Raw genomic sequence first — 55,512 nt, 5'->3', positions numbered from 1 at the left:
AGAGCATTTCCCAGTTGACAAAACTATAGGAACACCCCCCAGCCCGTATTGAACTGGCACCCATAGTTGATAAAGACGTTCTTTCCGATTTCGATATGAGGCAAGTTGAGCTCGACTCCCGATCGAATGACCGTCCCCTCTCCAATCGATATGCCCAATTTGCGCATAAGAAATCTCCTGAGCCTGTTGCTTTCAGTTCTCCTTATGATGCGATGCGAAATTGGCCTCACGTCATCTCCCCTTTAATATCGAACGGCGCCTTAGCGAGCATCAGGGCCGAGGAGCTGCCAACGGTCCATTAGCCCTTCCTCGCAATCAACGGCAGCTCTTTATCCCATGAAGTATCTTTCACTGCAAGGCCGGTATCGGATGCACGACGCGCCGTCCTCACAATCAAGCTCGAGTAACTTGTAGATGAACAGCAGGTCGAGCGAAGCCAAACCATAGTTATAAACGAGAATCCGTTCATCATCGCTTTCCCTGCCCGGCGCGTTCCCCATCAGGACGTCATCCGTATTTGCGACGCTCTTAAACTCGTTAAAGAACTTGAATCCTCGAATCTGCTCCACCTCGTCGGTAAACACTTTGTCGAAACGCGTATCACAGCCCTGGAAACCCAGCGTCATGATGGGGATGATGGTGCACCCTCTCTTGTAAAAGCTTGGGTCACAGAAGTCCCCCTCTGCCCTCGTAACCGCCGAGACGATTAAGTCGGTGCCGTCCGCGACCTCCTCGTACGAATCGCAGAACTCAAATCTGAGGTTGTCGAACCCGGCAAATCTCTCGACGAAGCGGCATTCCTGCCCGTTATGGCGGTACAGCTTTACCGTAAGGTGCCTCCCGGCAACCGCCGTGGCAAGGACGTCCATAAAAGAGGTCATGATGTTTCCCAGACCGATAAGGCCGACGGTCTCGAAGCCCCGAACCGCGTACAGCAGCGCGGAGTGCGCGGCGCAGGCGCCCGTGCGGACCGTCGTAACGTACTCTCCGTCAACTAGGGCCCGTAGCTTTCCCGACGAGGCGTGATAGCACAACACGTCACTCGTCATAGGGGGCAGCCCCTCGCTGCGGTTCGCCTCGACGTGGCGACCGACCATCTTCGCGATGGCGAAATCGAGCCCCTCGTGCATGCAAGGCATGCACGCATAGTAGTCGCCACGGGGTTGCGACAGGCGGATTTTCGCAGGCATTTGGAAATCGCGCTTGTGCTCAAAGCACCACTCGACCCACGCGAGCATATCCAAGGGGCTCAAGGACCCCAAAATCTCCCTGACGTCCTCGAAATCAATCACGTTAATCATCGCAACTCCCCATGGCCTCCCGATCAGCCTCAAAACACTTCGCCGCCATGACGCTGTACCACTCATCCTCCGGCATTGTGCAGCGTCCCCCCACGGGCAGCGCACGAATCCCCCTCACGAACTCCAAGAGCTCGTACCGAAGCCCGTCGCCCTCATACCCCCAGTAAAACTTGCGCGTCCCCCTCAGGTCCTCATTACGGATCTCAAAGTAATCCGTAAGCCACCAAGGCGCCGGGACGTATACGTAGCCCTTAGTTCCCGTGATCACCATGTCGCCCTCAGTCTTGATTCCTCGGCCCATGGTCACCTGGACCGAGGCTCCCGGATACTCCAAAGCACATCGGGTGTAGTAGGCGATTCCGCTCGGCTCGTAAAACGACCTGAAGGATACCCTGGACGCGTCGCACCCCATTAACTCGACAACAGGCAGCAGCGCGAGCCCTCCCCATTGCTCCATTGCACTGCAGCCGCCCGTCGGGCTGTCCGGACGATCACCCTCGGGGACCTGGCTGCACGAAAGGTCGATCGCCCGGACATCGCCGACCGCCCCACCCTCGATCATGAGGACAAGGTGGCGGAAAGCCGGAAGGTACTTGGTCTTCACCCCGTTGAAAAGCAGCACGCCGCGATCGCGGGCGAGCGCCTCCATCTCCCTGAACTCCCCCGCACTCGAGAATGCGGGCGGAACGTACAAGACGTGCTTTCCCTTGGAAAGGCACTCCGAGATACAGCCGGCCCGATCCGCGAAAGGGGGAGCGACGACCAGCGCATCGCTCGCATCAACGACCTCCGCCATACTTTCCGCGGATATGCCCCCGCAGCCCATGTACTCCAAGCTACCCACTGACTGGATTTCAGAGACGAAGCGTCCGCGAAGCTCCTCGCCGGCGACGATGCCAATCTTCACTCGAGGAGCGGAGCCGTCGCGCAGCTGCGAGCTGCTCACCCCCCGAGTCCTCTCCAGGTACACCACCTCGCAGTACTTGGACAAGTAGTCGAAATGCCCCCGCCAATCGGAGCCGACGGTGAACACGTCGGCGCCGTAGCGCTTGATGTCGTCGATCTTCTGTCCCTCATACTCTTCTATTATCACAAGGTCAGCTAACCCCGTGGCGCGCACGGCGTCGACGCGCTCGATGGTTGACTGGTTGACGTTGATCTTTCCCCGGCTCCGATCGTACTGGTCGGATGTCACACCCACGATCAGGTAATCGCCCAGGGCGCGCGCACGCTCGAGCAGGGCAATGTGGCCCTTGTGCAGAAGGTCGAACGTGCCATATGTAATAACTTTTCGCATGTCGGCCTCCGGAGCTACGGGCGCATGATTCCACGGCGCTGCGCATCGAGCAGCGCGGCGACCAACAGGGCGTTATCACTCAACGGGTGCTCGCCTATATGCCCGACCCGGAAGGAAGTCTCAGCCCCTTCGCCCCCATTGGGACACAGCCATATGCCGTATGTCTCCTTCATGTCGTCCACGAGGCGCCGCGCGGAGAACCCTATCGTCTTCAGGAAGGTCACGGCATTCGACGGGGAGGTCAGGCGCATCTCGAGCGGAAGGCCAGATTCGGAAACGCGCCGCCTAAAGTCCTCGGCAACGGAGGCCCGCAGTGCCACTTCCGCGGCTGCACCACCCGCCTCCTGCAACTGCCGAAGCCGCTCGTGGATCTGCAGGATAATCCCCACCGCAGGCGTGAACGGAGTCTGACCCCTCAGCTGGTTCTCCAACATGAGCCCCAAATTGAAATATGAGCACGGCTGCACGACCCTCCGGACACGCTCCAGGGCCCTCGGCGACAGCACGATAGGTGCCACCCCGGGAGGGCACGCCAGGGCCTTCTGCGCATCGGTGATAAGCACGTCGGCGCCCATCTCCCCCATATCGAACGGGTCCGCCAAGAACGAGCTGATGCCGTCAACGACGAGAAAGAGGTCCTCGCGCTTGCAAAAATCGGCAATAAGGTTCGCGTCGTACAGGACGCCCTGAGACGTTTCGCCCAGGTTCACCAAGAATGCAGTATGATCGCCGCCGCTGTACGCGTCCAGGTCCTCGACGCGAAGTGGCGCTCCGTGCTCAAGCTCAATCGCATCGTGCGGAATGCCGTGAAGGGCAAGGAGCTCCCGAAAGCGGCGTCCGAATGATCCGCCGTCAACGACGAGCGCCTTGTCCCGCCGCGGATCAAGCGTTCCCATGACCACGGCCTCCATAGCCCCCGTTCCCGAAGAGGTGCTAAAAATAGCCCGAGAATCTTTGGGTGCAAAAGCCAATTCAAGAATCAATCGTTCGCTCTCGAGCATAATGCGAGAAAACTCTGGAGTTCGAAAATATGGAACGTCACGTCCGCCAATTGCCGATACGTTATTGTTTTGTGGAACTGGTCCTACTGCAAAGTTCAACATCTTTACCACCCGCAAAAGCGTTGTCAAGCAACTATTGATTTTTCATTCCTCAGAAGCCCATACTTTAAAACCATGACGGACCTGCTTTTCAGCAGGAGGCAACGCCATGTAGTTCCCGTAAAGACCCGTTAAGTAGCGGTCCCAATGCGGAATAGCCTTAAATAATCTTCCCTCAAACTCCACTTCAACGAGATTATCGAAGTCCTCAGCCGGAAACCATCGGTCTTTGACCGCTATTGGCCACGTTATGTTCGAAACATTCTCCGTACTGCCATAAGAAATTCTCTGCGCATTGGCGGCAATGGTTTTCAGCGTCTTTTTGGGCGGATAAGCCATCCTATAATATGGCCTGAGCAGAGTTCTTCCCAGCTTTCTTAACCTATTATTCCCGGCAGCGCTTGGACGCATGAGGGACCTACCGTATGCCCTAACAAGCTTCGCCTGCCTTGCGCAAATTCGCTCCGCATCTTCACTATCATCCGGAACCGCATCTGCGGGAAATAAATCAATCCAGAGATGTCCCTCAGCAATTCCCTCATACCCTATCTCCTGAGTGCGCCATTTCTTGTTTATAAATTTTGCAAATGGATGCAGGGACCCTTCTCCACCAGGGACGATTACTCCATATGGCTCCACAAGCCACTCCGGATGTCTGATAAGTAAATCATAGTCGGGCCGTGGAACAATGAGATCAATATCATCGTCCCACGGAATAAATCCCTTATGTCTAATCGCACCAAGCAGTGTTCCGCTATCAAGCGAATAGCGAATACCGTTTGCCTGACAAATTGAATCGAATTCAGACAGCATGCTCAATAGCGCATTTTTAATATCATGCTCATTCAGGTATCGTTTTTCGCGCTCCATGTATTTTGCCCTACCTTTCTAATCTGCTTTGAACCTCTAAAAACGCCTCATTGTTTGTTGCCTCTTATGAGAATCTCCGTGGTGCACGTTGAACAAGATGAGCCGCTTGCCATGAAGGCTGATCTAGTAGGCAACATTCACGCCCCTCATCCACGCGAGCGGCACTTTGCCAACGCCAAAGCCCTGCTCGCAAGCAAAACGCCTTCGGCGACGCAGCGAACCACACATATTGATAAAAGTGACGCTTGTCCAAGCATGCTTATTCCGAACAACAACGCTGCATTGACAAGACCGGAAACTAAGGTCGAAGCCGTAAGCTCTTTAACTCTTCCCATGGCCCCAAGAACAGGCCATCCGATTAGAATAGAATAAAACGAAAGGGGCAAAACTGCCGCAAGTGCAACCATGACCCAAGATCCTTTTACATACTCCTCGCCACCCAACAAAAGAAATATCTGCGGCGAAAGTAAGCAATAAGCGATTGTGCCGATTATAAGTGCGGGAGCGGCCAACAATCCGAGTTTTTTTGCAAGCCCTAAATCTTGATGAGACATCACATAAGGATAAAGACTGTTCGATATCGGAGTATAGAGCGCTTGCACAGCACTAACAGTCGTAAGTGCTAACGACCAATAAGCCACATCTGTTGGATTTGTGAGCACAACGCCCACAACAAACGTTGTAAATCCAGACACGAGAGTGGTTCCAATATTTGAAATGCAGTAAACGGCCGAACTCTTCAGCTCTGATAAAACTTCGCCGATCCCAGTTCGGGCGATTTGAACACCATAGCGATTTCGCGCAGTTGCAAAACTCCACACAAGCGCCACTAACCCGCCCATGAAATCGGCAAGAGCGACGAGGACTAGGTCTTGAGGCGCGCGGACCAGAATCAAGGTAAGCCCGACACTTACGATTTTTGACACAAAGAATCGCGTAGTAAGTGGCCCCATATCCTCGAATCCCTGAAAAATGAAATCCGGCAGCAGGGCTCGTGTCACTGTTGCAAGAAAAGCAACAAGTACGTAGAACATGTTATTCCTCATAAGCGGAATAAACTGAGAAGCGCAAAACACCCCTACGCACAAAATAAGAGCAAGAGCTATCCTTGCCATGGTTATTGACCCTAAAAGCCTGCACAGCTCCTTTTTTTCGTCTCGAAGATCGATAACCCTCTTTGTTCCTGAGAGCATAAATCCAAAATCCGCGAAAGTCTGAACGATGCCCATAAAAGACAACACGTAGGCGTAAACAGCGTAGCCTCCCGTTCCAAGTACGCGTGTAAGATAAGGCACGAGAATAAAGGGGAAGACATACTTCAGAACTTGTAGTCCATACTGCCAAAAAACATTTTTTGCTAAATTAACCTTACTATTCAAGATGCCCCATGTTTCTAATCGAAATCCAATTGATTTTTCCAAGCTAAATTGAGCGTGAAGCAGCACGCCACAATTCAAAATCTCCGCATCTTAAAGAGGAATCAAGGTCAAGCCACTTTTCTGCACAATGACTCGTGCTAGCGACGTCTTCCCCCGCAGAAGTCAATAGAGCTTGAGCACAAACAAAACAGCAGGCCAGCTCCTCCTCGTCCAGTGCAATCGTTCTGCTAATCAACAAGGGGCCAAGTTGATACAACGTCTGATCATATGTCGCTTGATCAAAAGCAAGCCCAAACGCGTTGCGCCACGACAGCATCGCTTCGGTAACGAAATATGTATCAACCGACCGTTTACTATTCCGGCTTGTCGCCGTAATTGAGCCAGACTGCTTGCGATAGTAATAGACGGCCCGATCCACTACGGCTTCAGAAAAGCACGGACGGACCATGTAGGCATGCACGGTGTCCTCAAACCACACGTTCTCAGGAAATTCCAATCGACGCCAAACCTCTCGATTGTAAATTCGTCCCCAAGGAACACCCGCAGGCCGGCGAGCTGCCAGCGGTAACCTGTATCCGCGTTCATCAATATATGTATATCGTCCGGTGACATAATCAGCACCAGAAGACTTTAACTTGTCGTACAGAGCTTGCAACGCCCCGGGGGCAAGAGCATCATCGGAATCCAAGAATACGATCGAAGACCCTTGGATTCTTGATATACCGACATTTCGTGCTCCACTGAACCCCTTATTGTCCTGATGCACAACAGAAACTCTTTCATCACCCTCCGCCATCGAATCAAGTATGAAAGGAGTTCCATCGGTTGACCCGTCGTCTATGGCTATCACCTCAAAAGATGCAGCGCATTTTTGGCAAAGCACTGAATGTATTGACTGCTCAACAAAAGGTGCAGCGTTATAGCAGGGAACTATGACAGAGGTATCGTATTTCGGCACCTCGGGCCACAGAGAATGTGCTTTAGGCGGCGTTATATCCAGCGGTGGCCTAAGCCCAAGCAAACGGGCACGAGCCTCTTCATAGCTGGGGAGATTCAAGTGACCCCGTTTTCTTGCCAGCCGCATTTTCTCAAACCGGTACACAGGATTACTCGATAGCATCGCATGCTTGGCTGCACGCATTATCTTGTCTAGGACAACACTCATATGCACATTTCCCAACTACTACTGCCAGAAAAAGGAGAACGGTACGACACCGTGCCACTCTGGTCGATAAATCATGATTACGAAGAAAAAGGCTGTGGTAACGCCAAAGATGAAGTACATAACCAAGAATTTGAGCTTTGTGTCAACTCTTAAAAATCTCTGTGCCGTATAAAGAACTAAAAAAATAGAAGTATACGTCGTCAATCTTTGAAAAATGTTAACGAAGCAAGCGAGAAACTGAAACGAAATTTGGAGCATAGTTCCATGGAAGAGGACACGTTCCTCTTCCTCAGCACCTTCTGGACAACCTCCGAACACATGAGCGATTGCCAGCAGTAAGATATCCATAATTGTCATGAGTGGAGCGGCGAGCGTATTGCCGCCAGACCACGCAGATGCGCTATACGTCGAGTATTTATCGAAGTTGCCTTCGATGAAACTCCAGATAAAATCAGGGGAAATAGCTAAAGCAATCGCTCCGGCTCCATATCCTAACACTATCCTCCTGGACGGCTTGATTAGTGCAAGCGGAACAAGAGCCAGCATAACAATCGCCGTGGAGTGAAATAGGGAACTTATTAGTACCGCGAAAACGAAGCGCAAACGTTTACCCGATGCAAGCCAGGGCAAAGCAGCAACGAGGATTGCAGCAGCAAGCCCCTGACGCATTAGATTCATAAATGTAGCGTATGTAAGAAGCGTAATATAAAGAAAAAAAGCGATGATGGGATTGCAGTTAAACCGGCAGATCGCATAGCCAACGCAACCTGTCATTACCGCGCTGGTAAAAAACAAAAGCAGCTGCGGATTTTCACTCATCGAATTCAGAGCCCGCAACAGCCAAAGGAAACCACTCTCATACCAAGAATGATCCGCCCAGGCCGTAAGGTATGCATTCCAATACTGAAGGGTATCCACCCCAACTGTGTAGCTGCGCAAACCCGATACCAATGTCAACATAATGCATACTGCCACGACATAGCGTTTTCGAGCGTCTTTCGTTTTTCCGACGCCTATAATCGCGGCAAGAACGCCAATCAGAATCATTTCTAGCGTGTAGATCATCATTCGCAAGCGACCACCTTGCAGTAATCGTTGTGAATCGAGGTCGCTATAGCCTGCCAGGAAAACCTTTCCGCAACATGCCGTGCGGCAGCCGACCTGAAACTATAATCATCAGCTGAAGCCACGGCGCGCTCGATAGCATCAGCAATCGAGAGCGCCGCCACGGGGCAAACCCAACCAGCGCCCTCATCCTGGATAACGTCGCCCATATTCGTTCCAGTCGTAACAATACTTGGCAGTCCATATGCGCACGCCTCAAGCAGGCCCATAGGCATTCCCTCATATCGCGATGTGAGTAAGAACAAATCTGCAGAGCGTAGAACCGCGTCTTTCCTTTCATCGAAGACGGGTTCGCAAATCGAAACCATTTTCGCTAAGCCTTCAAGCTCAATCCGTTTCTTTAGTTTTTCGGCGGACCCATCAACCGAATTGCCGTAAATCGACAAATGAAACCTTAAAGCCCCCGATCGACTTTTAATTAATTCCAATGCGTCAAATAGAATATCGAGACCTTTCTGATAAGGCTCAATTCTGCCTACAAATACAATTTCAGGTGTGTCTCCATGCCAGGTTTCCCGGTTCGGAATCTCATCTGGCACCGCGATTCCGTTAGGCTCTATAAAGAAGCTTGAATTCCACCGTTGACCGGACTCATCTCGCTCCTTTTTAGTAAGATAGTGAATCGCTGCTGCGCCACGCGCGAAGTGTGTATAAAAAAGCGCGTTGCAAACCCGCTTCTTTAAGGCTTTCTTCCCTTGATCGCCTGTAGTAAGGGCGCAGTGAGGTTCAATTACATACGGTATCCCCGAAGAAAGCACATGAAGCAGAGTCGCATTCGGGTGAAAAGCGTAAAACCCCTCGAAAACAATAAGGTCAGGACGCCAGTAATTTCTGCAAAACGTTTTAATTCCAAATGCAAAATCGCTAGGATCCCTATAGAACGGCAGCGTCCTCCACTCTTCACGCGTAACATTTTGAAAGTTATACCAAATCACATTATCTATTTTGGACACCGCGGAGATTAATGCAGGGACGCAATAGGTGGGGCCTGCGAAGCCTTCGTACTCCAAATTTGATAGAAATAGTATTTTCATGCTAAGGAAATCCTATATTCTTTTCAATACAGCATGAGTCAGCTGCCAAAATAGACAATACGTCGCATAAAATGGATTGATTCTTTCAATCTTTCTATATGCGTTCCACGTTCGCGCCACAGCGTGAAGCTTATTTGAAGAACGAGAGCCTCTGTGCTTCCTGTTCTTTGCAAGCACCTCATCCAAGCCGCCAGCGGCAATGCCGTTTTTCAGCACTTGAAGCCAAACAACCATATCTTCTGGAAAATCAAAATCGTTCCCATAGTCAGGGCAGACAAGCATTTTAATTGAAACCATCGAAAGGTCGAATGCAATGGTATGGCTGCACGTGATAGTATTCTTGAGAAATCCGTCGTAAGTAATGCTCTTCGGAACGTGAACATAATTCCTATGTGAACCGTCGGATTCAATCGTCTCGTATGACGTAAAGCACATACCAAGACCGAAGCTCTTCATATAGGCCAGCTGATGCTCAAGCTTCTCGGGCACCCATACGTCATCGGCATCCATAAACGCCAGATAATCACCTTTAACACATTTTAAACCCGCGTTGCGTGACTTGGCGGCCCCCATATTGTGCGCATTCGAATAAACCCTGATCCGCGAGTCGCGTTTTGCATGCCTGCGCGCGGTCGTAAGGGACGAATCAGTTGAACAGTCATCCACAATAATGAGTTCCCAGTTTTTATAAGTCTGTGCAATTATCGAATTGATCGTTTCGGCAAGAAATGGCTCGGCATTGTAAAGAGGCATCACAATCGATACTAGCGACTTTTCGATGTCCACCGTCACTTCCCCGTCCTCTCCACGAACATGGCCTTGAACGTTCGGACGAAGATCCTGAGGTCGAGCGCCAGGCTCGCGTGTCGCACGTAGAAGAGCTCGAGCAGCTGGCGCTCGCCGTTCTCCCACGTGGCGGCGTTGCGCTCGGTCACCTGCCACCATCCGGTGATGCCGGGCTTGCATGAGAGGAACTCGTCGCGCGCGTCCCCGAACTCGTAGGTCTCCTCGAGGGTCACAGGCCTGGGGCCGATCACGGACAGGTCGCCCGTGAGCACGTTGATGAACTGCGGCAGCTCGTCCAGGCTCGTCCGGCGCAGGAGGCGCCCCACGCGCGTGACGCGCGGGTCGTCGTCGAGCTTCTGCTCGCGCCTCCAGGTCTCGAGCTGCTCGGGCGTCATGTAGCGCCCGGGGTTGGAGTGCGCGTCGGGGACCATGCTGCGCAGCTTCCAGATGTAGATTCTCCTGCCGCCGAGGCCCACGCGCTCCTGGCGGAAGAAGGGCGCGCCGGGGCTGTCGAGGACGATCGCCAGGCACAGGAGCGCCACGGGCACCGCGAGGACCGCGATGACGACCAAGCTGAACGCGAGGTCGAAGGCCCGCTTGACCGCGCGGTAGCCCGCGCCGCCGGGCCTGGGGGCCGGGACCGAGTCGTCCCTGGGCGGCGCGACGAACTCGCCCCGGGACAGCCTGCGCACCGAGCGCTCCCCGTCCTCGGGAACCGCGCCAGTGCCCGAGGCACCGCTCTGCATCTCGTCCATGTACTCGCTACTCATGGCTCACCACTTCGCGCCCGCGCAGATCCGCTCCGCAGCACAAAAGAGCGAACAGGCACGGCCCGTCCGCCCAACTCGCACGCGCAACCTCGTTGCAGGTCGCGCCTGTGCCGATTTTTTCTAGCAAGGAGCTAGCCCCCCCCCTTGATTCACGCAACACCCCTTTCAGGTGCGGTTTCGTGCTCGATGCGAAGGTCACGCATCAGCCACTTCTCCTTGGAAAGAACGCCCAGGCCAACGCGTGTGGTCACCACGCGGCCACACATGTTGACCTCGAGAATCGCAATGCTCTTACGACGCCAGATCTCCTTGACCATGGCTTCGTGGCCCACCAGCGGACCGCCCGTCACCACCACGCGGTCGCCGTCTTTCACGCCAATGCTCATGGGCACCACGCGATTCCCGGGCTTGGTGAAGCCACCAATAATCTCGACCTCGTCGGGCGCCAGCGGCACAAACTCATTGCCTTGGGCCAGCAGCCTCGCGAATTCGTCCATGTCGAGCAGCATGGCCTCAACCGCTTTGGGGTCATCGCACACCGCGATGAGGTACCCCGGTAGCAAGGGCTTTTGCACGGGAACCCACCGGCCGCGAACCTTGATCTCGGTCTCGTATTTAGGTGAAAACACTTCTTGCAACAGGCGCTTGGGTACAACGCGGCCAATCAGCGAGGCCATAGCGTCTTCGCGCCCTTTCATCACCTGGATCACATACCACTGCACGTACATCACCGCCTTAAGAACATTCCTATCGAGGGCGGGAAATGCTCAGACGGACGCATGCTAAGGCGAGCCCTATGGCTACGCCCACCCGGTGCATGACCGGCAAAACGTCCGCTATACATTCCCCAACCCACCGAGGTCTGCTCTTGGCACCACGTCGACAAGAGGGTATGGACACGCCGCCTATTGGCAACGGCAGTTACCGATACCCCTCCCCCTAAAATATGCGGGCGGTGGATATCAGCTTATCGCTTGGTCAAGTTTACTATTAATAAACCCTTTAGGCGATTCTCTCCATAATATTTATTATTAACGAACTAATTACAGAAAACCCAGCAGTGTGTTTCCTATCGCTAAAACTGGAGGCACCAAATGGGTAAGCAAGACAAAACTGAGCGGGGCAAGACGCAACTTGCCCGACTGCGCAAAGCGCGTGGCCTTACGCAGACGGAAATCGCCTACGACCTTGGTGTAAGCAAAGCGACGTACAGCTCTTGGGAAAGCGGGCGCATTGAATTGGGGGCAGGGCGTATCACCGCCCTGGCCGAACGCCTTTGCTGCACGCCCAACGACATCCTCGGGTTTGCCTCCACCCCCGAGCATGACGAGCCCGCCCGCTACGAACCACTCACCGAGGAGGAGCTTCACGCCATCAAACTGTTCCGTTCCTGCCCGCCCAATATCCGCCACAGCATCCTCGACATCATGCAAACCACCGTGAAAGGCTGGCGGATTGGATAAATCTTGCAATCCTGCGTTGCAAGATCACGTGCCAGCATGGCAGGTGCTCGAGCTTTTACCTGCGGTTTCGCTACTTCTCGATGGTATAACCGACGCCCCAGATGTTCTTGATGAAACGCGGGTTCTGGGCGTCGTCGCCCAGTTTCTCACGCAGGTGCCGGATGTGCACCATGACGGTGTTGTTGGACCCTGCCATGAACTCCTCGTCCCACACGGCACGGAAGAGCTCCTCAACCGGCACCACGCTCCCGCGATGCTCGGCGAGATACAGCAAAATCGAGTACTCGAGGGGCGTGCAACGCACGGGCTTTTCGTCCACCGTCACCGTGCGAGCATCCTTGTTGATGGAGAGCCCGTTGAACGAGATGATGGGCCCCGCCTCCTCGGCAGCAACAGCCTGCTCGCGACTGCCGTAACTCGTGTACCTGCGAAGTTGCGCCTTGCAGCGCGCCACCAACTCAAGAGGGCGAAACGGCTTGACCATGTAATCGTCCGCGCCGAGTGTCAGACCCTCTATCTTGTCGGACTGGCTATCGCGCGCGGTGAGCATGATCACGGGGTAGGTGCGCTCAGAGCGAATGGTGCGCAGCAGCTCAAAACCGTCGACGTCGGGGAGCATGATGTCCAGCACAGCAAGGTCGAACTCTTGCTCCAAGATCAGCCGCGCCGCATCGGCGCCCGTATACGCCAGCGTGACGTCATAGCCCTCGTTACGCAGATAGATACCCACCAAATCCGTGATGGTCTTCTCGTCATCCACGACCAGAATGCGCGGCGTCTCCATAGCATGCTCCTTTCACCCACGCCCATTATGGCGAAGACTCCATTTCCGCGCACCCCTTTACAGATGCATTAAGCAAATGCTAAGCGAAATGCCAAGTAGCCGTTTTATACGTGGGACATCATTTGCGGTAATCTTGAGGCATCGCGCTGAGCGCACTCCCCTGGCTTCCGAATCCCCAAAGAGGTTCTTATGAGAAAACCCCGCGCAGCCACAATCGCCACAGCCCTCACCACAGCCCTCGCCCTTTTCGCCGGCTTCCCCATACCGGCCCATGCTGAAATTCGCACAAGTGACGTCATCCTGGGGACCACGGCGGCGGACCGCGGCATCGAACAGGGCGAATTGCCCGACATCACCGCGCCACATGCCATGGTGCTGGGCCAAGACGGTCTGGCCTACTATGAGCGCAATGCGGACGAGCCCATCAAGATCGCCTCGGTCACCAAGGTCATGACCGCCCTCGTGGCGCTTGAGCACTGCGAGCTCACCGATATCGTCACGGTCGACTACGCCGCGGCGACGGTGGGCGAATCGAGCCTGGGCCTTTTGGAGGGAGACGTCCTCACCATGGAGGACGCACTCACGGGCCTCATGGTCATGAGCGGCAACGATGCGGCAACGGCGATCGCCATCGCCGCCGGAGCCAAGATCGACCCTGCGACCACCGACCCCTATTCCACGTTCATTGAGGCCATGAACCAAAAGGCGAAGGAGCTGGGCTGCACGGATACGGTTTTTGAGAACCCGCACGGCCTCGATTTCGACAGTTGGGCGGGCAATCTGCATTCGACTACGCGCGACGTAACCGCGGTGTTCGCAGCCGCCATGAAAAACGAGAGCTTCCGCGCGATTGACAACAGCGACCGCACATCGATTTCCGTAACCTCCGCCGATGGCAGCCAGCGCACGCTCACGCTGACCGTTCGTAACCAGATTCACGGACAGGAGGGCAACATCGGCGGCAAGACCGGCACCACGATGGAGGCGGGTAACTGCTTTGTGGGCGCGTTCTCGCGCGAGGACGGCGGCGAGGTCTACGTGGCCATCTTCGGCGCCGCAGACAACGACACGCGCTTTGCCGACACGCTCGCCTTGGCGAACTGGTACTACGACCACATCGCCACGGTGCCCTACATCAACACCCCCGTCACACGCAACGGCGTTCCACTGGTGGGCGAGGCGACGTGTAGCGCATGGTGCGACCGAACTGCCGCGGTCACCCTCGAGGACCCCAACGCGACGTTCAGTGTATTTAGTCTGGGCGATGAGCTCGTGCAGGACGTGGAGTATGACGAACTGGACGGAGCCGTCGAGCAGGGCGCAACCGTGGGCACCATGTCCCTGCGGCAAGGGGATGTAACCGTGGGAAGCGCTAACCTCGTCTCCGCGGAATCCGTGCCGGAGCCCAACCCGTTCGAGTGGCTCATGATTAAATTCGACCGGCTGATCCGCTTGTTCGAGGGCAGGCCGAGTACGGCCAAGTCGGTCGTCGTGAACGAGGTCGCCAATCCACTGGGCTATGACAGCTGGGGCGCGGCATAAGTAGCTGCTTTGAGCCCACTGCGTTGAGCTTGTGCCCGCTGGCCGCAAGCGGAAGCTTAGCGCCCGTCGCGCTCCTGTGTGAGCTTTTTCGCCTGATGGCGCGAGATGAACCATGTCACGAACGTGGTGATGAACAGCAGGGTCGTGGCTATGCTGGCAACCGATTCCAGATCGTGGTTGCCCAGGTAAACGCCAAGACGCGACACCATGAATGCGAACACGGTGACAGCGAGCAATCCGTACGCCACGCGCGCGAGGGGCAGTTCGCGGTGCAGTTCGTTGTCGATGGGCGCGGGACCCTGCGCCGCTTCACGACGGGCGCGGAGCTCACGCGCGGTCTCCATGGCGCGGACATCCTCCGCCTTGCGGCGTCCGTCATCCTGCGACGCACGAGTGCCGTGAGTCTTCTTCTTGCTGCTCAATAGTATCGATCTCCTTGGCTCACGCAACGCGCGGGTTCATGTCGCGCCCTGTATGACCTTCTACCCAAACAAGCCGACCGCGTTATCCCACGCCGCCTGAGCGACCGTCTTCGGTAGCTCGCCAGTGCGATCCACACGGTCGAATACCAGCACATCGGCGGTCTGGGCGATCATGGCCGGCTCGCACTCCAGTCCGCGGATGGGCTCGGGCGCCATGTACGGGCAGTCAGTCTCGAGCAGCAAGCGGTCGAGCGGACAAGCGGCAAATGCCTCGCGGACCGCATCGTTGCGCTTAAAGGTTGCAGCACCGCCAAATGCAATGTGGCACCCAAGGGCAAGGAAGCGCTCCATGGTGGTGCGATCCTCACCAAAGCAGTGGAGCACGCAACCCGAAGCGGGAACACCCACCTGTTCGAGCACGCGCGCTGCATCGGCATGGGCCTCGCGGGATTCATCCCCGTAGTCATTGCGAAGATGAAGCTCAACCGGAACATTGCGAGCAACGGCAAGCTCGACCTGCCGCGCCATGACGTCCATCTGCAGATCGTGCGGAGCCGCCTCGATGTCATCGTCCGCATCGAAATGGTAATCCAAGCCAACCTCGCCCACGCCCACGCAGAGCGGATCTTCCAACGCGGACTCGACCTGCGCATGCAGCGCATCGGTGTACTCGGGGGCACCATATGGATGCACGCCCACGAGGTACCTCACGGCAAGCGGCGAACCGTTCTCCGCCGCGCAATTGACCGCCGCCTTAAGCCACGCGGAAAACGCGCGGGCGTCCGGAGTCTCTTCACTGCGATCGGCTACGGGATCGTACAGGGTAACCAGCGAGCGAACGCCAGCCTCGTATGCGCGGGCGAAAACGTCCGCCATGCCTTTGTCCTTCCCCCAAAACGACCGCAGATGGGCATGCGTGTCGTAAAGCGGTGCCTGAGGCGCAGGAAGCGTGAACGTCTTGTTCTTTTTGGTGTAGACAATCGGCATGTGCGAAAGGTCCTAGTCGAACGATTCCGAAAGAACGGCTGCGAGCTTGATGAACTCATCCGTGGTGAGCGCCTCGGCGCGCGCGGTGGGCGCAATGCCACATGCCTCGAACGCCACGTCGAGTGCCGCCTTGTCAAAACCGTTTGAGCTCATGGAGTTGCGGATGGTCTTCCGACGCTGGGCGAATGCGGCGTCGACCACGCACGACACGCACGCAGCATCGATCGGGGCATAATCCGATTCGAGGCACGCCAGCCCGGCGCACGCGAGGGCGTCGACGCGGTCGATGCGCACGACGGCGGAGTCCACGTGCGGGGCGGGCATGAAGCAGCGTGGCGGCACCTCAAAACGCCCCGTCACCTCGCCATACAGGGAAAGCTTTACCGTGTAGGCGCCATACGCTTTGGTGCCCGCCACGGCGGCGATGCGATCGGCCACCTCTTTTTGCACCATGACGACCGCACGCTCGAGGCTCGGCATGGTCTGGAAGAACTGCAAGATGATGGTGGCGGCAACGTTATAGGGCAGGTTCGCCACGAGCATGGTGGGCTCGCCGCCGCTCGCCTCGGCGATGGCCGTCGGCGGGACAGCGAGTGCGTCGCCCATGATGAAGCTGAAGTTGTCATGGTCCATGGCATGCGCAGCCAACACCTGCTCAAGCTCGGAATCCATCTCGATGGACGTCACGTGCGCGGCCTCCTGAAGGAGCGCAAGTGTGAGCGTGCCGATGCCGGGACCCACCTCGAGCACGCGCTCGGAGCCGGAGAGGTCGGCGAGCGCCATGATGCGCTCGATCACATGGTTGTCGACGAGGAAGTTCTGGCCCAGGCGATGCTTGGTCGCCAATCCAAAGGCCTCGAGCATCTCGCGTGTCGCGGTGGGATTTGCCAGCGGGGAAGTCGTCATCGTTAGCCCAGACGCGGGAACAGGGCGTCGCCCTTCTCGACCGGCAGCCCCGCAGTGAGCTGGCCCCACGCGCAGGCGGCGGCCATGTCATCGGTCGCGGCCTCGCCCTCGCAGCCGATGCGGCGCAGGGCCTCGGCGCTCGTGCTCGGCATGAGCGGCATGAGCAGGTGCGCGGAGATGCGGATGGCCTCGAGCAGGTTCCAGATCACGTTGGCGAGCTCGCCCACCTTCGCGGGATCCTTGGCGAGCGTCCAGGGCTCAGAGTCCTCGATGTAGTGGTTGGCGGCGTGGATGAGGTCCATGACCTCCTTGGCGGCATCGCCGTAGGCGAAGGCCTCCATCTTGGCGGCATAGCGCTCGAAGATGCCCTCGGCGGTCGCGGCCAGCGGATTCTCGGCGTATCCGGCGGCCGTGGCGTCGCGCTCGGGCGTGACGCCGTCGAAGTACTTGATGCACATGTTGGTGGAGCGCGAGATTAGGTTGCCCCAGCTGTTGGCGAGGTCAGCGTTGTAGACCTGCTCCATGCGCCCAAAGCTGATGGCGCCGTCGGTGCCCGGGGTGACGTCGGTCATGAAGTAGTAGCGGTAGCCCTCCACGCCGAGCTTCTCAATGACCTCGCGCGGGGCGATGGCGTTGCCGCGGGACTTGGACATCTTCTCGGCCTTGCCGGTCTCCTCGTTCTTGACGGTAAGGAAGCCGTGCGCGAAGACGTGCTCGGGCAGGGCCTCGCCCAGCGCCATGAGCATCGCGGGCCAGATCACGCAGTGGAAGCGGATGATGTCCTTGCCGACGATATGGGTCTGCGCAGGCCAGCGGTAGGCGAAGTCGGCCGCCGCCTCGTCGCCCGCGGCGCCATAGCCCACGGCGGTCATGTAGTTGGTCAGGGCGTCGAACCACACGTAGGTGACGTGGTCGGCGTCGAAGGGCACTTCGATGCCCCAGTCGAAGGAAGTGCGGGAGACGGAAAGATCATTCAGGCCGCCCTCCACGAAGGAACGGACTTCGTTCATGCGGAAGTCGGGCTGGACAAAATCCGGGTGCTCGTCATACAGGGCGAGCAGCTTGTCCTGGAACGCGGAGAGCTTGAAGAACCAGCTCTCCTCCTTAACGCGCTCGAGCGGGCGGTCGCAGTCGGGGCAGAGGTGCTGTCCTTCCGTGCCGCGGGCCTCGTCGGCCTTCTCGACCTGGGTCTCGGTGAAGAAGGTCTCGTCCGGCACGCAGTACCAACCGTCGTAGCTGCCCTTGTAAATGTAGCCAGCCTCCTGCATGCGCTCCCACAGATACTGGACGGCGCGCTTTTGGCGCGGCTCGGTGGTGCGGATGAAGTCGTCGTTGGAGATCTCCAGCTCACGCCACAGATCGTGGAAATGCGGTGCCTGGGAGTCGCACCACTCCTGCGGGGTCATGCCGTGCTTCTCGGCGGCTTCTGCCACCTTCTGGCCGTGCTCGTCCATACCGGTCAGGAACTTGACGCTGTAGCCGGCGGCACGGCGATAGCGCGCCTGGACGTCGGCGATGATGGTCGAGTACGCGGTTCCCAGATGCGGGTCGGCGTTCACGTAATAGATGGGCGTGGTGATGTAGTAGGACGGCTTCGTGCTCATGATGCGCGGCTTCCTTCTCGCTGGTTGTTCATGCAATTCTTCATTCTAGCAGGAATGCCCGGTGTGCCATTGGGGGACGGACCCCTTTGGCACAAGGGGGCGCTGGGGTTGGACGTGCCATCGGCACACCGGACGCACGTCACTGCTGCTGCAGCTCGAGCACCTTGGCGTAGACGTCGCGCTTCTTGCGCGAATACTTTTGGGCCAGGCGCTTGGCTAGGGCGTTGGCGGGCTCCCCGGCAGCCAGGGCCTCGGCGATGTCGGAACGCAGCAGCTCGTCGGGATCGGCAGCCGCGTTCACCTGAGATCCCGCGGCGAGTGCGGCCTCATGGCGCTCAAGCTCCTCTTGGGTGGGAGGCGCCACCACGATCACCATCTCGCCCTTGAGCTCGCCACGCGCCACAACCTGCTCATGCAGCTCTGGGGCAGGAGCGCGCAAGACCTCCTCGTGCAGCTTGGTGAGCTCGCGGCAGAGCGCGACCATACGCTGCGGGAACACCTCGGCGATCGCCTTGAGCGATGCCTCCGCACGATACGGGGACTCGTAGAAGATGAGCGCGCCCGGAATGGACGCGAGGCGCTGAAGTCTGCGCACGCGCTCGCCGTGCTTGCGCGGGAGAAACCCCTCAAAGAAGAACTGGTCGCTCGGGATGCCCGACAGGACCAGGGCGGTCACACACGCCGAGGGGCCGGGAATGACCTCCACGGGGGCTCCTTCGCGGCGCGCGAGCTCAACAAGCACCTGACCGGGATCGGACACGCTCGGCATGCCCGCGTCCGAGGCGAACGCGATGCGCTCACCGGCGAGCACACGCTCCACGAGCTCGGGGGCACGTTGGGCGATCACGTTGTCATCGCAGCGCATAAGGGATTTTGAAATGCCGAGGTGGGCCAGGAGCTTGGAGGTGACGCGCGTGTCCTCGCAGCAGATGAGGTCCGCAGTGCGAAAGGTCTCGGCGGCACGCGGGGACAGGTCTCCCAGATTGCCGATGGGCGTGCCCACCAGGGAAAGAAGCCCTGGGACATCTGAACGTTTCTCAAGGTCGCCAGAGCGAACGGTGTTCGGCATGGGCTACTCCATCATGGCACGCTCGAGTGGGGCAAGCGCCACGCGCGCATCCCATGCGGGAAGACGACGTTCGGTCTTCCACGTTTGGAAGAACCAGCCGTCCGCCGCATCAAACGTTGCGAGCTGGTTCGAAACGAATACGCGCTCATAGGCACGGCGACCCTCCGGTGTGACCGAAGATCCCGAGAGCACGGCGGCACCCGACCACTCGCCAACGATGACAGGGAACTTGAGGCTCTTTGCCTCGCGGATCAGCGTCTTGTTGCGATTGAGCGCGGCGGTGAGCCCTTTGGGGGACGTGATGTCCTGGGCGGTCTCGTCCCTGAAATGATAGAGGTGCAGGTCCATGACCACATTCTGGTACTGCTCACCTGCCATGAAGCGCTTCCAAGCGTCCGGATGGCCCGAATCGGAGAAGACGACCATCTTGCGCGTTGGCATATGACGGCGCACGACCTCATACGCATCGCGATAGAAATTGCGCAGATAGTGCCTGGGAATTCCCACGCTGGTGGAAAAAAGCCCCGTGCGCACGCTCATAACGGGAGAATCGAGCAACTCGATGCCAAGCAGGGGCTCTTGCTCGCCGTACCGCTCGGCAAGGCGCTCGAGGGTTTCGAGCGCGGTAGCACGGCCATTTGCAGAAGAGTGCCAGTCGGCCACGATATCGGGTATGGTGGGAGAGCTGTTGGAATCCCCCTGGCCACCAGGGACCGTCGCGAGATCAAGCAAAACTTTCATCTCGTATTTATTGGCCCATTCCATGGCGCGATCGATATAGTCGATGCAGGAAATATAGGATTCATGCTCGTTTTGCGCGCCAAACGCATACCAGGGAAGCGGAATGCGCACGGCGTTGAGCCCCATCGCCGACATTCTCTTAAAGTCGAGCTCGGTGGCGAACGTCTCGTAGTGCTCGCGAACGCGCTCGTTATAGGCGGCGGGTCCTAGCACCTGCTGAAGCTCGCCGTCGTTGGAAGCACCAGTAGCGGCGAACAATGAGGGCGTGACCCATGGTTCCAAGATGAACCAACCAGACAGATTGACACCGCGAACCCTGTCGAACATGGACACCTCTCCCTGTGCACAATTCCTATCTAAGTTCTTAGGATACCCCCACCGAGCGCGATGAGACATCGAAGACCTAAACCAAAAGACCTCCCATTTTTGGGAGGTCTTTCAAATTCAAAGGGTGGCGGGGAAGGGAATCGAACCCCTGACACGAGGATTTTCAGTCCTCTGCTCTACCAACTGAGCTACCCAGCCACTATATGCGCTGTCGTTGACAGCGGTGATTAATATACCCATAGTTTTCCAAGCGGTCAAGCAAGTTTTTTGTTTTTGCCAAAAATAGTCCCCGCACCGCCACGCGCCGATCGTGCCAATAGCGCCGAGGGGCGCTCGATGACAAACGCTGCTGCCGAGCACGAGAGCACGCGCCAGGGCATGACGCCATCATGGCGCGCGAGGATATGACCGGACGCATCGACGAAGGCGATATCGAGCGGAATCCACATGAACCAAGTGTGGACCGACCGGCAGCGGGGAAACACGAGGATGCGAACACGCCCTGCGCCGACCGTCGCGGGAAGAGCCACGAAGCCCGCAAGACGGCGCGCGAACGTCTTCGCCTCTTCGACCTGCCCCTCCCAGCCAAGGTCGTGCAGCGCGCGGGAAACTGCGGTACAGGTAGCCGCCTCATGACATGCGGTCACACAATCACCCCCGACTTCCACGGATCGACCGTCACGGCTTTGCTATGGACAAGCTCGAACGGCGCCCCCAGGTCCACTCCTGCAATGGAAAGACCCTGGGGCCACGGACGATATCGCAAGGTGCACCGATAGGTCCGCAAACTCCCCACAAGGCTGAGCAGGGATCCACGATCCGAGCCGTCGCTCCCTTCACCACCCTCAACCACTACTTCGACGCGTACCTCATGACCATCCATGGCTTGTGCGAGCTGCTTCTCAACCTGCGCCGCGGCAGATGCCCCCGAGAGCACCCCCGTCGCATCTCCCGCTGGCGCCACACCGTGCGCGAGCACGACATCGGGCGCCACCCGGTCAAACCGCGCTGTAGCTGACACGAACATCATCACGTTGTAGACAATCAGAGCAAGCACCAGCATGACGGGAGCGACGACGGCCATTTCGACCGTCGCCTGAGCGCGATCCTCCGCACGGCATGTCTCACCCATCACGAACCGCCTCCCCCAATTGACGCGATGTCGCTCACGCGCACCGTAAGTGGCAGGGAGCCGCCGCCGGGCAGCGGGATTTCGGCAATGGTGAATTCCATGGACATGATGCGTTCCCCCACTGCATAGCCGACGGCCTGCAAAATCGCCTCTGGATCCGTTGCGCCGGCGGGAATGCTCCGCAATGCACCTTGGATATGGGCATAATCCTGCATACCCGCGCGCGATGCCACGAGCGAGCTATCGGTGAGCACCGGCTTTCGCTGTCTCAAGTCGACCGGCTCTATGCCAAGGGTTCGCACGATTCCCTGCAATCGATCCTTGAGCCAAGTGCCCACCGAGCCGATGCCGATCCTTCCCAGGCCCTCTGCAAGGTCGGAAAAGGCGCGGTCTATCCCGGCGCTCGACTCACCGTAGGAAGTGAGTAGATCACCCCACAAATCCATCACCGAATCAACGAGACCGACCGCTCCTCCCGACCCAACGCGCCCTTCCAGGGAGCTGAAAAACCCTGAGAGGACGTTGTTTTGACGCGTCGCCTCGTCGGGCGCGAGGACCGCAGCCGAAACGGCACCGCGCTCTGCCACGTGCTCCGTCGTGGCAAACGGCGATTGCAGGTCTTCGGGCGTTTGCGTGGCGGATGCGACGACGAGCGCGATGCACCCGTCCCTACCGGGAGGGGCGATACGCGGCCGTTTGCCCGAAAGGCCCAATATCGCCTCCTCAAATGCACTACTCACCTGTTCCGCCTCTCCACGTGAACGTGCCTGCTCGTCGAGCTCCTGTTGACGCGCGGCCACGTAGTCGTCAAGCGCCAACGTGAAGGCTCGCAGATGGTACTCAAAGCCGTTGTCTATGCTCGTCGATGCGGCGGGGGCCTTTCCCACGTCGCCAATACTGAACCGGCACACCTCGCACTCCCGCGCGGCACCTTGATCAAGCGACTCAAGCGAAAGCGAGGGGCCCGCCGCCCCCTGAGCACCGGGGCACGAAGAAGAGAAATGCAGAGTGAGACCATCGTCCTCGTTGCTCGAGGGCCACGCGGCATCGGTATACAGACTTGTCTTCCGCACTTCCTCGGTATTTCTGGGCAGCAACTTGACCGTCGAGGTGATCGTGCCGTCCCGCTCAACGACTTCAGCGCCCGCGAGCGTCTTAATCGCAAAGCCGTAAAACGCATGGCGTGCGGCGGCGTCGGCACGGGCTTCGGCCCCTTGCCCTTCGGGAGCATCGTGGTCATAGCGCCAGCGATAATACGCCCGAGCGCGATCGAGGGCGACATTCGGCTCCCACACCATGCTCGATGCGAAATCGGGGTTGTCATGATCCGCAATGCCCGAGAGCCGCCCCGCCCGCTCCTGCATGTTCATGCCATCGCGCCCACAATCCGCTAGCCACGCCGCCTCCTTCTTTGCCGCCGTATGCTCCGCCGCGCGTGCCAGATCTGCCGCTGTCTGCTCCAATTCACCGGATTCTCGCTCAAGTTCCCCGATTGATATCTGGTCGCCCTCGAGCGCCGGGAACTCCGATGCCGATGTTGAGGGAGCCGCCAACGCGCTGCCGGCATACGTGGTCGATTCGCCATTCTGCGCTGTGCAGGAGCGGGTGGCGTTGGCGGCAACCAGATACGGCAACGAGTCCTCGAGGGTCTTAAGGCCCCGCGAAGCCGATGTCACGAAGGTGTTCCTGGTCTCGAGCATATCGAGGCCGGCGTCCAGCGTCTTTGCCGCAGCACCCTGTGCGCCCGGCACGAACGCCCCAATCAACCCCACGCCCGTCATGGCAAAACCGGCAAGCCCCAAGCTCAGCGAGCAGGCGTCGAGTACCGTCGCCACTGTATGGTACGAAGAGACCACATTCGCCCCCGCAAGCGCGGTGGCATCCGCACGGGCCTGCACATCGCCCGACCTGCCCGCCGACCATACCGCCAACGATGCCGAGAACAGCAGCGCCAGCACCATCAACATCGCAACGGCTGATGCCACCGTCGTATAGGCACCGTCCTCGAGAAACATATCGATGCCCCATCGCACTCTGCGTCGCGCGTTGCGCGTGCGGGGCCACCGGCTTCCAAGAAGGTCAGCCCTCAACTCATGTATCCCACATCTCAACCCATTCCGCATACTCACCCTCCAGCCACTCTGGCCTGCCCTCATACGAGACATCGACCCGCATCCGCACATCGCCGTATCCGTTCACCTCGCCCATCGCACCCGCAAACGCCCCCAAGATGGGAAGCGGCCGAACATGCCCCTCGATGGATACGCGGACGGTTCCACCCGTATCTGCCGCGCGCCCACACTCGATCTCCCATGATTGGGAACCTCCCGCATGAAAGATCGCCAGATCAGGTATGGCGGAGAGCCTGCGAAGCGCGAACGCCCGATATGCCTCGTCGTCCTCCAGCGTGGCCGTCGTCATCAACCTAGCCGTCTCGGCAGCCGCGGATTCCATGATCGCGCGCGTGTAGAGCAGGCAGACGGGCTGGAGCATGAGCAGCAACAGCAGCAGAAACGATGGAATCAGCAAGGCCGCCTCGACAGTCGCCTGGGCGCGGTCCTCTGCCAACATCTCAATACAGGGATATGTCGATGGCTCCTCCCGCACTGAACGCATGCGATGCCGCGGCGCGCACGAGCTCCGCAAGCGTCCCGTCAACGGCAGCACGCCACAACGCCGCCATTCCCACCACCATCGCAAGAAGCGCAACGACGGTGAGGGCGTATTCGACCGTCCCCTGCGCCGCCCGCTCACCAAGCACGTGCACCAGCCGTCCATGCTGGTGCCATACCCCAACCATCGCCTTATCCAGCCTTCCATGGCACCTCCCTGCACGGCGGGAGCGCGCTAGACCTCGCCTAGAAGCAGTCGAGTCACCCTGACCGTGCTCTCCCGCCCGCCTTCCGTATTCACCAGGACCACGTCGCACCAAGCATCCCCTCCCTGCACGATGGCGCCCCAAACATTTCCCTGCATATCGAGGTAGCCGCTGGCGGCAAGCCTTGCCTCTCCGGTATCCGCATAGGCACGCAGCACGTTCTCGGCAACAACGGGAAGATCAACCTCCTCGACCCAACACAGGGCATCGGTTGCCCCCTCGCCATCCGAAGCCGTCGCACCAGCGTCTTGAGCACGCGAGTTGAGAGCCAAATCGCGTAAAAACGTCTCGGTCGAGCTCTCGCGCGTCTTCGCGCCCAATAACGCTCGCGCACGCTCCAATACGCCAGCCTGCCCTCCCGCCTCAGCCTCATCCCGCGTGAAGACATCGTCATCAACCTGCGTCGCACCCTGCCCTATCAGTGCCGCGACAATCGCGATGCCTATGCAGACAAGGGGCAGGACATAGACGAGCGCACGCAGTGCGCGTCCACTCACAGACCGTTGATTCCGTTCGAAATGGCGTTCCACAGCTCGCTCACCTTGTCTCGAAACGCGATGATCGCGATGATCGCTATCACCACCAGCACGCCAACCAAAATCGCGTACTCGGTCGTTCCCTGCGCCTTCTCCTCATGGGCGGCATTGATGCATGCATTGCCCACTTGTTGGCAGGCAACCGTAGCGCGAGCGCGCGCTTCTTCACAAACCTCGGCCAGATACTCGACTAGTGCAATCATGGGTACCTCCCTACATCATCCCGCCGGCAGCAAGCAGCGGGCCCAAAATGGACAACAACAAGGCGGGCAAGATGAGCGTCCCCGTTGGTATGAGGAGCTTGACCGGAGCCCGCTCGATTTGACGTTCAACCTCGGCGCGATGGGCGGCGCGGATCTCCCGGCTTTGTCCCTCAAGCGTCTCGGACAACGGCGCGCCCAGCTCGAGAGCCTGGGAAACGGCGACCGCAAACACCTCGAGCGCCCTCAATCCCACCTCATGCGCAACCGCCTGGAGCTCCTCTTCCCGCGTCGTCAAACCCGATTGCCACGACACGCGCGCCTGCGCCAGACGCGTGGAGAGCCCGCCCGATCTGCCATCGCAGTACATGCCCACAGCCGCATCGAACGACAAGCCGGCGGACAGGCCCAGACGAACGATATCGATCATCTCGGAAACCTCGCTCAACGTTGCAGAAGCCCTCGAGGGGGCCTCCACCCTCAGAACCCTACGCACCATCGCTTCAAGTGATGCGACGATCCGCGCGCCATCCCTTCGCAACGTCTGCGCCCAACGGGTGCAGGTAAGCCGACGGTCGTCACTTGCCCATCCCAAAAAGAGAAAGGCAGATATCGTTGCCAGCGAACCAGATGCCACGACCGGTATGGCGATATACACCCCTCGCATCACACACCAACTCGCATGATCTTGCGGATGATCGACCAAGCGAATATGTTCAGGAACAACGCGACGGCCAGAGACCCAAGGCCGGAAGGTGTGAACACTCCCGCCCGGAAATCACTCGACGCCAACGAGAGGAACCCCACCATAAAGACGGGCATTCCGGCTACCAATCGAGCCGACATGCGCACTTGCGCCGTCTTCACCTCGAGCTGGCGCATCAGGGCTATGCGCTCCCCAACCAACCCGGCGGCTTCTGAGAGTAACCCGCCCAATGCCGCTCCTGTCCTGCGGGAAACCTTGAGGGCGAGCACCACCAAATCCAAAGCGGGCGCATCGAGGCGCTCCACCAACTCATCAAGAGCATCGACCGACGAGACACCGCAGGTCATGAGCGCAGAGGCGTGTAGGAACTCGGTGCGCACCGGTTCCTCCGCACGGCTGCCCACATACTGCATCGCTTGGGAAAGAGACAGGCCCGAACCAAGAGAAACCGCCAACGAGCCAAACGCCTCGGGCATCGCGCGCTCAACTCGGTCGCGCTCCGCCCGCTTACGCGGGGTGAGGACACCGCGCGCGGCAAGCTTCCCCTCAATCTCATCGCGCACATGGCGCAACGCTCGTTCCACGCCCCTCAAAATGAGCGCGAGCCGCCTGCGCGCGATCGTCAACTCACCAGACAGGCCGGGAGCCAACAGGCCCGCTAGGCTGATGGTCGTGAGCACTCCAACGCTCGCTGACACGATGACCTCCATCTATCGACCTCCTCTTGCTCCAGCGCCCCCGTTCGCAGCGCCTCGCCAATGAACGGTGGCTCCCGAACCAATTCCCACGTGTGGGCGACGGCGTCCCCACGCACGTACTCAGTCAATTCGACGCCGCCTCCCGGCGCACGCGACACCCCCGTGTACGACGAGACGTATCTCCTGCCCGACGGGGTTCGCACCGACATCACGATCCCGTCGAGCGCCATCGCGATCTGCTCCTCGATGAGGGAGCTTGCGAGATCGATGCCGTAACGGGCGAGCAAGGTCAGGCGGACCACCGCCTCCTCGGCACTGCCCGCATGCAACGTCGTAAGCGAACCATCGTGGCCGGTGCTCATGGCCTCGAGCATGTCGATGGCCTCGCGATTGCGCACCTCACCCACCACGATGCGGTCGGGGCGCATGCGCAACGCATTCACCAGCAGGTCGTGGATCGTGACAGCTCCCTCACCCTCAATCGACGCCTCGCGCGCTTCGAGCCGGACGACGTGCGGATGGTGCGTGAACTTGAGCTCGGCCGAGTCCTCTATGGTCACAATCCGCTCGCCATGCGGAATCTCGCACGACAGGGCATTGAGCAGGGTCGTCTTTCCCGATCCCGTGCCACCTACCACCGCAAGGTCCTCACGAAGGCGCACGGCGAACGAGAGCATCTGCGCGTACCATGCCGGAAGAGACCCCAAGCGCACCAGGTGCTCCAATGAGCTGATCCGATCCGAGAACTTTCGGATGGTGAGCGTGGGGCCGTCGATGGCGACTGGCGGGATCACCGCATTCACGCGATAACCGTTCGGCAAGCGCGCGTTCACCATGGGGCTTCGCTCATCGACACGGCGACCCAGCGGCGATATGATCCGGTCGATGAGGATGCGTATCTGCTCATCCGATTCAAATGGCCTGCCTATTGGACTCAACACGCCGCCGCGCTCGATGAAGGTCGATGCGCAGCCGTTGACCATGATCTCGGTCACCTCATCGTCTTCCAGCAACGACTGCAAGGGGCCGAGCCCCACCACGTCATCAAGCACATCGGAGATAACGCGCTCACGCTCTCGCACGCCCAGGTCGATTGTCGTATCCGCATTGATGACCGCCTCGAGGGCCGGCCGCAACTCGACGCGCGCCTGTTCGACGTCGGGCACCTTGACGATACGGGCAACCTCGGCAAACCCAACGCGATCCATCATCAGGCGCATGATATGCACCCTCATGGCCCGCGGGACGGAGTCTGGCGAATCCGTCACACACGATGCGCGTCCGCGTTGCGGCCCCTCCGCGCGGGCGCTCCCACCGCCGGCTTGGACACGGGCTATCCGATGCATCAAGCTCATCGTGCACCACCGCTCCTTTTGCGCCACGGCAACCGGAACTTCGTCCCGCGCGTCTCTCCCTGTGGCGACGCGGCCATGAGGCGCTTATCGACCGAACAGCCCAGCTCCCCAAGTAGCTGCGCCGCAAAGGTCCGCACGCTCTCGGCAAACGCGCTGTTTCCCGCAACCAAGGCGTCGAGCTTGCCGAATGAGAGCATGCCTCTCACGTCTTCGCCGCCATCCGCTATCCGAACGCGCGAACGTAGCGAGGTGCCCATCTCGAATCGCAGCGCCTCCTCCTCTCCGCACCCACGGGCACCTATCCGATTGAACACGCTGGTCATCCGTGTCGCTGGGACGCCCAACCGCGCCGCGAGCGAGACGACTGCCGCCGCCGATGACCCCGAGGTCTCTCCGCTGCCGCCCACAATCAAACAACGGTCGCATGCGCCAATTGCAACTGCCGCCGCATCTCCCCAGTTGTTCGAGGTGTCGGCGTAAATCACATCCGCCGCGCCCCGAAGCACCTCGATAAGCTGCTCGATTGGGGTGCCAAACAACTCTGCCTTCTCGCCTTCTGTCAGTGGGCCCCACAGCGTCAAACCGGGACCCACGCGCATCGCCGTCGCCTCGACGTCGCACTCCGCGATGAAATCATCGCGCTCATGGGCAACAAGGCCCTCGAGTCCCTTGCGAGTTTCCGCCCCCAACACGGCGGGCAGGTCGCCGAACATCAAGTCGAGATCAAGAACCGCGGCACGCAACCCGGCGCGAGCGGAAGAAGCGGCCAGAGCTGCCACAAGGGTCGTCTTTCCAACGCCTCCCCTGCCAGAAACAACCGTGACGAGCGGCGCACGGTGCGTCCCCGTCGCCGCGTGCGCAACCGAACGCGTGCCCGCACGTGCCGCAACCTCGCGCAAATCGCTCGCCGCCTCCTCTCCGCCTGCCGGCGCACCGTCACGCAGCTCGGCCACGGGCGGCGACATGATCGACACGTCCTCAGGCCATTCCGCGTCATCCGGCTCATCAAGCGGCGGCCACAGCTCCTCAAGAGGAACCATGTCATCGCGAACGAGGGCTATCTCGCCCGTCCGCTGCGGGAATTCGTCGGGTTCCATGCATGCTTCTAACGTGGTTGAGTCTTCGGAGCGCACCTGCGCGTCCTCACTCGCCCCCGTCGCGATGACCTCAGTTGCACCGGTACGCAGCAAATGCGCGATGGACGGCGCATCGCAGCCGTCGGCGATCACGAGTACCTCGACCCCATCAAGCGATTGCCGTACGAACGCCATCCCCGCCACCGTCGTCGCGACCGCCTGGGAATCGCAGCCAAACACCACATGGACATCTGCCGCGGCACACGCCCTCCCCAGTTGCACGGCGCCCTCCACCGAATTCACGCGGGCGATCCGCGCACGTACATCACGCTTGCGCACTTCCGCGCGAACACGTCCGTATGCGCTCTCCGCGCAGTACACCAGCCAAATCGATTCCATCCGTCACTCGCCTTCTTTCCCTGATGGCGAATCATCCGCAGACGCATCCGCCTCCGGCTCATCCTCGCCAGCGGATTCCCCTTCGTCTGACTGCTCCGCCTGCGTACCTGGAACGACCAAGGTGACCATGCCGCTCGACGTCGCCGCCAGCAATTCGCGCACAGCCGAGGGACGTACCGCGAGCGTCACCCATTGAACATCCCCGCCGCCGGAAGCCAGGGCACTTGAGTCGATTACCTGCGCGCTCGTCAACTTGTCTGCGAGCGCGTCGCCTAAGGCATAGACGTCAACCGTCTCACCCCGCGTGAGCATGCCTCCAACCGCGTGCTCCGGATCGCTCGCAACCGAGACCGCGACCATCCCGCGCGGGATGTCCACCGCGCCCTCACGTTGCTCGAAATACGCCTCCGCGAGGGGCGCATGCGCGGGGATCTGCGCCGTCGCCGTTCGACCCAGCACACTTGAAAGACCGGTTATCGCGCCTTGGGGCAGTAAGGTGGAAACCCATTCCGTCACCACGACGTTGCCCTCGTCGATCTTCTCACCAGGCTCGATCTCCCGGCTGGCCACGCAAACGCTCGTCAACTCGCCACCGTATTGCGCCAGCATCTCCTGCTCCACACGCTCCGCATCGCGGTGCGCGCCGGTTACCGCCATAAAGCACACGAGCGCGGCCGCCAATCCGGCAAAAACGCTGATTGCGAGCCTTCTGCTTCGATTCATGTACCGATCCCCCCAGTCGCATGCGTCCCGTGACTCGATTCTCGAACCCCGCGGAACTCGCGAAGGCGACTAATTGAGAAACTCCGCAGCGACCTGTTGAGGGCTCATACCACCAGCTGGCACCCGATGACAGGCCTGTGCCAGACCCAGGCCAAACCTGTGTCCGAGCGCACGAAGGCCCACGGTCGACGCGCATAGAGAACAGGGCCGCCCATACCGAGCGACCCTGCGATCGAGCTATGTCGTTGTCTTTCGCTCACGCGTGAGGAAATCCCTGGTTAGAGGTGGATATCGGGGTCCAAGCTCTGCACACTCACGCGCATCTCGGAAGCGAGCGCCAAAAACGCGTCCACGCGCACGCGCTCGATCTCCCCATCTTCTACGCCCTGCAACACACCACATCCCGGCTCGTGCACATGAGAGCAGTCATTGAATCGACAGGTATGCGCAGCATCGATGACCTCGGGAAATGCTCGTGCGAGCCCTCGTTCATGCCCAACGAGCGGCAACGAGCGCAATCCCGGGCAATCGGCTATGACACCGCAAGGTTCAGGCAGCGCGACCATGATACGCGCGACGGTGGTATGCCGCCCAGCATCATCACGTTCACGCACCTCGCTCGTCTCGAGCGCCTCGGCACCGAGCAGCGTGTTGAGCAGCGTCGATTTGCCTGCACCGGACTCGCCCAAGATCATGCCGACCGCGCCGTGGGGAATGCAAGACCGGACCTCATCGAGACCCACCCCCGTACGCGAGGAGGTCGCAATCACGGACACACCCTCGCCAACCAGCCGCCGAATATCCTCAACAACCGCTTGAACCTCGCCCGCCTCACACCGGTCGATTTTCGTGAGGATCACAACCGGCTCGGCACCGCAGTCGCGCGCGAGTACGAGTGAGCGGGCGATACGGTCACGCATAAGCGACAACGTATCGCGCTCGGCACCCAAAGGCTGCACGATAAAGATCACGTCGACGTTCGCTGCCAGCACCTGGCGCTCGCCGCGGTTCTTGCCGCGCCAGCGCTCAAATGCCGTACGTCGGGGCAGAACGCGCAGAATTACGCCCATGTCGTGGTTTGGCGAGACACGGACCGCCACGAAATCGCCCACGCTGGGCAGAACGCGCTCGGCAGCCTCATCTGCCCCCGCGGTCCTACCTGTGCCGCCCCGGCCGTGCTTACCACGCTTGCCGCGCTTTCCTTTGGCAAAATCAACGGCATGCTCGGCGCGCAGCAACGCGCCCGAAGCCGTCGCAATCATGGGAAAACCACGATCCAAGCGCACCACGGCACCCAGCTCAATCTCTGCGGCGGGCACATCCCCCGCTGCATCGAGCTCCGAGCGCGCCTGCTCAAACGCAGAGACCTGCGCGCTGGATGCACGCAGGTCTCCAAAGCTCGGAATATGTTCCAAAACGTCAGCCACGCTTACGCCTCGGTCCCTTCCCTTACGCCTTGTTTTTCTCGATGTTGCGCATAACGGCCTTGTAGACCTCCATGATCGGGATGATCAGGAAGGCGAGGCCAAGAGCAGCGAGCAGCGCCATCGGATCGAGGGTCATGAAGCCGAAGACCTCGGCGAGGAAGTCGACCTCGACCGGGATGACCGTCAGCACGAGGGCGAGAACGGCGGCACCCCACAGCCACTTGTTCTGTGTCTTCATGGCGAAGATGGAGGCGCGGCGGCTGCGCATGTTGAAGGAGTGGAAGATCTCGACCATCGAAAGAGTGATGAAGGCCATGGTCACGCCCTCGGCATCCGGCACGCCATCGAGCAGCATGCCCATGTCGATGGAGCCGTTGTGCAGGAACATGCCCGCGAAGAAGGAGGCGAGCACCAGCAGAGTGATGATGACGCCCTGGAAGGCGATGTCGAGGCCCATGCCATCGGCGAACACGCCATCGGAGGCCTTGCGTGGCTTGCGCTTCATGACATCACCCTCGGCCTCCTCCATGCCAAGCGCGAGCGCCGGCAGGGAGTCGGTGATGAGGTTGATCCACAGCAACTGGACCGGCTGGAAGATGGTGAAGCCGATGAGGGTCGCCACGAACACCGAGAGGACCTCGGCGATGTTGGCGGACAGCAGGAACTGGATGACCTTGCGGATGTTGTCGTAGATACGACGGCCTTCCTCCACCGCGTTGATGATGGTGGCGAAGTTGTCGTCGGCGAGAACCATGTCGGCGACGTTCTTGGTGACGTCGGTGCCGGTGATGCCCATGCCCACGCCGATGTCGGCGCGCTTGATGGACGGAGCGTCGTTCACGCCGTCGCCGGTCATGGCGACGATGTTGCCCAGGCTCTTCCAGGCATCGACGATGCGGGCCTTGTGCTCGGGCTGGACGCGGGCATACACGGAGATCTCGGTGACGCGGGTCTTGAATTCCTCGTCGGAGATCTTGTCGAGCTCAGCGCCGGTGATGGCCTGGGAAGCGTCCTCGACGATGCCGAGGTCCTTGGCGATGGCGACGGCGGTGTCGATGTGGTCACCGGTGATCATGACGGCGCGGATGCCGGCCTCCTTGGCCTCCGCGATGGCGGCGGTGACCTCGGGGCGGACGGGGTCGATCATGCCGGAGAGGCCGCAGAACACGAGGTCGTGCTCGAGGGCCTCAGGGGAGAAGTCAGAGGGCTTCTCGGTGTAGGTGCGGCTGGAGAGCGCCAGCACGCGCAGCGCCTGGTCGGCCATGGCCTTGTTCGCGGCGAGGATCTGCTCGCGGCGCTCATCGGTCATGGGGACGAGCTCGCCGTTGTCATACACATGGGTGCAACGGGAGAGGACGACGTCGGGGCCGCCCTTGGTGTACTGCTCGAAGGTGCCGTCGGCTTCCTCGACCACGACGGACATCATCTTGCGGCCGGAGTCGAACGGCGCCTCGCCCACGCGCGGGTGCTCGACGTCGAGCCCCTGCATGCCGGCCTTGGCAGCGTCGTTGACGAGAGCGCACTCGGTGGGCTCGCCAACCGCCTCGCCCTTCTCCTCATCCCACTTGGCGTCGGAGCACAACGCCATGCCGGCGAGGAACTTCTCCTCGGCGCAGGCGAGCTCGTGCTTGACAACGGTCATCTTGTTCTGGGTGAGGGTGCCGGTCTTGTCGGAGCAGATGATCTGGGTGCATCCGAGAGTCTCGACGGCGGTCATCTTGCGAATAATGGCCTGACGCTTGGACATCTTGGTGACACCCATGGACAGGACGATGGTGACGACAGCGACCAGGCCCTCGGGGATGGCGGCGACCGCCAGGGACACGGCGACCATGAAGGTGTCGAGCAGCATACCCGGGTTGGTGCCAAGCTCACCGAAGTGGCGGACGATGTCCACCGCGAAGATGATCACGCAGATGGCGAGCACGAGCTTGGTCAGGATGCCGGAGAGCTCGTTGAGCTTCATCTGGAGCGGGGTGAGCTCCTTCTTTGCCTGGGTGAGGGCCGTGGCGATCTTGCCCATCTCGGTGTTCATGCCGGTGCCCACCACGACGGCGCGGCCGCGGCCGTACACGACGGTGGAGCCCATATAGCACATGTTCTTGCGGTCGCCAAGCGGCACGTCGTCCATGCCCTCGCCGAGCTCGATGGTGTTGGCGTGCTTCTCGACCGGGACGGACTCGCCGGTGAGGGCGGCCTCCTCGATCTTCATGGAAGCGCTCTCGAGCACGCGGCAGTCGGCGGGGACGGAGTCGCCCGCCTCGAGCAGCACGACGTCGCCGGGGACGAGCTCGGAGCTTGCCATGTGAACCATCTTGCCGTCGCGGATGACTTTGGACTGCGCCGCGGACATCTCCTGCAGCGCCTCGAGCGCCTGCTCGGACTTGGCCTCCTGAACCACGCCGAGGACGGAGTTCAGGATGACGACGGACAGGATGATGGCGGCATCTGCCCACTCGGGCTCGCCCTGAATGAAGCCGGTGATGACGGAGATAGCCGCCGCAACGAGCAGCATGATGACCATCGGGTCCGCCATCTGCTCAAAGAAGCGCTTCCACAGCGGCGTCTTCTCTTCCTCGTCCAGTTTGTTCGGACCAACGTTCGCCAGGCGCGTCTGCGCCTCGGCGGCAGTCAGGCCCTGAGCGGCACTCGTGGACTGCTCCTCGAGAACCTCCTCAGCCGAAGCCAAGTACTCTTTCAATCTGACCCCTCCCGGAGTATGCCAAGCGGGACACAGGCGCGCTGCGCCCCAATCCAACAGTCTGACACCCGATTATAATTCCCGGAACCTGGGCAAGGGCTTGTCATAGGGCAATATGGTACCCAAGCCGATCCCCGATATACCGGAGAGCCCCGCGATAGGAGGCAATGTCCATATCCTCTTACTACGGGGCGTTTATAAATCAAGAGCTGTGTAGATTGAATCGGCATGCGGTCGTTTTGCAACGATGGACGGCTTGAATTTTCCTATAATGTGCCCATGTATCTGCTTACCAACGACGCCTGTTAATGACATCAGATGGAGGTCTGAATGCAGCAGAAACTTAAGCGCACCAAGATCGTTTGCACCATGGGCCCTGCCTGTGACAACGACGAGACCATTCGCGAGATGATCAAGGCGGGCATGAACGTCGCCCGCTTCAACTTCTCCCACGGCTCCTACGAGGAGCACCAGGGCCGCATCGAGCGCGTCCGCCGTTGCGCCGCCGAGGTTGGCAAGCCCGTCGGCATCCTGCTCGACACCAAGGGCCCCGAGGTCCGCACCGGCCTGCTCGAGGATCACGCCAAGGTCGAGGTCCACGCCGGCGACAAGATCATCGTCACCGCACAGCCCACGACCGAGGACTGGCTCGGCAACGCCTCCCACATTTCCCTCGACTACCTCAAGCTTCCTTCCGAGGCTGAGAAGGGCTCCATCATCCTGATCGACGACGGTCTGGTCGGCCTTGAGGTCGAGCGCATCGACGGCCAGGACATGCACTGCATCGTCATGAACAACGGCCTGATCGGCGAGCGCAAGGGCGTCAACATCCCCAACGTCGACATCTCCCTGCCCGCCGTCACCGAGCGCGATCGCCAGGACATCCTGTTCGGCCTCACCCAGAACATCGACTACATCGCCGCGTCGTTCATCCGTAACGGCAAGGCCGTCGAGGAGATCCGCGAGCTCTGCCTTGCCAACGGCGGCGAGCACGTTACGATCTTCCCCAAGATCGAGTGCGCCCTGGGCGTCGAGAAGTTCGACGAGATCCTCGAGGCTTCCGACGGCATCATGGTCGCTCGTGGCGACCTGGGTATCGAGATCGCGCCCGAGCTCGTTCCCCACATCCAGAAGGAGATCATCGCCAAGTGCAACGCGGCTTACAAGCCCGTTATCACCGCCACGCAGATGCTCGACTCCATGCAGCACAACCCGCGCCCGACGCGCGCCGAGGTTACCGACGTCGCCAACGCCATCCTCGATGGTACCGACGCCGTGATGCTCTCCGGCGAGACCGCAGCCGGCCAGTACCCGGTCGAGGCCGTTGCCATGCAGGCACGCATCGCCATCGAGACCGAGAAGTACATGCCTGCTCACGCCGAGCTCGCCATGCCCGAGAACGCGTCCGGCACCCGTGTCGTCAACAACGTCGTGGGCATGTCCGCCGTCCAGATGGCGACTGCCGTGGGTGCCAAGTGCATCACCGTGCCCACCACCACCGGCCGCACCGCTCGCCTGATCTCCCACTTCCGTCCGAACATGCCCATCTGCGCGTTCTCCCGCCACGAGTGGGCCGTTCAGCAGATGATCATGTACTGGGGCGTCATCCCGCGCCAGGCCGAGATCACCCAGGGCACCGTCAACGGCACCATCGTGAAGGCTGTCGAGACGGCCAAGGAGCTCGGCTTCGTCGAGAAGGGCGATCTCACCGTCGCGACCGCCGGCGATGCCCGTCTCTCCGTCGAGCTCGAGGGCAAGGTCTCCTCGACCAACCTCGCCTACGTGGCTCAGGTTCGCTAAGGCTCGCGCTACACGCATCCTTTCAAGCGATATCATCGCTGCAGAGGGGCTCGCTGGTTTGTCCAGCGAGCCCCTTCTTTGTCACCGGCCTCGCCGCATCTCCGCCCCCGGCCACGCCGCGCCTCACGACCATCCCATCAAGCCCAGAGAAGCCGCACATCGAGCGATACCCCTAAAGCCGCTCGCGAATGAGGCTCGCGGCGGTGCGTTGAACCTCGTTGAAGGTCTGAGCGAAAAACTCGCTGGTGAGCAAGCGGTATTCCGGTTCACCAACCAAGCTGTTGGTCCGCACGATCTCATGAGCGATCGCCACTGTGTACAGCACCGAGCACTCATCAATCGCATACTGCGGGAATGCCGCGGCCGCATCGAGCAGGCGCGGAGTTGCAACGGGGAAGGCGTCGATGCGCAACGACTTGCCAAACTGATCGAAGTCCCCCTGCTTCTTAATACGGAAGTCGCGGCTGGGTTTTTGCCCCAGCTCGTCAAGGAAATCGCTGACGCGTTGGTTCCAGATGGTGTCGGCAAGCAGATGCGTCCAGGTGCCCAGCACCATGTCGAACTGGGAGCGGCGCGCATCCACAGCCTTGTCCGTCTCGCGGACGGCCTCGAAGGCCTGCACCTGAAGCGAGGCGGTGAGGGCGGGGTCGACCTTCAGCTCATAGTTCGGGGTGTGCGCGGGTGACACATGTGCCACCTCGCGCGCAAGCGAACCCGCCTCGATGATGAGGGCTTTCCTTGCCGCGGAGTCGGTGGGCCTTCCCGCCGCGTCGCTCGTGCACCCCCTTGCCACGTCATCGTCGGGCGCAAGGATGATCGTGCGGCCAGCAGAAGCACCGGGTGCGGCATTGGCACCATCGGCAAGCACGCCGGTAATGCCCAACTCATGAGCCATGGGCGCCACATAGGTATGCCAAAACTCCGCCTCGCGGGGTTTAGGGATATGCTCGGGAGCGGCGAAATGCGTCACGCGATACGGGATGGGCTCGGCCACACTCGGCACCATGTAGCCCACGTAAATGTCGGGCACGAAGTTGCCAAACAGGAACGCGTTGCGGTCCCGCACGACGCCCGCGAAGGGGCCGCCATCCTCAAGCAGCCCCTCCGCATGCGCGATATGTATGTTCCAGGATGGCATACCTCAATCTTCTCTCGCGTCGTCGTGCGCCCCAACCGCAGTGCAAACATTCCCAGGTGCCCCAGATCGCCCCGAAAGAGGAGGGCGCACGCCTTACGCGCGGCGCCCGACGATTGAAAGGCGAGGTGGGGTGCCTAGAGAATCCGGCCGTTAAAGGTTTTCCAGGTGCCCCAGATCCGGGCGAACGTAAAGGCGCGGTGTACTGAGGTACATAAGCCTTTAGGTTCGCCCGGAGGTGGGGTGCCTGGGGACGTTTTACGACCGGACCTCGCCGCCAGTGGCCTTACACACCTTGGTCACGAGCTTGGAGTGAGCCTTCTCCACTTCCTCACTCGTGAGCGTGTGGTCGTCGGCGCGATAGGTGAGCGCGAACGCCATAGACTTCTTGCCCTCGCCCACGCGCTCGGCATCGCGGTACACGTCGAACAGGCGCACGCCCACCAGGAGTTTACCGCCGGCGGAGCGCAGACGGCGCTCCAGGTCCTCGCAGGTGACGGAGTCGTCGACCACGATGGCGAGGTCGTGCTCGACGCTCGGGAACTGCGAGAACTCGCGATAGGCCTCCTGGGCCCCGGAGAGCTTGAGCAGCGCCTCGAGGTTGAGCTCGAACGCGACCACGGGGATATCGATGCCATAGACGTCGCGCGCGTCGGGGTGGATCTCGCCGACCCAGCCGAGCACGGTACCGCCGGAGAGAACCTCGGCACAGCGCCCAGGCTGCAGGAAGGCGTAGCCCTCGCCCTCGGCGGCGCGGAAGCGGACCTTTGGGATGCGCATCTGCTCCAGCAGTTCCTCGACGACGCCCTTGCCGTCGAAGAAGCGCAGCGGCATGGGCTTGTAGTTCCACGTCACGTCGCCCATAGAGCCGGACATGACGCCCGCGACGGCCTCGCGCTCCTTAGGGGCGCTTGCGTTCTCGCGGCCGAAGAAGAGGGTGCCGATCTCATAGAGTTGCACGTTCGCCGTGCTGTGCTTGATGTTGAACTCGACGGACTGCAGCAGGCCGGGGATGAGCGAGCGACGCATCTCGGTCTGCTCAGCGACAAGCGGGTTCATGAGCTCGACGGCGCAGCCGCGGCCCTCCTCCGTCATGCCGATGCGCTCGAGGTCGCCCGGCGCGGCGAAGGAGAAGTTCATGGTCTCGTTGAGGCCGCAGGAGCGCAGGATCCGGCCGACCTTACGGGTGAGGCGCTGCTCGCGGGTGAGTCCGCCGATGTGGTTCTTGGCGGCGGGGATGGTCGCCTCGACGCGCCCCATGCCCCACAGGCGCAAGACCTCCTCGATCAGGTCGATCTCGCGCGGGAGGTCGGGGCGGAAGGTGGGGGGCACGATGCTGTAGACGAGGCCGTCGCCCTCACCGGACGCGGACACCTTGCAGCCCAGGCGGGTGAGGGAGCGCTCGATGAAGTCGGGGGCGATATCGGCGCCGCAGATGGCGTGCACGCGCGCGAGCCTGAGCTCGACAGGGGCGACCTCGCGCGGAGCCGGATAGACATCGACGCATCCGGGCGCGACCTCGCCGCCGGCGAGCTCCTCGATCAGGGCGCACGCCAGGTTCGCCACGTCGACGCATCCGGTCTCATCGACCTGACGCTCGAAGCGGATGGAGGCGTCCGAAATGAGCGACAGGTCGCGACTCGTGTGGGAGGTGCGGCCCGCGTTGAAGCAAGCGCTCTCCACCAGGACGTCGACGGTGGCGTCGGTGACCTCGGAGTCCATGCCGCCCATGACGCCGGCGAGCGCCACCGGCGTGGCGCCGCGCTCGCCCGTGGCGATAAGGCCCATGCCCGCCGAAAGCGTGCGCTCCACGTCGTCGAGGGTGCGGAACCGCTCGCCCTCGCGCGCGGCGCGCACGGCCACGGCGCGCTTGCCGTCGCGCTCCTCGAAGGCGGAGAGGTCGAACGCGTGCAGGGGCTGGCCGGTGAGCATCATGACGTAGTTGGTGACGTCGACCACGTTGTTGTGGGTGCGCACGCCGCAGGCGTTCAGGCGCTGGACGAGCCATTCGGGCGAGGGACCCACCTTGACGCCGCGCACCACGCGGGCGACGTAGCGTTCGCACAGGCCCTCGTCGATGAGCTCGACGGAGACGGTCTCAGCCGCGGACGCGCCGGCCTCGGCCTTGACCTGGGGAAGCTCCACGTGGAAATCGCGGTCGTAGATGGCTCCGACTTCGCGGGCGATGCCGATCATGGACAGGCAGTCGGGGCGGTTGGGCGTGATCTCGCAATCGAGGACCGTATCGGAGCTACCGAGGTACTGGGCAAGCGGCATGCCCACGGGCGCGTCCGCGGGCAGAATCCAGATGCCCTCGTGGTCTCCGGACAGGCCAAGCTCGCGCTGGGAGCAGTTCATGCCGCAGGATACGACGCCGCGCAGCTTGCCCTTCTTGATGTGCACGTCGCCCGGCAGTTCCGCGCCGATCATGGCGGTCACGATGTGGTCGCCCTCATTGAAGTTCTGCGCGCCGCACACAATCTGCAGGGGCTCGGGGTTGCCGTCGGCGTCGACGTTGTTGGCGCCCACGTCGACCAGGGTGACCCACAGGTGGTCGGAATCGGGGTGCGCCTCCTTGGAGACCACCTTCGCCGTGACGATCTTGTGATATGCCTCGCCCACCGTGTCGATGGACTCGACCTCGGTGCCGGTGCGAATGAACTCACGCGCGAGCTCCGAGGGATCATCCGGCAGCTCGACCATCGATTTCAACCATTCGTAAGAAACCTTCATCTCAAACCTCTTCTAAAGAAGTGAAATCAACAACGAAAAATCAGCAACAAAACCCTGAAGCGGAGACGGGTTTTCCAGGTGCCCGAGATTGGCCTGAAAGAGGAGGGAAGCGTACTTAGGTACGCGACCGACGATTGAAGGCCAAGGTCGGGTGCCTGGGAAAGCCGCCGGGATTAGAACTGATTAAGGAAGCGCATGTCACCGGTCACGAGCGCGCGCAGGTCGGGCAGGTCGTAGCGGAGCGCCGCGATGCGCTCGACGCCGGCGCCGAACGCGAAGCCGGAGTAGACGTCCGGGTCGATGCCGCAGTTGCGCAGGACATTGGGGTCGACCATGCCGCAACCGAGGATCTCGATCCACCCAGAGTGCTTGCAGAAGGGGCAGCCCTCGCCACCGCACACGCCGCAGCTCACGTCGACCTCGCAGGAGGGCTCGGTGAACGGGAAGAAATGCGGGCGGTAGCGCGTGGCGCGATCCTCACCGAACATGCACTTGACGAAGTAGTCGAGCGTGCCCTTGAGGTCGCCGAAGGTAATGCCGCGATCGACCACGAGGCCCTCTATCTGGTGGAACTGGGGCAGGTGGCAGGCGTCGGCCGTATCCGGACGGTACACGCGGCCCGGGGCGATCATGTAAATGGGAGGCTCCTGCGTCTCCATGGTGTGAATCTGCACGCCGGAGGTCTGCGTGCGCAGCAGCACGTCGGACTCGCCGTGAGCGTGCTCCTCGGGGTGCGCCGCGGTGCCGGGGGCGTTGTCCTTCACGTAGAAGGTGTCGCGCGCAGAGCGGCTCGGGTGATCGAGCGGCGCGTTGAGGGCGGTGAAGTTGTACCAGCTGGACTCGACCTGCGGGCCGGTCTCGACGGTGTAGCCGATGCCACAGAACACATCCTCAACTTCTTCGATGATCTGGTTGATGAGGTGCGCGTGACCGATCTGCGGACGGGCGCCGGGCAGCGTGATGTCTACGGCCTCGGTCGCCATGAGCTCGGTGATGGCGGCGCGCTTGAGCTGCTTCATGCGGCCCTCAAGCAGGGTCTCGGCCATACGGCGCATCTCGTTGGCGCGCTTGCCGAGCACCGGGCGCTCCTCGGGCTCGATCTTGCCCATCATGCGCATGAGGCCGGTGATCTCGCCTTTGCGGCCCATGAGCGCCACGCGCGCGGCCTCGAGCTTCTCCGCCGTCTCGGCGCTCTCGATCATCTCGCGGGCCCGCTGTTCGAGCTCCTCAAGTTCGTCGATCAGACTCATTACGTCCCCTCTCCTTCCAACGGCAACGCACTGCGTTGCCGCGTTGTTCCATAGAAAAATCCGCCCTTGGGATCGTGCGTTTTCGCACTCCCAAGGACGGATGAGTTCCGCGGTACCACCTTGATTGGCCGCCGGTTGTCTGCCCGGCGAGCCCTCTTTTGCCCGATGTCGCGCGGGCGCGCGGCTTCCCTACTCAGCGTGCAGTTGGGGTCGGGTGCATATTGCGCATCCGCCCCAGCGCCTCGCGCAACACATGGGAAGCACCCTCTGTTGCGGGGCGGCCGTTCAGGTCGCAGCTCGGGAGTGAACTCGGATCTCCTCGCCGCAGGTGGGCTCGCAGCCGGTGGCCCTCCCTCTCTTAGGCGGCGATGCGGTGAGGCCCGACCTCTCCGTCAACGCAGTGGTCACGATGATAACACAGAGACGGCTTGCGATTGAGAACGAGCGCCTTTGCATATGGCTCGAAATCAGGGTCTACGCATACCCGACAAACGCCGCGCCCAGGGAATTGGCCGCGTCTTATCATGGGCGACCACACCCCGTCAGCAAAGCGTGCCCTCCCCATTAGCACAACCCAAGCCTTTCAATTTGACCAATTCGCACCTGCCCCCGAAGATCCAAATCAAAAAGTTGCCGCAGCCGCTGACCACATCTTGTGTTGAGAGTGTGTAGCAATTTTATGACTATGTGATTAGGGAATTTAGCCCGAGCAAAGAAAGGGGGTCGCCATGGTCGAACTTACCAGCAGGCAGCGCGAGCTTGTACGTAAGCTATGCCGTGAGACCACCTTTTGCACCGTCGCAGACCTTGCGAGGAGCGTCGATGCGTCAGCACGTACCGTTCGCAGCGACCTTCGCTCGGTGGAGTCTTTCATGGCCCAACATGGCGCCGCTCTCGAAAGGGTCCCCGGGACGGGCATCCGCCTCTCATGTGCATCGGAAACGCGAGCCGCCTTGCAAGCACAGGCCAATCGTGCCGAGCTGCATACCCTCAACACAACGGAACAGTGCGCCGTCGCGGAGCTACTCCTCTTGCTTAATCCGCTCATGACATTCCAACGCATCGCCGACACCTGCCGCGTGAGTCGCCAAACGTTAGTGGCAAACTTCGAGGCGGTCGAACAGTTCTTCGCCCAGGCAAATGTCGTCTGTCAGCGCGATCGCGGCAAAGGAGTCCGCCTGATTGGCGACGAGCTCGGAGTTCGCCGCTGCTTTCTCGGCATCCTATCCGATTCCGCGCTACAAGACATAGCATATCCCATGTCCCGGCGGGCACTCGAAGCGTACTTGCTCGCCGCGAGGGCCATCGTTAACGGCGTCGAGATATTCCAAAACGGTGCCCTCATAGACCGTGAGCGATTGGAACTCGTTACGGCCTTTTCCCTTTCGAGAATCCATATGGGCAAAGCACTCGAGTCATCACGGGTGGTACCGGAAAACCCCCTTCGGTACTCCGCGGATCGCCATGGGTCGTTAGCAAACCATCAGGCCACGCAATTGTCGCCCGACCTCCTACCCCTCATGCAACTTCTCGACGCGCATTTCCCCTCAGAGACGGAGAGCTTCTTTCTAGCCTCGGTCATCCTTTCCCAACGCTCCGGCGCAGGAGATCCATCCGATCGGGAGGAAACCTCATATCAGGATGAAGCGAGCACCATTTCTCGAGACCTCGTGGATGCCCTGCGTGAGCTGCACGTCATAGAAGACGAACCATTACGCCACCTAATCGATGGTCTCACCCTGCATGTTCGCGCAGCCATTTGGAGGGTTCGAAACGGAAACCAGATTCATAGTGATACGCCACGGCAAATCATGGTCTCAATCCCCCTCCTTTATGATTTCACCCGCAAACAAATGAGCATAGCCGAAGAACGCCATGGCATTTCCTTTAACGAAAGCGAGATCGCCTACATTGCCATGTACCTCGACACAATTTACGAAACGAGCGCGCGCGACTCGACTGTTCTCAATGTCTTGTTCCTCTGCTCCTTTGGCCTCGCTTCCAGCTCGATCCTGATGATGAGACTCTCGCATGTACTCGGGGAATGCCGCGTCCATGGTCCCATGACAACCGCCGACGCCAAATCGTTCCTAGCCGAGAACCCTATCGACCTCATTATCTCGACAAGTGAGTTTTCCTGGGAAAAGACACCGGTGCTCATCGTCGATCCCCTACTGAGCCAAGGCGCATTGGAAAAGGTAAAAAACGAACTCGCACAAGCATCGTATTCCAAGATGTGCACGCATTTTCTACGCTCGTACGCGAAAGCTGAACACACGATGGACCTCCCCCACTTCATCCACGATCTGATCAGACGCGATGATATCCAGGTCGGTGTCGACTGTTCCGACTGGCGTGAGGCGATCCGAATCGCTGCGGCCCCGCTTCTCAAGCGCGGTGTTGTCGAGCAGCACTACGTCGAACGAATGATATGTGCCGTTGAAGACTACGGCCCATACATGGTCCTCACACCCGGAACCGCATACGTACACGCCGGAATACATGACGGAATCAAGGAAAACTGCCTCGCCATGTGTGTCTTGAGTTCCACGATTCCCTTCGGCCCCGCTGATGAAAAGCATATCCGCACCATCATCGTCCTCGGAGTACGCGATAAGGAACAAAGCGATTTGCTCAAGCTGGCCCCCATTCTCGAGCGCGAGGAGAACATCCTCCTGCTAGAGCGTGACGACCTTGAGATAGACGATGTCCTACACCTGCACGGATAAGAAAGGAGGAAAGCAATGGAAGAAAGCATCTCCAAACACAACATTCGGCTTCATTGCACTGCGAAGAACTGGGAAGACGCCATCCGCATCTCGGCGGCACCCCTCGTCGAATGTGGATCAATCAATCCGAGTTATATCGACCGGATGATTGCGAGCGTCCATGAGCTCGGGCCTTACATCGTCATCATGCCTGGCTTCGCAATCGCACATGCTGCACCGGGCGACGACGTGACCGTCAGCGACCTTTCGGTCGCGACCTTCAGCGAAGACGTGACATTTGGATGCGACAACGACCCGGTTCGCATTGTTATGTGCCTCGCATGCACCGATCGTGAAGCTCATATCGCACGACTGCAGCGCATTGCGGAAAAGTTGCTCGATGAGACGTTTCTAGACCGAATGGGCTCATGTGTGTCTGCCGATGAGCTCTACAACCTTTTGAACGAGTAGCTATCGAACAGGCACTGACACGCATCGCGAAAAGACGCATGCCAATCTTGAAGGGAGAAATAATGGGAGTTCCGAAAATCCAGACTGTATGCGGATATGGATGCGGATCATCGCTCATGTTGCGCACCAACATCGAGAAGATCGCACGTGCGCACAACATCGAAGTTGAGGCGTTTTGCGGAGATGTGGCTTCATGCTGCGCCAACGATTGTGATGTGATTTTCATCTCAAAAGAGCTCGGCGAACGCATCAAAGATCGCGCCAAGGTACCCGTGATCGAGCTCGATAACTTCATGAACAAGGCCGAAGTCGAAGAAAAGACCCTGGCCTACCTCGATTCCGTTCGATAAGGGAGGCAACCATGGAAGCTATCCTCAATTTTGTCATTCAGGAAATCTTTGGCCAGGGCGCTATCTTCCTCGCACTCATCGCGTGCATCGGCCTTATTCTCCAAAAGAAATCGTTCTCCGAGATCGTCCGCGGAACCATCATGACCGCCGTGGGCTTCTTCGTGCTCTCCACGGGCACCGGCCTCATCACGGGAAACTCGATCGACGGCATTTCGACCGCCTTCAACACCATCATGCCCCAGGCGATCGAATCGACCACGGTGGACATCGGAGCCGAATACGGCACTGAGATCGGCATCGTCATGATCCTCGCTTTCGCGGTCAATATTCTTGTCGCCCGCTTCACCAAGTGGAAGTCCATCTTCCTCACCGGCCACATGCTCTATTGGTTCCCATTCGTATTCATCGCCGCAGGCGTCGACGCGGGCCTCACGGGCGGCAAGCTCATCATCCTCGCAGCCGTCTTTACCGCCCTGTACATGGTCGTTTCTCCGAATCTTATGCGTCCGTTCGTAAAGCAGGTCACCGGCGATGACTCGTTCACCATCGGCCATCCCACCACCTGTTTGTCCGTCATCTCAGGTTTGCTGGGCAAGGTCATCGGTGACAAAGAGCACTCCACCGAGGACCTCAATTTCCCCAAGTCCCTCGGCTTTCTGCGCGAAATCGCCATTACCGGCTCCTTTGCAATCGCCCTCACGTACCTTGTCATGTACTTCATCCTGCTCGCCAATGGGCAGGACCCTGCCGTCGTGTGGGGCTATGCTGAAGGTTCCACCGGTATTTTCACCTACATCTTCACGCATGCGATTTACTTCGGCGTCGGTATCACCATCATGCTCCAGGGCGTCCGCATGCTCATCGCAGAAATCGTTCCCGCCTTCCAGGGCATTGCCGAAAAGCTCGTTCCCGGTGCCATTCCCGCGCTCGATGTCCCGGTCATCTTCCCGTGTGCCCCCAATGCTCTGCTCATCGGCTTTATCGTTGCCATGATCACCTCCATCGTGACCATCCTGATCACCGGCTCCATGGGCATCTTCCCCACCGTCGTCATCCCGCTGATCTCCACATGCTTCTTTGAGATCGGATGTGCCTCGATCGTTGGCAACGCCACCGGCGGCGTGCGTGGCGCTGTTGTCGGCGCCGCTGTGTCTGGCGTTATCGCTGTACTGCTCGTCGGCTTTGGCGCGTACTTCTTCAACAACACCATCCAGAGCTGGATGCTCGTCTTCGGCGGTCAGGACTTTGACCTTTGGGGCATGCTCGTCGGTGCTATCGCGCGCTTGATCGCATAACTTCTCATAGGCAATCATTCCGATCCAAGCGAAACCATCGAGAACCCGGGCGCGCTCGAAACTATGTTTCTCCGAGCGCGCCTTTTTACACCCACATTTCAGAGGAGATTGTCATCATGGATTTCAAATACCTCGACATTGTGCGCGAGCTTCTCTCCACCATCGAGCGTGACGAGGGTGAGCATATGGCCCGATGCGTCGATGTGCTTTACGACTGCATTTGGCAAAAGCACTCGATCTACACGTTCGGCGCAAGTCATGCAGGAATCCTGTCTGAAGAGATGTACTATCGAGCTGGAGGGCTCATGCTCATGAACCCGATTTTTGGCCGAGAGATCATGCTGGACACTGAGCCCATCACGCACACCAGCGCCATGGAACGACTCGTCGGATACGGAACCGAACTCGCTCACAACCGCGCCGACTTTCAAGCCGGGGACGTCCTCATCGCGCATTCCGTCTCCGGGCGAAACCCCGTGACGGTTGAAGTCGCCATGGCAGCGAAGGACGCAGGCGCCACCGTTATAGCCATCACCAATCTTTCGTACTCAAAGTCGGTCAGCTCGCGCCATCCCTCCGGGAAGCGTCTGTGCGACCTGGCCGACATAATCTTGGACAACCACGGTGAAATTGGCGATGCAGCCGTCGCCGTCAATGGCATGGAGCAAAAGGTATCGCCCACATCAACGGTCGTTGGGGCGACCATGCTCAACGCAATTGTCGCAGCCCTCGTGCAAAAGCTAGTCGACGGGGGTATGGCACATCCGCCAATCTTTTACAGCGCCAATCTCGACGGAGGAGATGAGCTCAATCGCACGCTCTACGAAGAGTACAAGGAGAGCATCCACTATAGTTTTTAAGCATGAGACGAGCTCCGTGCGCTGACGGCACCACTCGGTGGGCTGCTGCCGCGCGTGCGCATGGGTGACCGGGCAGGGGCTTTTCGTGTGGGGCTACTTCGCGCGCGAAAAGCCCCTGCCCAAAACGCACAATCCTTCCCAGGTAGACGCGGAGATGCAAAGAGGCCCCACCCCGTCAGCAAAACGCGCCCTCCCCATTGGCACAACCCCCGCCTCTCGAATTGTTCAATTTGCGCCCACCCCCGATTGAATGAGATGGCGAGATAAAGCCACTCCACCGCCACACCCGAAGGGCAATGGGTACACTCAAAGGCAATGACCACGTTCCACCCGCAAGGAGGACCCATGGCAAACACCACCCCCGAACACCTCACCGCGCGCCTTCGCGCGCTCGAGTCCAAGCTCTGGACCCGCGAGTACCTGATGAAGATCGCCGAGTTCGACGGCGCAACCATCGCGCCCGAGAACGGAGCGGCCGCGCGCGGCGACGCGATGGGCGCGCTTGCCGGCGAGCATCACGAGCTCCTTACCAGTGAGGACGCCCGCGCGCTCATCGCCGAGCTCGAGACCGCCGTGGCCGCCGGCGAGCTCACCGACCCGCAGGTCCTCGCCGAGGTGCGCACACTCGCCCGCGACCAGCGCGAAGCCGTCGCCCTGCCCACCGAGGAAGTCGAGGCGTGGAGCCGCCTCACCTGCGAGGCCGACGCCGTCTGGCACAAGGCGAAGGGCGCCAACGACTGGGAGAGCTTCGAGCCCTACGTGGACCGCATCGTCGAGACCCTCAAGCGCCACGCCGGCTACATGGACCCCACGCGCGACCCCTACGACGTGTGGCTCGACCAGTACGAACGCGGCATGGACGCTGCCGCCTACGACCGATTCTTCGAGGCTGTGCGCAAAACCGTCGTCCCGCTCGTACATGCCATCGGCGAACGCGGCGAGCAGCCCAACGCGCCGTTCCTCACCGCACACGTCCCCGACGCCGTCCAGCGCGCGATGTCCTTCGACCTCATGAAGCTCGTGGGCCTCGATCTCGCGGACACCTGCCTCGCCTTCACCGAACACCCCTTCTCTGAGGGCTTCGCCGTGGGCGACGCGCGCGTTGCCACCCACATCTACGAGGACAACCTGCTCTCCAACGTGTACTCCGTCATCCACGAAGCGGGGCACGCGTCCTATGAGCTGGGCGTCAACCCCGCGTACGCGCGCACGTGCCTGGAGGGCGGCACCTCGCTTGGCATTCACGAGAGCCAGAGCCGCTTCTTCGAGAACACTGCGGGCCGCAGCCGTGCGTTTATGACGCCGCTGCTCGCCCTGTTGCGCAAGCATGTACCCGAGGTCTATGGCAGCGTGAGCGAGGATGAGCTGTACCGTGCGGTCAACATCGCCACACCGTCGCTCATCCGCACCGAAGCCGACGAGCTCACGTACCCGCTCCACATCATGATCCGCTACGACATCGAGCGTATGCTGTTCGCGGGCGAGGCGACCGCCAAGGACGTGCCGGCGCTGTGGGCCAAGCTCACCAAGCAGTACCTGGGCCTCGATGTCCCGAATGACACCCTTGGCGCGCTGCAGGACACTCATTGGAGCGGCGGCAGCTTTGGCTACTTCCCAACCTATGCCCTGGGCTCGGCATACGACGCCCAGTACGTGCCCGCCATGGAGCGCGCGGGCGTTGACCTGGAAGGCGCCTGCGCGGCCGGGGACCTCGCCCCCGTGCGCGCGTGGCTGCGCGAAAACATCTGGCAGTGGGGTCGCGGCAAGGACGCGGGCGAGCTGGTCGAGGATGCGTGCGGCGCGCCGTTCAACGCCGCCTTCTACTGCGACTACCTGGCAAAGAAGTTCGGCGAGCTCTACCGGCTGTAGCACCCGTGCGAGCCCACAACCTCAACGGTCTGCGTTGGGCATAGCGACTCACATGAGCCCTCATACCGATTAATGACCGTGCCACGCCTTTCCAGTAGGAACCGTGAGCACCAAAGGAGGCGCCGCTCGGTCTTTTAGTGACCGAGCGGCGCCTCCGTGCGCCCCCATCAGACGAAAATACGCAAATGCGGGGATAATAATCGGTCCCTTGAAGTAGCCACACAATGCGCGCTCAATCTACCTGCTGGTTTTCTGCGGGCATAACGCCAGCTACTCGGCCCTCCCTTTTTTATCCCCGCATTTGCGTATTTTGCTGGCGCAAGAGGCATCCACGCATCAGAAAACACCCACGAACCCAGTATCAGCATGAGAGAGAACGCTGCCGCGCAGCGCGGCCAGGGCTACACCGTTAAGAACACCATCACGATGATGAGGGCAAAACCAACCAGATCCGTGGGCGCGAACACGGTGCCCAAAACAAGCGCGCTCGTGACCGTGGCGGACACCGGCTCAATCGTACCGATGAGGCTCGCCCGCACGCTTCCAATATCCTTAACGCCCTGCATATACAGGTTGTACGCCAGGAAAGATCCAACCACGATAAGCACGGCAAGCGCGAGCCAGCCCTCCGGATCGAACGCCGGAATACTCTGCCACGGCTGCACAAACGCCGAGAGCACAATCCCCGATGCGAACATCGCGGTGCCTGTGACAATGGATGAGCCATAGACCGGCAGAATCTTCGCAGGCACGATCGACATGCAGGCGGCGCCCACCGCCGAGATCAAGCCCACGGCCAGCCCCTCGGGCGGAATCACGAGCGTGCTGGGGTCGCCACCCGTGGCGATGAGGAACGCGCCCGCAAATGCCAAGACCACGCCCGCGAGCTCGCGGCGGCGTGGGAGCCGGCGCGTGACAATACAGGTATATACCATGATGAGCACGAGCTGAAGGCACTGCATGACGGTCGCAGTGCCGGCGTTGGTCAAGCGAACCGCAAGCAGATAGGAAAACGAGTTGCCAAACACACCGAACAGGGTGAACACTGCCATGACCGCCAGGTGGCGCGGGTTCTTGAGCAGCTGCACAAAGCGAACGCGGTCGAACAGCAGAATGACGACCATGAACATAGCACCAGCGAGAAGCTGGCGTATGCTGAGCAGCCAAATGGTGTCGATCTGGTAGTGCGCGAACAGGTAGCTTGCAGACGTGCCGGAAAAGCCCCAAAAGATACCGCCGAACAGCGTGGCGAGCACCCCAACGAGCAGACGGCGTGAATCCCGGTCGTTCAGACGCTCGCGCATCGAGCGCCGTGCCGCGCGTGAGGCAGCATCCGCATCGGCCCCCGGCTTGATGGACGATGCCAGACCCATGCGCTCACGCTTCTCGAAAGCAGCAACCTCAGCAGCCTTGCCTGCGTCTTCGATGTCGTCGCCGCAGCCGCGCGATTCCATCTTTCCGTTCGTCATGCATCCCCCATCTCGTCGTCTTGCGGGACAACGATACCTCAAGCCAAGCGCGCCCATTGAGCAAACCATCGCCTCTAGCGAAAGATATGGACCCTTTGCCTGAGATAACGAGAGCCGAATTGCTCGGAGACGCCCATTTCTAGGGGGCAACGCCCGCCGGAAGCGCATGCTGCACAGGAGACGCGTGCCGCAGCGGAGGCGTGTGCTGTATCGGAGGCGTGTTCTGTATGTCTAGCAGCATTTGAAAGAGTCGGTGTGGGCGCGAGGTGAGCATGTTCCGCGGCAGGGACGGATCGCAAGCGCGGAGTGCCAGACCGCCGAGCGGGTATACTGGGCGAAGCGACCAACGTAGCAAACACTCTCCATAAAGGAGCTTCGCATGAACCAGCCGGTCTCCACCTGCAAACAAACCTCCCCCTGCGATGAAGCCCCCACGCGCCCGCATGCCTCTGTCCGCGACCGCGCCTCCCAGCTGCTCACACCCGGCGTAACCGTGTCCGGCTTCACCGTCACCACGGCCAAACCCCTCGCCGAATTCGACGCCGACGCCTACGTGCTGCACCACGAGGCATCCGGCGCCCGTCTGCTCTACCTCGCCTGCGAAGACGAGAACAAGGCGTTCGCCATCGGCTTCAAGACCCCGCCCACCGACGACACCGGCGTGTTCCACATTCTCGAGCACTCGGTCCTGTGCGGGTCGGCCAAATTCCCCGTCAAGGAGCCCTTCGTGGACCTCATCAAGAGCTCCATGCAGACGTTCCTCAACGCCATGACGTACCCGGACAAGACGGTCTACCCCGTGGCAACGACCAATGAGCAGGATCTGCTGAACCTCATGGACGTCTACATGGACGCCGTGCTCAACCCCGCGATCTACACTAAACGCGCCATCTTCGAGCAGGAGGGTTGGCACTACGAGCTCGACGTCCCCGAAGGCGCTCCGCTCGAGCAAGGCACCCTGCGCTACAACGGCGTGGTGTTCAACGAGATGAAAGGCGCACTGTCCGACCCGATGAGCGTCCTCGACGACGCCGTCAACCGGGCGCTGTTCCCCACCACGGCGTATGCCTGCGAGTCGGGCGGCGACCCGCGCGCCATCCCGCAGCTCACCTACGAGCACTTCCTCGACACGCATGCGCGCCATTACAACCTGGCGAACAGCTACATCGTTCTCTACGGAGACATGGAGGTCGAGCGCGAGCTTGCGTTTTTAGACGAGCGCTACCTGGGCGACGAGCCGCGTCTCCGCGACGAGGAGGCCCGCGCCCGGGCGCTGGCAAAAGCGCGCAAGGCGTCTGACGCAGCTGAGCCCACCGGGGTCGTTGGGGCCGACGGAGCCGCAACCGCCACGTGCGCACCCGTCACCATCGGGGAGCCCAACCCCCTCACGTGGCAAGAGCCCGTCACCTGCGATTACGAGCGCGTCGACATGCCCACCACTCCGGAAAACGCACTGGTGGGCATGGCGTACGTGCTCGGCGACGTCGCCGACCGCAAGCGCCTCATAGCCGCGGACATCATGTTCGACGCCCTGCTCGGAACCAACGAAGCCCCCGTCAAGAAGGCGATCCTCGCTGCGGGCTTGGGCGGCAACGTGGTGAGCTACACCTCGGGCGACCAGCTGCAGCCCCACACACTCATCATCCTGCAGAACGCCAAGCCGGGCGTCGCGGGCGAGTTCCGCCGCGTGATCGAGGACGCCTGCCGCGACCTGGTGGAAAACGGCATCCCGCGCGATCGCCTCGCCGCCGTCCTCGCCAGTGAGGAATTCGACCTGCGGCAACGCGACTTTGGCATCGCCGACGGCGTCGCCATCGCGTGCGACGCGCTCGGCACGTGGCTCTATGAAGACACCGACGCCGCAGCCACACGGGCGCTCGAGTACGGCAAGGTCTACGCCGAGCTCAAGCAGGCACTGAGCACCACGTACTTCGAGGACCTGCTGCGCGAGATCGTGCTCGAAAGCGGCCACCATGCGCTGGTGGAGCTCGTCCCCGTCGCCGATGACGCGCGCGCCGCGCGCGAGGAGGCAGACGAACTCGCCGCGGCAAAGGCAGCCCTCGACGAGGCGGGGCTCCAGCGCATCGTGGAGGACGTTGCCGAGCTGCGCGAGCGCCAGGAGGCCGAGGACGCGCCCGAGGCCAAGGCGACGCTGCCGCGCCTGCGCGTGAGCGACATCGGGCCCGCGCGCCCCGAGCCCCAGCTCGTCCTGAACAAGCAGACCCCCATCCCCTGCCTGCGCCACGACCTGCCCACGCATCAGCTCGCGTACGCCCTCACCTACTTCGACCTGTCGCACCTCGCATTCTCCGAACTCCCCTACGTCACGGTCCTCGCCCGTCTCATGCAGCAGCTCGCGACCGAGCGCATGAGCGCAGGCGAGCTCGACAGCTACATCGGCGCGAACCTCGGCTTCCTCTCCTTCACCACCGAGGTCGCCACACAGCCCAACTGGAAGCTCGCGCGCCCGCGCCTGCTGGTCTCCGCGGGAGCCCTGTCCGAGAAGATGGACGCCCTGGCGAGCATCCCGCGCGAGGTCTGGGCGACCACGATCTTCGAGGACACCGACCGCATGCGCGACGTGCTCACGCAGATGCGCATCGGCATGGAGCAGGGCTTCCTCATGAACGGACACAGCGCCGCGCTCGCGCGCGCCATGTCCTACGTCTCGCCGGCTGCCGTGCTCACGCAGCAGCTTTCCGGCATCGACTTCTACCGCTTCCTACGCGACCTGCTCGAACATTTCGACGAGCGCAAAGACGCGCTGTGCGACACCCTACGCGACCTGCGCGAGCGCATCTTCACGTCGACCGGCGGCATCGCAAGTTTCACCGGCTCCGATGAGGACTTCCGGCGCTACTGGGCGGCCGCGGGAAACCTGGGCCTCGCCCCCCGCACCGCGCCCACCAAGGAGCTCTACGTGCCGTGGCCCGAGGACAAGCATGAGGCCTTCGTCATTCCCAGCGATGTGAGCTACCTCGCCCGCGCCTGCGACCCACGCGTGCTGGGCATCGAGACCGACGGCGTATGGAGCGTCGCCTCCAACGCCCTATCCTACGATTACCTATGGAACGAGATCCGCGTGAAGGGCGGTGCCTACGGCTGCGGTTTCCGCTCGCCGAGCCCGCGCCACGCGAGCTTCTACACGTACCGCGACCCCGCCATCGACCCGTCGCTCGCGCGCATCGCGGCCTCCGGCGACTGGCTCACGTCGTTTGCGCCCGACACTCAGACCTTCGAGGGCTTCATCGTGAGCTGTGTTTCGGGTGTTGACGCGCCGATCAAGCCCTACGCGCTTACCAAGCGTCGCAACGCCGAATACTTCTGCAAGACGCCGCCCGAGCAGCGCTCCGTGCGTCGGCGCCAAATGCTCGAGGCGACCCCCGAGGCGCTTCGGGCGTTGAGCGACGACGTCAAGCGCATCGCGAACGATGCCCCCGCCTGCGTATTTGCCGGGCGCGACGTGATCGAGGCGAGCAATGCGAACTGGAACGTCGTTGATCTGCTGAGCGACACATGCGACACATGCGGGGAGGAGGCGTAAAGCAGCCCCCTCTCCCGCGCGGCCGCACGTGGCAAGCGGTAGAATGGACAGACGAAGACGAGAGGACCGTGCAATGGCAACTGCAAAACATACGAAGACGCCGGCCACAACGGAAAGCGCTCCCCGCGAAAAGCCCAGTGCTGCTGAACAGGAGATTCTCGAACAAAAGAGCGACGTGCGCCGCGCAATCATCGAGTGCCGCCAGGAGCTGCGCCCGAGCGCCCGCTCGACGAAATCACGCGAGATATGCAACAAGCTGCTCGACCAGTTACGCGCCAGCGGTATTAAGGGCAAAAACGGACAGCCCCCAACGCTCGCAGTGTACGCGGCACTGCGCTATGAAGTCGATCTCGATCGCTTCATTCGCGGGGCATACGCATACGGGTACCGCATTGTGTTCCCGTGCATGATCCCTAACGCCGCACAGGGAGCCATGTGCATGCGCTCCGTCTCGTGCAACAACTACTTGGGCGGAAACGTGCCGTTCATCGTTGACCCGCGCAAGCCCTGGGGACCCGCTGTGACCGAAGAGCACCAGACGTACACCAGCACGCGTGCGGGCGCGACGCGCCGCTTCATCCCCTCGCGCATCAAGGGCAGCGTTCCCCCCAAGGACGACACGCGCTTCCCGGTTGTACCCCCATCGGAAATCGATTTGGTCATTGTGCCCGCCGTCGCATTTGACGCTCAAGGCAACCGCTTGGGCTACGGACGGGGCACCTACGACCGCTACCTGCCGCAACTGCGCGAGGATTGTCAGCTTTTGGGCGTCGCGTTCGTCGAGCAGGAGGTCGATCGGGTTCCCTGTGATGAACACGACCGCAAGGTCCCGCAGTTCATTACGGCATAAAAATGGGTCCGGCATCCTATTGCGCCAGACCCACTTTTCTATTTCATGCCGCTGGCACCAATGCCGCCCTGCCGCCGCTCACACGCCGAAGGTTCCGACGTGCGCGAGCTGATAACTGCCGCCACGCCTACGACCAACATAGCTGTGTCTACCAAAACGGCAATCGCCTCGAACACCTGCAAGCACCTCCCACATCGGTACAAATACAACCTCTCCGTGAAGCGTTAACGCCTCCAGAGCGAACAGGACGTTGCGCCTGCGCACGGGAACCCCTCGCAGGCGCCGCCCGAGTGCCTATTGCGCATGGCGTAGGCGAATCGAATCTTGGACAATGCCCTTGCTCATGAAATACGTGACCACAAAGTAGCCGCCGTAGCACAGCAGGAAGATGCCGCACGTCACACCCACGGTCCCGCCAATCGACATGCCGCCGAACAGCGCCACGATCTCGATGACCACCTGCAGCGCCACGAAGGAGTGCGCAACACCCATCAGCAGCGGGAACACAAAGAAGATCGCCTGCTGCACCAAAACGGAGCGCATGATCTCGCGGTTGGACGTGCCCAGCTCGGATAGGATGCGGCAGTTCTTGCCGGAGTCTGCCACGCCCGAGAGCTGCTGGATCGTGAGAATCGCCGCGCATGCCACCACAAGCACGAAGCCGATATAGATGGC

48 protein-coding genes and 1 tRNA gene (1 of these 49 cut by a window edge) are annotated in these 55,512 nt (G+C 60.6%); 11 read left to right on the top strand and 38 right to left on the bottom strand.

All coding sequences use genetic code 11. The annotated features are described in order from the left end of the window. Positions 1–329: 329 nt before the first annotated feature. The 11 genes from DWV48_RS02300 to DWV48_RS02250 form a co-directional block, all read right to left on the bottom strand. Positions 330–1,301 carry a hypothetical protein gene (locus tag DWV48_RS02300; protein ID WP_158574797.1) on the bottom strand — a complete coding sequence of 324 codons (972 nt, stop codon included), beginning with the start codon at positions 1,299–1,301 and terminating at the stop codon, positions 330–332. Further along, a complete protein-coding gene (locus DWV48_RS02295; protein ID WP_118653023.1) occupies positions 1,294–2,598 on the bottom strand; it encodes an adenylyltransferase/cytidyltransferase family protein in 1,305 nt (434 codons plus the stop codon). The genes DWV48_RS02300 and DWV48_RS02295 overlap by 8 nt, the downstream gene beginning before the upstream one ends. 14 nt (positions 2,599–2,612) lie before the next feature. Further along, the gene (locus tag DWV48_RS02290) at positions 2,613–3,701 is read right to left on the bottom strand and encodes an alanine--glyoxylate aminotransferase family protein (RefSeq protein ID WP_118653061.1); all 1,089 of its coding nucleotides are present in this window, start codon (positions 3,699–3,701) and stop codon (positions 2,613–2,615) included. A gap of 42 nt (positions 3,702–3,743) precedes the next feature. After that, on the bottom strand, positions 3,744–4,568 hold the full coding sequence (locus tag DWV48_RS02285; protein WP_118653021.1) for a phosphorylcholine transferase LicD: 825 nt from the start codon (positions 4,566–4,568) through the stop codon (positions 3,744–3,746). Between the two features lie 146 nt (positions 4,569–4,714). Then, positions 4,715–6,013 carry an oligosaccharide flippase family protein gene (locus DWV48_RS02280; RefSeq protein ID WP_158574796.1) on the bottom strand — a complete coding sequence of 433 codons (1,299 nt, stop codon included), beginning with the start codon at positions 6,011–6,013 and terminating at the stop codon, positions 4,715–4,717. Continuing rightward, a complete protein-coding gene (locus DWV48_RS02275) occupies positions 5,991–7,112 on the bottom strand; it encodes a glycosyltransferase family 2 protein (RefSeq protein WP_118653017.1) in 1,122 nt (373 codons plus the stop codon). Before DWV48_RS02275 ends, DWV48_RS02280 begins: the two co-directional genes overlap by 23 nt. 18 nt (positions 7,113–7,130) lie before the next feature. Beyond that, entirely contained in the window at positions 7,131–8,180 is a 1,050-nt protein-coding gene (locus tag DWV48_RS02270; RefSeq protein ID WP_118653015.1) for an EpsG family protein, read from the bottom strand. After that, positions 8,177–9,271 (bottom strand): glycosyltransferase, encoded by a 1,095-nt coding sequence (locus tag DWV48_RS02265; protein WP_118653013.1) that lies wholly within the window; start codon positions 9,269–9,271, stop codon positions 8,177–8,179. Before DWV48_RS02265 ends, DWV48_RS02270 begins: the two co-directional genes overlap by 4 nt. A 12-nt stretch (positions 9,272–9,283) precedes the next feature. After that, the gene (locus DWV48_RS02260; protein WP_147352834.1) at positions 9,284–10,057 is read right to left on the bottom strand and encodes a glycosyltransferase family 2 protein; all 774 of its coding nucleotides are present in this window, start codon (positions 10,055–10,057) and stop codon (positions 9,284–9,286) included. A gap of 2 nt (positions 10,058–10,059) precedes the next feature. Continuing rightward, entirely contained in the window at positions 10,060–10,827 is a 768-nt protein-coding gene (locus DWV48_RS02255; protein ID WP_233546058.1) for a sugar transferase, read from the bottom strand. Between the two features lie 149 nt (positions 10,828–10,976). After that, positions 10,977–11,555, bottom strand: coding sequence for a transcription termination/antitermination NusG family protein (locus DWV48_RS02250; RefSeq protein ID WP_118653009.1), 579 nt, complete (start codon positions 11,553–11,555; stop codon positions 10,977–10,979). Between the two features lie 366 nt (positions 11,556–11,921). Between DWV48_RS02250 and DWV48_RS02245 the strand changes: the two genes are divergently transcribed. Continuing rightward, on the top strand, positions 11,922–12,290 hold the full coding sequence (locus tag DWV48_RS02245; RefSeq protein ID WP_118653007.1) for a helix-turn-helix domain-containing protein: 369 nt from the start codon (positions 11,922–11,924) through the stop codon (positions 12,288–12,290). 70 nt (positions 12,291–12,360) lie between these two features. On the opposite strand, the gene DWV48_RS02240 is transcribed toward DWV48_RS02245, so the two are convergent. Next, positions 12,361–13,074 carry a response regulator transcription factor gene (locus DWV48_RS02240; protein ID WP_118653005.1) on the bottom strand — a complete coding sequence of 238 codons (714 nt, stop codon included), beginning with the start codon at positions 13,072–13,074 and terminating at the stop codon, positions 12,361–12,363. A 189-nt stretch (positions 13,075–13,263) separates the two neighbouring features. Between DWV48_RS02240 and DWV48_RS02235 the strand changes: the two genes are divergently transcribed. Beyond that, positions 13,264–14,616, top strand: a complete 1,353-nt coding sequence (locus DWV48_RS02235) for a D-alanyl-D-alanine carboxypeptidase family protein (protein WP_118653003.1) — start codon at positions 13,264–13,266, stop codon at positions 14,614–14,616. Positions 14,617–14,672: 56 nt separating this feature from the next. On the opposite strand, the gene DWV48_RS02230 is transcribed toward DWV48_RS02235, so the two are convergent. The 21 genes from DWV48_RS02230 to DWV48_RS02130 all read right to left on the bottom strand — a co-directional run bounded on the left by DWV48_RS02230 (position 14,673) and on the right by DWV48_RS02130 (position 34,503). Further along, on the bottom strand, positions 14,673–15,038 hold the full coding sequence (locus DWV48_RS02230; RefSeq protein ID WP_118653001.1) for a hypothetical protein: 366 nt from the start codon (positions 15,036–15,038) through the stop codon (positions 14,673–14,675). 60 nt (positions 15,039–15,098) lie between these two features. Further along, the gene (locus DWV48_RS02225) at positions 15,099–16,025 is read right to left on the bottom strand and encodes a TatD family hydrolase (RefSeq protein WP_118652999.1); all 927 of its coding nucleotides are present in this window, start codon (positions 16,023–16,025) and stop codon (positions 15,099–15,101) included. A 12-nt stretch (positions 16,026–16,037) separates the two neighbouring features. Next, entirely contained in the window at positions 16,038–16,931 is an 894-nt protein-coding gene (gene rsmA / locus DWV48_RS02220; protein ID WP_118652997.1) for a 16S rRNA (adenine(1518)-N(6)/adenine(1519)-N(6))-dimethyltransferase RsmA, read from the bottom strand. A gap of 2 nt (positions 16,932–16,933) precedes the next feature. Beyond that, positions 16,934–18,535, bottom strand: coding sequence for a methionine--tRNA ligase (metG, locus tag DWV48_RS02215; RefSeq protein WP_118652995.1), 1,602 nt, complete (start codon positions 18,533–18,535; stop codon positions 16,934–16,936). Between the two features lie 139 nt (positions 18,536–18,674). Then, complete coding sequence (gene rsmI / locus DWV48_RS02210) at positions 18,675–19,604, bottom strand: 16S rRNA (cytidine(1402)-2'-O)-methyltransferase (protein WP_118652993.1); 930 nt, start codon at positions 19,602–19,604, stop codon at positions 18,675–18,677. A gap of 3 nt (positions 19,605–19,607) precedes the next feature. Then, positions 19,608–20,672, bottom strand: a complete 1,065-nt coding sequence (locus DWV48_RS02205; protein WP_118652991.1) for a glycoside hydrolase family 5 protein — start codon at positions 20,670–20,672, stop codon at positions 19,608–19,610. Between the two features lie 125 nt (positions 20,673–20,797). Then, positions 20,798–20,870: transfer RNA gene (locus tag DWV48_RS02200), tRNA-Phe, on the bottom strand. A 56-nt stretch (positions 20,871–20,926) separates the two neighbouring features. Next, positions 20,927–21,319, bottom strand: a complete 393-nt coding sequence (locus DWV48_RS02195; protein ID WP_158574795.1) for a DUF192 domain-containing protein — start codon at positions 21,317–21,319, stop codon at positions 20,927–20,929. Continuing rightward, positions 21,316–21,804 carry a hypothetical protein gene (locus DWV48_RS02190; protein WP_118652987.1) on the bottom strand — a complete coding sequence of 163 codons (489 nt, stop codon included), beginning with the start codon at positions 21,802–21,804 and terminating at the stop codon, positions 21,316–21,318. Before DWV48_RS02190 ends, DWV48_RS02195 begins: the two co-directional genes overlap by 4 nt. Next, positions 21,804–23,819: a hypothetical protein gene (locus tag DWV48_RS02185; RefSeq protein WP_199588844.1), complete on the bottom strand. Its 2,016-nt coding sequence runs from the start codon at positions 23,817–23,819 to the stop codon at positions 21,804–21,806. The genes DWV48_RS02190 and DWV48_RS02185 overlap by 1 nt, the downstream gene beginning before the upstream one ends. A gap of 76 nt (positions 23,820–23,895) precedes the next feature. Then, entirely contained in the window at positions 23,896–24,375 is a 480-nt protein-coding gene (locus tag DWV48_RS02180; RefSeq protein WP_118652983.1) for a TadE/TadG family type IV pilus assembly protein, read from the bottom strand. A gap of 1 nt (position 24,376) precedes the next feature. After that, positions 24,377–24,571, bottom strand: coding sequence for a hypothetical protein (locus tag DWV48_RS02175; protein WP_147352833.1), 195 nt, complete (start codon positions 24,569–24,571; stop codon positions 24,377–24,379). 80 nt (positions 24,572–24,651) lie between these two features. Continuing rightward, positions 24,652–25,179, bottom strand: coding sequence for a hypothetical protein (locus DWV48_RS02170; protein WP_118652980.1), 528 nt, complete (start codon positions 25,177–25,179; stop codon positions 24,652–24,654). Continuing rightward, positions 25,176–25,421, bottom strand: coding sequence for a class III signal peptide-containing protein (locus DWV48_RS02165; protein WP_118652978.1), 246 nt, complete (start codon positions 25,419–25,421; stop codon positions 25,176–25,178). Before DWV48_RS02165 ends, DWV48_RS02170 begins: the two co-directional genes overlap by 4 nt. A gap of 10 nt (positions 25,422–25,431) precedes the next feature. After that, a complete protein-coding gene (locus tag DWV48_RS09355) occupies positions 25,432–25,848 on the bottom strand; it encodes a type II secretion system F family protein (RefSeq protein ID WP_233546057.1) in 417 nt (138 codons plus the stop codon). A gap of 236 nt (positions 25,849–26,084) precedes the next feature. Continuing rightward, the gene (locus DWV48_RS02155; RefSeq protein WP_118652974.1) at positions 26,085–26,834 is read right to left on the bottom strand and encodes a type II secretion system F family protein; all 750 of its coding nucleotides are present in this window, start codon (positions 26,832–26,834) and stop codon (positions 26,085–26,087) included. Next, complete coding sequence (locus DWV48_RS02150) at positions 26,783–28,057, bottom strand: CpaF family protein (RefSeq protein ID WP_199588841.1); 1,275 nt, start codon at positions 28,055–28,057, stop codon at positions 26,783–26,785. The genes DWV48_RS02155 and DWV48_RS02150 overlap by 52 nt, the downstream gene beginning before the upstream one ends. 116 nt (positions 28,058–28,173) lie before the next feature. Beyond that, positions 28,174–29,652 carry a P-loop NTPase gene (locus tag DWV48_RS02145; protein WP_118652970.1) on the bottom strand — a complete coding sequence of 493 codons (1,479 nt, stop codon included), beginning with the start codon at positions 29,650–29,652 and terminating at the stop codon, positions 28,174–28,176. 3 nt (positions 29,653–29,655) lie between these two features. After that, positions 29,656–30,375 (bottom strand): Flp pilus assembly protein CpaB, encoded by a 720-nt coding sequence (gene cpaB / locus DWV48_RS02140; RefSeq protein ID WP_118652968.1) that lies wholly within the window; start codon positions 30,373–30,375, stop codon positions 29,656–29,658. 278 nt (positions 30,376–30,653) lie between these two features. Next, the gene (gene rsgA / locus DWV48_RS02135) at positions 30,654–31,802 is read right to left on the bottom strand and encodes a ribosome small subunit-dependent GTPase A (RefSeq protein ID WP_118652966.1); all 1,149 of its coding nucleotides are present in this window, start codon (positions 31,800–31,802) and stop codon (positions 30,654–30,656) included. A 22-nt stretch (positions 31,803–31,824) separates the two neighbouring features. Beyond that, complete coding sequence (locus tag DWV48_RS02130) at positions 31,825–34,503, bottom strand: cation-translocating P-type ATPase (RefSeq protein ID WP_118652964.1); 2,679 nt, start codon at positions 34,501–34,503, stop codon at positions 31,825–31,827. A gap of 330 nt (positions 34,504–34,833) precedes the next feature. Between DWV48_RS02130 and pyk the strand changes: the two genes are divergently transcribed. Further along, complete coding sequence (gene pyk, locus DWV48_RS02125) at positions 34,834–36,303, top strand: pyruvate kinase (protein WP_118652962.1); 1,470 nt, start codon at positions 34,834–34,836, stop codon at positions 36,301–36,303. 172 nt (positions 36,304–36,475) lie between these two features. Here the strand turns inward: pyk and DWV48_RS02120 are convergent, their stop codons facing one another. The 3 genes from DWV48_RS02120 to pheS form a co-directional block, all read right to left on the bottom strand. After that, positions 36,476–37,441, bottom strand: coding sequence for a hypothetical protein (locus tag DWV48_RS02120; RefSeq protein WP_118652960.1), 966 nt, complete (start codon positions 37,439–37,441; stop codon positions 36,476–36,478). A 255-nt stretch (positions 37,442–37,696) separates the two neighbouring features. Further along, positions 37,697–40,171: a phenylalanine--tRNA ligase subunit beta gene (gene pheT / locus DWV48_RS02115; RefSeq protein ID WP_118652958.1), complete on the bottom strand. Its 2,475-nt coding sequence runs from the start codon at positions 40,169–40,171 to the stop codon at positions 37,697–37,699. A gap of 173 nt (positions 40,172–40,344) precedes the next feature. Beyond that, positions 40,345–41,421 (bottom strand): phenylalanine--tRNA ligase subunit alpha, encoded by a 1,077-nt coding sequence (gene pheS, locus DWV48_RS02110; protein WP_118652956.1) that lies wholly within the window; start codon positions 41,419–41,421, stop codon positions 40,345–40,347. Positions 41,422–42,149: 728 nt separating this feature from the next. Here pheS and DWV48_RS02105 point away from each other — a divergent pair. From DWV48_RS02105 to DWV48_RS02080, 6 genes are all read left to right on the top strand, one after another. Beyond that, the gene (locus DWV48_RS02105; protein ID WP_118652954.1) at positions 42,150–44,150 is read left to right on the top strand and encodes a transcription antiterminator; all 2,001 of its coding nucleotides are present in this window, start codon (positions 42,150–42,152) and stop codon (positions 44,148–44,150) included. A 15-nt stretch (positions 44,151–44,165) separates the two neighbouring features. Then, complete coding sequence (locus DWV48_RS02100; protein WP_118652952.1) at positions 44,166–44,600, top strand: PTS sugar transporter subunit IIA; 435 nt, start codon at positions 44,166–44,168, stop codon at positions 44,598–44,600. A gap of 62 nt (positions 44,601–44,662) precedes the next feature. Then, positions 44,663–44,950, top strand: a complete 288-nt coding sequence (locus DWV48_RS02095) for a PTS sugar transporter subunit IIB (protein WP_118652950.1) — start codon at positions 44,663–44,665, stop codon at positions 44,948–44,950. Between the two features lie 11 nt (positions 44,951–44,961). Further along, positions 44,962–46,245, top strand: a complete 1,284-nt coding sequence (locus DWV48_RS02090) for a PTS ascorbate transporter subunit IIC (protein WP_118652948.1) — start codon at positions 44,962–44,964, stop codon at positions 46,243–46,245. A 116-nt stretch (positions 46,246–46,361) separates the two neighbouring features. Beyond that, a complete protein-coding gene (locus DWV48_RS02085; protein ID WP_118652946.1) occupies positions 46,362–47,105 on the top strand; it encodes a sugar isomerase domain-containing protein in 744 nt (247 codons plus the stop codon). Positions 47,106–47,450: 345 nt separating this feature from the next. Continuing rightward, entirely contained in the window at positions 47,451–48,974 is a 1,524-nt protein-coding gene (locus DWV48_RS02080) for a carboxypeptidase M32 (RefSeq protein ID WP_118652944.1), read from the top strand. 401 nt (positions 48,975–49,375) lie between these two features. On the opposite strand, the gene DWV48_RS02075 is transcribed toward DWV48_RS02080, so the two are convergent. Continuing rightward, entirely contained in the window at positions 49,376–50,443 is a 1,068-nt protein-coding gene (locus DWV48_RS02075; protein WP_233546056.1) for a DMT family transporter, read from the bottom strand. A 379-nt stretch (positions 50,444–50,822) separates the two neighbouring features. On the opposite strand from DWV48_RS02075, the gene DWV48_RS02070 reads away from it, so the two are divergent. Together DWV48_RS02070 and DWV48_RS02065 are read left to right on the top strand one after the other, a co-directional pair. Continuing rightward, positions 50,823–53,987: an insulinase family protein gene (locus tag DWV48_RS02070; protein WP_118652942.1), complete on the top strand. Its 3,165-nt coding sequence runs from the start codon at positions 50,823–50,825 to the stop codon at positions 53,985–53,987. Between the two features lie 73 nt (positions 53,988–54,060). After that, on the top strand, positions 54,061–54,837 hold the full coding sequence (locus DWV48_RS02065; RefSeq protein WP_118652940.1) for a 5-formyltetrahydrofolate cyclo-ligase: 777 nt from the start codon (positions 54,061–54,063) through the stop codon (positions 54,835–54,837). A gap of 294 nt (positions 54,838–55,131) precedes the next feature. Here the strand turns inward: DWV48_RS02065 and DWV48_RS02060 are convergent, their stop codons facing one another. Beyond that, positions 55,132–55,512, bottom strand: the 3' portion of a protein-coding gene (locus tag DWV48_RS02060; RefSeq protein ID WP_118652938.1) for an FtsX-like permease family protein. It continues 1,806 nt past the right edge of the window; 381 of the gene's 2,187 nt are visible here — the last part of the coding sequence; the start codon falls outside the window, past its right edge; its stop codon occupies positions 55,132–55,134.

The organism is Collinsella sp. AF08-23, assembly GCF_003479805.1.
In the GTDB taxonomy this organism is placed as follows: Bacteria; Actinomycetota; Coriobacteriia; order Coriobacteriales; family Coriobacteriaceae; genus Collinsella.
Note: the sequence above shows the minus strand (reverse complement) of the source record. Positions and strands in the feature narration are given on the sequence as shown.

What these genes read in the sequence shown, in the direction of transcription:
- DWV48_RS02300 (WP_158574797.1), bottom strand. Translation starts at nt 1,301, where the DNA reads ATGATTAACGTGATTGATTTCGAGGACGTCAGGGAGATTTTGGGGTCC.
- DWV48_RS02295 (WP_118653023.1), bottom strand. Translation starts at nt 2,598, where the DNA reads ATGCGAAAAGTTATTACATATGGCACGTTCGACCTTCTGCACAAGGGC.
- DWV48_RS02290 (WP_118653061.1), bottom strand. Translation starts at nt 3,701, where the DNA reads ATGTTGAACTTTGCAGTAGGACCAGTTCCACAAAACAATAACGTATCG.
- DWV48_RS02285 (WP_118653021.1), bottom strand. Translation starts at nt 4,568, where the DNA reads ATGGAGCGCGAAAAACGATACCTGAATGAGCATGATATTAAAAATGCG.
- DWV48_RS02275 (WP_118653017.1), bottom strand. Translation starts at nt 7,112, where the DNA reads ATGAGTGTTGTCCTAGACAAGATAATGCGTGCAGCCAAGCATGCGATG.
- DWV48_RS02270 (WP_118653015.1), bottom strand. Translation starts at nt 8,180, where the DNA reads ATGATGATCTACACGCTAGAAATGATTCTGATTGGCGTTCTTGCCGCG.
- DWV48_RS02265 (WP_118653013.1), bottom strand. Translation starts at nt 9,271, where the DNA reads ATGAAAATACTATTTCTATCAAATTTGGAGTACGAAGGCTTCGCAGGC.
- DWV48_RS02255 (WP_233546058.1), bottom strand. Translation starts at nt 10,827, where the DNA reads ATGAGTAGCGAGTACATGGACGAGATGCAGAGCGGTGCCTCGGGCACT.
- DWV48_RS02250 (WP_118653009.1), bottom strand. Translation starts at nt 11,555, where the DNA reads ATGTACGTGCAGTGGTATGTGATCCAGGTGATGAAAGGGCGCGAAGAC.
- DWV48_RS02245 (WP_118653007.1), top strand. Translation starts at nt 11,922, where the DNA reads ATGGGTAAGCAAGACAAAACTGAGCGGGGCAAGACGCAACTTGCCCGA.
- DWV48_RS02240 (WP_118653005.1), bottom strand. Translation starts at nt 13,074, where the DNA reads ATGGAGACGCCGCGCATTCTGGTCGTGGATGACGAGAAGACCATCACG.
- DWV48_RS02235 (WP_118653003.1), top strand. Translation starts at nt 13,264, where the DNA reads ATGAGAAAACCCCGCGCAGCCACAATCGCCACAGCCCTCACCACAGCC.
- DWV48_RS02225 (WP_118652999.1), bottom strand. Translation starts at nt 16,025, where the DNA reads ATGCCGATTGTCTACACCAAAAAGAACAAGACGTTCACGCTTCCTGCG.
- rsmA (WP_118652997.1), bottom strand. Translation starts at nt 16,931, where the DNA reads ATGACGACTTCCCCGCTGGCAAATCCCACCGCGACACGCGAGATGCTC.
- metG (WP_118652995.1), bottom strand. Translation starts at nt 18,535, where the DNA reads ATGAGCACGAAGCCGTCCTACTACATCACCACGCCCATCTATTACGTG.
- rsmI (WP_118652993.1), bottom strand. Translation starts at nt 19,604, where the DNA reads ATGCCGAACACCGTTCGCTCTGGCGACCTTGAGAAACGTTCAGATGTC.
- DWV48_RS02205 (WP_118652991.1), bottom strand. Translation starts at nt 20,672, where the DNA reads ATGTTCGACAGGGTTCGCGGTGTCAATCTGTCTGGTTGGTTCATCTTG.
- DWV48_RS02190 (WP_118652987.1), bottom strand. Translation starts at nt 21,804, where the DNA reads ATGGGTGAGACATGCCGTGCGGAGGATCGCGCTCAGGCGACGGTCGAA.
- DWV48_RS02185 (WP_199588844.1), bottom strand. Translation starts at nt 23,819, where the DNA reads ATGTTTCTCGAGGACGGTGCCTATACGACGGTGGCATCAGCCGTTGCG.
- DWV48_RS02180 (WP_118652983.1), bottom strand. Translation starts at nt 24,375, where the DNA reads ATGTTGGCAGAGGACCGCGCCCAGGCGACTGTCGAGGCGGCCTTGCTG.
- DWV48_RS02165 (WP_118652978.1), bottom strand. Translation starts at nt 25,421, where the DNA reads ATGATTGCACTAGTCGAGTATCTGGCCGAGGTTTGTGAAGAAGCGCGC.
- DWV48_RS09355 (WP_233546057.1), bottom strand. Translation starts at nt 25,848, where the DNA reads ATGATCGATATCGTTCGTCTGGGCCTGTCCGCCGGCTTGTCGTTCGAT.
- DWV48_RS02155 (WP_118652974.1), bottom strand. Translation starts at nt 26,834, where the DNA reads ATGGAGGTCATCGTGTCAGCGAGCGTTGGAGTGCTCACGACCATCAGC.
- DWV48_RS02150 (WP_199588841.1), bottom strand. Translation starts at nt 28,057, where the DNA reads ATGAGGGTGCATATCATGCGCCTGATGATGGATCGCGTTGGGTTTGCC.
- DWV48_RS02145 (WP_118652970.1), bottom strand. Translation starts at nt 29,652, where the DNA reads ATGGAATCGATTTGGCTGGTGTACTGCGCGGAGAGCGCATACGGACGT.
- cpaB (WP_118652968.1), bottom strand. Translation starts at nt 30,375, where the DNA reads ATGAATCGAAGCAGAAGGCTCGCAATCAGCGTTTTTGCCGGATTGGCG.
- pyk (WP_118652962.1), top strand. Translation starts at nt 34,834, where the DNA reads ATGCAGCAGAAACTTAAGCGCACCAAGATCGTTTGCACCATGGGCCCT.
- DWV48_RS02120 (WP_118652960.1), bottom strand. Translation starts at nt 37,441, where the DNA reads ATGCCATCCTGGAACATACATATCGCGCATGCGGAGGGGCTGCTTGAG.
- pheT (WP_118652958.1), bottom strand. Translation starts at nt 40,171, where the DNA reads ATGAAGGTTTCTTACGAATGGTTGAAATCGATGGTCGAGCTGCCGGAT.
- pheS (WP_118652956.1), bottom strand. Translation starts at nt 41,421, where the DNA reads ATGAGTCTGATCGACGAACTTGAGGAGCTCGAACAGCGGGCCCGCGAG.
- DWV48_RS02105 (WP_118652954.1), top strand. Translation starts at nt 42,150, where the DNA reads ATGGTCGAACTTACCAGCAGGCAGCGCGAGCTTGTACGTAAGCTATGC.
- DWV48_RS02100 (WP_118652952.1), top strand. Translation starts at nt 44,166, where the DNA reads ATGGAAGAAAGCATCTCCAAACACAACATTCGGCTTCATTGCACTGCG.
- DWV48_RS02095 (WP_118652950.1), top strand. Translation starts at nt 44,663, where the DNA reads ATGGGAGTTCCGAAAATCCAGACTGTATGCGGATATGGATGCGGATCA.
- DWV48_RS02090 (WP_118652948.1), top strand. Translation starts at nt 44,962, where the DNA reads ATGGAAGCTATCCTCAATTTTGTCATTCAGGAAATCTTTGGCCAGGGC.
- DWV48_RS02085 (WP_118652946.1), top strand. Translation starts at nt 46,362, where the DNA reads ATGGATTTCAAATACCTCGACATTGTGCGCGAGCTTCTCTCCACCATC.
- DWV48_RS02080 (WP_118652944.1), top strand. Translation starts at nt 47,451, where the DNA reads ATGGCAAACACCACCCCCGAACACCTCACCGCGCGCCTTCGCGCGCTC.
- DWV48_RS02075 (WP_233546056.1), bottom strand. Translation starts at nt 50,443, where the DNA reads ATGACGAACGGAAAGATGGAATCGCGCGGCTGCGGCGACGACATCGAA.
- DWV48_RS02070 (WP_118652942.1), top strand. Translation starts at nt 50,823, where the DNA reads ATGAACCAGCCGGTCTCCACCTGCAAACAAACCTCCCCCTGCGATGAA.
- DWV48_RS02065 (WP_118652940.1), top strand. Translation starts at nt 54,061, where the DNA reads ATGGCAACTGCAAAACATACGAAGACGCCGGCCACAACGGAAAGCGCT.